This is a genomic window from Amycolatopsis sp. NPDC104819, from assembly GCF_055583145.1.
On record NZ_JBVJON010000014.1, the window covers coordinates 56746 to 113032 of the forward strand.

51 protein-coding genes (2 of these 51 running past the window's edge) are annotated in these 56287 nt (G+C 72.0%); 26 read left to right on the forward strand and 25 right to left on the reverse strand.

The window, feature by feature from the left end:
- Positions 1 to 928: the 3' portion of a winged helix-turn-helix transcriptional regulator gene (locus ACZ63E_RS36015; protein WP_465340719.1), read on the forward strand. Its footprint begins 29 nt before the window's first position; 928 of the gene's 957 nt are visible here — the last part of the coding sequence; the start codon falls outside the window, past its left edge; the stop codon is at positions 926 to 928.
- A gap of 74 nt (positions 929 to 1002) precedes the next feature.
- Entirely contained in the window at positions 1003 to 1191 is a 189-nt protein-coding gene (locus ACZ63E_RS36020) for a DUF5302 domain-containing protein (RefSeq protein ID WP_465340720.1), read from the forward strand.
- Between the two features lie 47 nt (positions 1192 to 1238).
- Here the strand turns inward: ACZ63E_RS36020 and ACZ63E_RS36025 are convergent, their stop codons facing one another.
- Positions 1239 to 2189 carry an MBL fold metallo-hydrolase gene (locus ACZ63E_RS36025; protein WP_465340721.1) on the reverse strand — a complete coding sequence of 317 codons (951 nt, stop codon included), beginning with the start codon at positions 2187 to 2189 and terminating at the stop codon, positions 1239 to 1241.
- A gap of 84 nt (positions 2190 to 2273) precedes the next feature.
- Between ACZ63E_RS36025 and ACZ63E_RS36030 the strand changes: the two genes are divergently transcribed.
- Complete coding sequence (locus tag ACZ63E_RS36030) at positions 2274 to 3218, forward strand: LysR substrate-binding domain-containing protein (RefSeq protein WP_465340722.1); 945 nt, start codon at positions 2274 to 2276, stop codon at positions 3216 to 3218.
- A 182-nt stretch (positions 3219 to 3400) separates the two neighbouring features.
- Here the strand turns inward: ACZ63E_RS36030 and ACZ63E_RS36035 are convergent, their stop codons facing one another.
- The 5 genes from ACZ63E_RS36035 to ACZ63E_RS36055 all read right to left on the reverse strand — a co-directional run bounded on the left by ACZ63E_RS36035 (position 3401) and on the right by ACZ63E_RS36055 (position 8240).
- Positions 3401 to 4201: a serine hydrolase gene (locus tag ACZ63E_RS36035; protein ID WP_465340723.1), complete on the reverse strand. Its 801-nt coding sequence runs from the start codon at positions 4199 to 4201 to the stop codon at positions 3401 to 3403.
- Positions 4198 to 5271, reverse strand: a complete 1074-nt coding sequence (locus ACZ63E_RS36040) for a Glu/Leu/Phe/Val dehydrogenase dimerization domain-containing protein (RefSeq protein WP_465340724.1) — start codon at positions 5269 to 5271, stop codon at positions 4198 to 4200. The genes ACZ63E_RS36035 and ACZ63E_RS36040 overlap by 4 nt, the downstream gene beginning before the upstream one ends.
- Before the next feature lie 172 nt (positions 5272 to 5443).
- Positions 5444 to 6637: a kynureninase gene (locus tag ACZ63E_RS36045; RefSeq protein ID WP_465340725.1), complete on the reverse strand. Its 1194-nt coding sequence runs from the start codon at positions 6635 to 6637 to the stop codon at positions 5444 to 5446.
- Positions 6634 to 7428 (reverse strand): tryptophan 2,3-dioxygenase, encoded by a 795-nt coding sequence (locus ACZ63E_RS36050; protein ID WP_465340726.1) that lies wholly within the window; start codon positions 7426 to 7428, stop codon positions 6634 to 6636. The genes ACZ63E_RS36045 and ACZ63E_RS36050 overlap by 4 nt, the downstream gene beginning before the upstream one ends.
- Entirely contained in the window at positions 7425 to 8240 is an 816-nt protein-coding gene (locus ACZ63E_RS36055; RefSeq protein WP_465340727.1) for a PaaX family transcriptional regulator, read from the reverse strand. Before ACZ63E_RS36055 ends, ACZ63E_RS36050 begins: the two co-directional genes overlap by 4 nt.
- Positions 8241 to 8288: 48 nt before the next feature.
- Here ACZ63E_RS36055 and ACZ63E_RS36060 point away from each other — a divergent pair, with 48 nt between their 5' ends.
- The 4 genes from ACZ63E_RS36060 to ACZ63E_RS36075 are packed head-to-tail and all read left to right on the forward strand — an operon-like array spanning position 8289 to position 12064.
- Positions 8289 to 9041 carry a creatininase family protein gene (locus ACZ63E_RS36060; protein ID WP_465340728.1) on the forward strand — a complete coding sequence of 251 codons (753 nt, stop codon included), beginning with the start codon at positions 8289 to 8291 and terminating at the stop codon, positions 9039 to 9041.
- Positions 9034 to 10551, forward strand: coding sequence for a benzoate-CoA ligase family protein (locus tag ACZ63E_RS36065; protein WP_465340729.1), 1518 nt, complete (start codon positions 9034 to 9036; stop codon positions 10549 to 10551). The genes ACZ63E_RS36060 and ACZ63E_RS36065 overlap by 8 nt, the downstream gene beginning before the upstream one ends.
- Positions 10548 to 11240 carry an SDR family NAD(P)-dependent oxidoreductase gene (locus tag ACZ63E_RS36070; protein WP_465304053.1) on the forward strand — a complete coding sequence of 231 codons (693 nt, stop codon included), beginning with the start codon at positions 10548 to 10550 and terminating at the stop codon, positions 11238 to 11240. The genes ACZ63E_RS36065 and ACZ63E_RS36070 overlap by 4 nt, the downstream gene beginning before the upstream one ends.
- The gene (locus ACZ63E_RS36075; protein WP_465340730.1) at positions 11237 to 12064 is read left to right on the forward strand and encodes an enoyl-CoA hydratase family protein; all 828 of its coding nucleotides are present in this window, start codon (positions 11237 to 11239) and stop codon (positions 12062 to 12064) included. Before ACZ63E_RS36070 ends, ACZ63E_RS36075 begins: the two co-directional genes overlap by 4 nt.
- Here ACZ63E_RS36075 and ACZ63E_RS36080 read toward each other — a convergent pair.
- From ACZ63E_RS36080 to ACZ63E_RS36095, 4 genes are read right to left on the reverse strand one after another with little or no spacing between them, the layout of a single operon-like run.
- Complete coding sequence (locus ACZ63E_RS36080; protein ID WP_465340731.1) at positions 12061 to 12981, reverse strand: SMP-30/gluconolactonase/LRE family protein; 921 nt, start codon at positions 12979 to 12981, stop codon at positions 12061 to 12063. The genes ACZ63E_RS36075 and ACZ63E_RS36080 overlap by 4 nt on opposite strands.
- Before the next feature lie 9 nt (positions 12982 to 12990).
- Positions 12991 to 13647, reverse strand: coding sequence for a histidine phosphatase family protein (locus ACZ63E_RS36085; protein ID WP_465340732.1), 657 nt, complete (start codon positions 13645 to 13647; stop codon positions 12991 to 12993).
- On the reverse strand, positions 13648 to 14703 hold the full coding sequence (locus ACZ63E_RS36090) for a phosphotransferase family protein (RefSeq protein ID WP_465340733.1): 1056 nt from the start codon (positions 14701 to 14703) through the stop codon (positions 13648 to 13650).
- Positions 14700 to 15452 (reverse strand): SDR family oxidoreductase, encoded by a 753-nt coding sequence (locus ACZ63E_RS36095; protein WP_465340734.1) that lies wholly within the window; start codon positions 15450 to 15452, stop codon positions 14700 to 14702. Before ACZ63E_RS36095 ends, ACZ63E_RS36090 begins: the two co-directional genes overlap by 4 nt.
- Before the next feature lie 387 nt (positions 15453 to 15839).
- Here ACZ63E_RS36095 and ACZ63E_RS36100 point away from each other — a divergent pair, with 387 nt between their 5' ends.
- Positions 15840 to 16763: a hypothetical protein gene (locus ACZ63E_RS36100; protein WP_465304044.1), complete on the forward strand. Its 924-nt coding sequence runs from the start codon at positions 15840 to 15842 to the stop codon at positions 16761 to 16763.
- 145 nt (positions 16764 to 16908) lie between these two features.
- Here ACZ63E_RS36100 and ACZ63E_RS36105 read toward each other — a convergent pair whose 3' ends face one another.
- The gene (locus tag ACZ63E_RS36105) at positions 16909 to 19872 is read right to left on the reverse strand and encodes a helix-turn-helix transcriptional regulator (protein WP_465340735.1); all 2964 of its coding nucleotides are present in this window, start codon (positions 19870 to 19872) and stop codon (positions 16909 to 16911) included.
- 75 nt (positions 19873 to 19947) lie between these two features.
- Between ACZ63E_RS36105 and ACZ63E_RS36110 the strand changes: the two genes are divergently transcribed.
- Positions 19948 to 20244, forward strand: coding sequence for a nuclear transport factor 2 family protein (locus tag ACZ63E_RS36110; protein WP_465340736.1), 297 nt, complete (start codon positions 19948 to 19950; stop codon positions 20242 to 20244).
- On the opposite strand, the gene ACZ63E_RS36115 is transcribed toward ACZ63E_RS36110, so the two are convergent.
- On the reverse strand, positions 20239 to 21873 hold the full coding sequence (locus ACZ63E_RS36115; protein ID WP_465340737.1) for an acyl-CoA synthetase: 1635 nt from the start codon (positions 21871 to 21873) through the stop codon (positions 20239 to 20241). The two genes, ACZ63E_RS36110 and ACZ63E_RS36115, sit on opposite strands and share 6 nt — an antisense overlap.
- A gap of 152 nt (positions 21874 to 22025) precedes the next feature.
- On the opposite strand from ACZ63E_RS36115, the gene ACZ63E_RS36120 reads away from it, so the two are divergent.
- The 3 genes from ACZ63E_RS36120 (at position 22026) to ACZ63E_RS36130 (ending at position 25114) form a co-directional block, all read left to right on the forward strand.
- On the forward strand, positions 22026 to 23717 hold the full coding sequence (locus ACZ63E_RS36120; RefSeq protein ID WP_465340738.1) for a bifunctional 3'-5' exonuclease/DNA polymerase: 1692 nt from the start codon (positions 22026 to 22028) through the stop codon (positions 23715 to 23717).
- A 26-nt stretch (positions 23718 to 23743) separates the two neighbouring features.
- Positions 23744 to 24493: a maleylpyruvate isomerase family mycothiol-dependent enzyme gene (locus ACZ63E_RS36125; RefSeq protein ID WP_465340739.1), complete on the forward strand. Its 750-nt coding sequence runs from the start codon at positions 23744 to 23746 to the stop codon at positions 24491 to 24493.
- 222 nt (positions 24494 to 24715) lie between these two features.
- Entirely contained in the window at positions 24716 to 25114 is a 399-nt protein-coding gene (locus ACZ63E_RS36130; RefSeq protein ID WP_465340741.1) for a hypothetical protein, read from the forward strand.
- A gap of 17 nt (positions 25115 to 25131) precedes the next feature.
- Here ACZ63E_RS36130 and hrpA read toward each other — a convergent pair whose 3' ends face one another.
- From hrpA to ACZ63E_RS36150, 4 genes are all read right to left on the reverse strand, one after another.
- Positions 25132 to 29013 carry an ATP-dependent RNA helicase HrpA gene (gene hrpA, locus ACZ63E_RS36135; protein ID WP_465340742.1) on the reverse strand — a complete coding sequence of 1294 codons (3882 nt, stop codon included), beginning with the start codon at positions 29011 to 29013 and terminating at the stop codon, positions 25132 to 25134.
- Between the two features lie 81 nt (positions 29014 to 29094).
- Positions 29095 to 30258 (reverse strand): lactate 2-monooxygenase, encoded by a 1164-nt coding sequence (locus tag ACZ63E_RS36140; RefSeq protein WP_465340743.1) that lies wholly within the window; start codon positions 30256 to 30258, stop codon positions 29095 to 29097.
- Positions 30259 to 30305: 47 nt separating this feature from the next.
- Positions 30306 to 30878, reverse strand: coding sequence for a GNAT family N-acetyltransferase (locus ACZ63E_RS36145; protein ID WP_465340744.1), 573 nt, complete (start codon positions 30876 to 30878; stop codon positions 30306 to 30308).
- Positions 30875 to 32341 (reverse strand): APC family permease, encoded by a 1467-nt coding sequence (locus ACZ63E_RS36150; protein WP_465340745.1) that lies wholly within the window; start codon positions 32339 to 32341, stop codon positions 30875 to 30877. The genes ACZ63E_RS36145 and ACZ63E_RS36150 overlap by 4 nt, the downstream gene beginning before the upstream one ends.
- 172 nt (positions 32342 to 32513) lie before the next feature.
- Here ACZ63E_RS36150 and ACZ63E_RS36155 point away from each other — a divergent pair, with 172 nt between their 5' ends.
- The 4 genes from ACZ63E_RS36155 to ACZ63E_RS36170 all read left to right on the forward strand — a co-directional run bounded on the left by ACZ63E_RS36155 (position 32514) and on the right by ACZ63E_RS36170 (position 37684).
- On the forward strand, positions 32514 to 33155 hold the full coding sequence (locus ACZ63E_RS36155; protein WP_465340746.1) for a GOLPH3/VPS74 family protein: 642 nt from the start codon (positions 32514 to 32516) through the stop codon (positions 33153 to 33155).
- A gap of 132 nt (positions 33156 to 33287) precedes the next feature.
- Positions 33288 to 34448: a saccharopine dehydrogenase family protein gene (locus tag ACZ63E_RS36160; protein ID WP_465340747.1), complete on the forward strand. Its 1161-nt coding sequence runs from the start codon at positions 33288 to 33290 to the stop codon at positions 34446 to 34448.
- Between the two features lie 124 nt (positions 34449 to 34572).
- Complete coding sequence (locus tag ACZ63E_RS36165; protein ID WP_465340748.1) at positions 34573 to 36672, forward strand: M4 family metallopeptidase; 2100 nt, start codon at positions 34573 to 34575, stop codon at positions 36670 to 36672.
- A gap of 79 nt (positions 36673 to 36751) precedes the next feature.
- Entirely contained in the window at positions 36752 to 37684 is a 933-nt protein-coding gene (locus tag ACZ63E_RS36170) for a hypothetical protein (RefSeq protein ID WP_465340749.1), read from the forward strand.
- Between the two features lie 9 nt (positions 37685 to 37693).
- Here ACZ63E_RS36170 and ACZ63E_RS36175 read toward each other — a convergent pair whose 3' ends face one another.
- On the reverse strand, positions 37694 to 38509 hold the full coding sequence (locus tag ACZ63E_RS36175) for an SDR family oxidoreductase (RefSeq protein WP_465340750.1): 816 nt from the start codon (positions 38507 to 38509) through the stop codon (positions 37694 to 37696).
- Positions 38490 to 39968: a flavin-containing monooxygenase gene (locus ACZ63E_RS36180; protein WP_465340751.1), complete on the reverse strand. Its 1479-nt coding sequence runs from the start codon at positions 39966 to 39968 to the stop codon at positions 38490 to 38492. The genes ACZ63E_RS36175 and ACZ63E_RS36180 overlap by 20 nt, the downstream gene beginning before the upstream one ends.
- Before the next feature lie 67 nt (positions 39969 to 40035).
- Here ACZ63E_RS36180 and ACZ63E_RS36185 point away from each other — a divergent pair, with 67 nt between their 5' ends.
- The 3 genes from ACZ63E_RS36185 to ACZ63E_RS36195 all read left to right on the forward strand — a co-directional run bounded on the left by ACZ63E_RS36185 (position 40036) and on the right by ACZ63E_RS36195 (position 42388).
- Positions 40036 to 40626 carry a TetR/AcrR family transcriptional regulator gene (locus ACZ63E_RS36185; RefSeq protein WP_465340752.1) on the forward strand — a complete coding sequence of 197 codons (591 nt, stop codon included), beginning with the start codon at positions 40036 to 40038 and terminating at the stop codon, positions 40624 to 40626.
- A 223-nt stretch (positions 40627 to 40849) separates the two neighbouring features.
- The gene (locus ACZ63E_RS36190) at positions 40850 to 41695 is read left to right on the forward strand and encodes a chitosanase (protein ID WP_465340753.1); all 846 of its coding nucleotides are present in this window, start codon (positions 40850 to 40852) and stop codon (positions 41693 to 41695) included.
- A gap of 39 nt (positions 41696 to 41734) precedes the next feature.
- Positions 41735 to 42388 (forward strand): L,D-transpeptidase family protein, encoded by a 654-nt coding sequence (locus ACZ63E_RS36195; RefSeq protein ID WP_465340754.1) that lies wholly within the window; start codon positions 41735 to 41737, stop codon positions 42386 to 42388.
- Here ACZ63E_RS36195 and ACZ63E_RS36200 read toward each other — a convergent pair.
- The 3 genes from ACZ63E_RS36200 to ACZ63E_RS36210 are packed head-to-tail and all read right to left on the reverse strand — an operon-like array spanning position 42378 to position 44527.
- The gene (locus tag ACZ63E_RS36200) at positions 42378 to 43364 is read right to left on the reverse strand and encodes a PHP domain-containing protein (RefSeq protein ID WP_465340755.1); all 987 of its coding nucleotides are present in this window, start codon (positions 43362 to 43364) and stop codon (positions 42378 to 42380) included. The two genes, ACZ63E_RS36195 and ACZ63E_RS36200, sit on opposite strands and share 11 nt — an antisense overlap.
- A 9-nt stretch (positions 43365 to 43373) precedes the next feature.
- Positions 43374 to 43877, reverse strand: coding sequence for a metallophosphoesterase family protein (locus ACZ63E_RS36205; protein ID WP_465340756.1), 504 nt, complete (start codon positions 43875 to 43877; stop codon positions 43374 to 43376).
- Positions 43874 to 44527, reverse strand: a complete 654-nt coding sequence (locus tag ACZ63E_RS36210; protein WP_465304000.1) for a GntR family transcriptional regulator — start codon at positions 44525 to 44527, stop codon at positions 43874 to 43876. The genes ACZ63E_RS36205 and ACZ63E_RS36210 overlap by 4 nt, the downstream gene beginning before the upstream one ends.
- Before the next feature lie 76 nt (positions 44528 to 44603).
- On the opposite strand from ACZ63E_RS36210, the gene araD reads away from it, so the two are divergent.
- The 3 genes from araD (at position 44604) to ACZ63E_RS36225 (ending at position 49757) form a co-directional block, all read left to right on the forward strand.
- Entirely contained in the window at positions 44604 to 46316 is a 1713-nt protein-coding gene (araD, locus tag ACZ63E_RS36215) for an L-arabinonate dehydratase (RefSeq protein ID WP_465340757.1), read from the forward strand.
- 389 nt (positions 46317 to 46705) lie between these two features.
- Complete coding sequence (locus tag ACZ63E_RS36220) at positions 46706 to 48487, forward strand: VanW family protein (protein WP_465340758.1); 1782 nt, start codon at positions 46706 to 46708, stop codon at positions 48485 to 48487.
- Between the two features lie 64 nt (positions 48488 to 48551).
- Positions 48552 to 49757, forward strand: coding sequence for an MFS transporter (locus ACZ63E_RS36225; RefSeq protein ID WP_465340759.1), 1206 nt, complete (start codon positions 48552 to 48554; stop codon positions 49755 to 49757).
- A 70-nt stretch (positions 49758 to 49827) separates the two neighbouring features.
- Here the strand turns inward: ACZ63E_RS36225 and ACZ63E_RS36230 are convergent, their stop codons facing one another.
- Positions 49828 to 50118 (reverse strand): hypothetical protein, encoded by a 291-nt coding sequence (locus ACZ63E_RS36230; RefSeq protein WP_465340760.1) that lies wholly within the window; start codon positions 50116 to 50118, stop codon positions 49828 to 49830.
- Between the two features lie 244 nt (positions 50119 to 50362).
- Here ACZ63E_RS36230 and ACZ63E_RS36235 point away from each other — a divergent pair, with 244 nt between their 5' ends.
- Entirely contained in the window at positions 50363 to 51601 is a 1239-nt protein-coding gene (locus ACZ63E_RS36235; protein WP_465340761.1) for a GGDEF domain-containing protein, read from the forward strand.
- Between the two features lie 95 nt (positions 51602 to 51696).
- Here the strand turns inward: ACZ63E_RS36235 and ACZ63E_RS36240 are convergent, their stop codons facing one another.
- Positions 51697 to 53049 (reverse strand): TrpB-like pyridoxal phosphate-dependent enzyme, encoded by a 1353-nt coding sequence (locus tag ACZ63E_RS36240; RefSeq protein WP_465340762.1) that lies wholly within the window; start codon positions 53047 to 53049, stop codon positions 51697 to 51699.
- 65 nt (positions 53050 to 53114) lie between these two features.
- Between ACZ63E_RS36240 and ACZ63E_RS36245 the strand changes: the two genes are divergently transcribed.
- Positions 53115 to 53981 (forward strand): arginase family protein, encoded by an 867-nt coding sequence (locus ACZ63E_RS36245; RefSeq protein ID WP_465340763.1) that lies wholly within the window; start codon positions 53115 to 53117, stop codon positions 53979 to 53981.
- A complete protein-coding gene (locus ACZ63E_RS36250) occupies positions 53978 to 54667 on the forward strand; it encodes a dienelactone hydrolase family protein (RefSeq protein WP_465340764.1) in 690 nt (229 codons plus the stop codon). Before ACZ63E_RS36245 ends, ACZ63E_RS36250 begins: the two co-directional genes overlap by 4 nt.
- Here ACZ63E_RS36250 and ACZ63E_RS36255 read toward each other — a convergent pair.
- Both ACZ63E_RS36255 and ACZ63E_RS36260 read right to left on the reverse strand, forming a co-directional pair.
- Complete coding sequence (locus ACZ63E_RS36255) at positions 54654 to 55316, reverse strand: hypothetical protein (RefSeq protein WP_465340765.1); 663 nt, start codon at positions 55314 to 55316, stop codon at positions 54654 to 54656. The genes ACZ63E_RS36250 and ACZ63E_RS36255 overlap by 14 nt on opposite strands.
- Before the next feature lie 37 nt (positions 55317 to 55353).
- On the reverse strand, positions 55354 to 55716 hold the full coding sequence (locus tag ACZ63E_RS36260) for a hypothetical protein (RefSeq protein ID WP_465340766.1): 363 nt from the start codon (positions 55714 to 55716) through the stop codon (positions 55354 to 55356).
- Positions 55717 to 55841: 125 nt separating this feature from the next.
- Between ACZ63E_RS36260 and ACZ63E_RS36265 the strand changes: the two genes are divergently transcribed.
- Positions 55842 to 56287, forward strand: partial view of a LamG-like jellyroll fold domain-containing protein gene (locus tag ACZ63E_RS36265; protein WP_465340767.1) — the 5' end (the start) only. Its footprint extends 1468 nt past the window's final position; only the first 446 of its 1914 coding nucleotides appear in the window; the start codon lies at positions 55842 to 55844; its stop codon lies off the right edge, out of view.

Genomic DNA, 56287 nt, shown 5'->3' on the forward strand with positions numbered 1-56287 from the left:
GCCCGCGGGGGATCCGCTCCGGAGAGCGCTCGAACTGGTCGGTGACCAGTGGACGCTGCTCATCCTGCAGAGCCTCTTCCTGCGCTTCCGGCGTTACGAAGAGCTGCGGCTGCGGCTCGGCATCTCGCCGACGGCGTTGTCCGGGCGGCTGCGGGACATGGTGGAAGCGGGCATGCTCACGCGCGTGCCGTACCGCGACGCGCGGCGCACCCGGCACGAGTACCGGCTCACCGAGCACGGCCTGGAGCTGTGGCCGCTGCTGATCTCGATCTGGGCCTGGGAACGCGAGTGGGTCGAAGGCCGCCGTGAGGTGCTGCCGACCCTCATCCACCTCGACTGCGAGCTGGCTACATCAGCGCCCCTCGGCTGCGGCGCCTGCGGCCGCCGGGTCGACGCCCGTGACGTGCGGGCCACCCGGCTCGACAGCACCGGTGTCGCCGCCGCGACGGCGTCCAAGCGCTTCCGCCGCAAGGACGCCGAGTCCCTGGCCGGCGACCCGATGATGTTCTTCCCCGACACGATGGAGCTGCTCGGCGACCGGTGGTCGACGGGGCTTTTGGTGTCCGCGCTGCTCGGCTGCCACCACTTCTCGGAGTTCGAGCGTGAGCTGGGGATCGGGCCGAGTGTGCTGTCGGCGCGGCTGAGCAAGCTCGTCGAGGTCGGTGTGCTGCGCACCGGCACGGCGAAGACCCGCACCGACGCCCGCGACTACCGGATGACGGCGAAGGGGCTGGCGTTCTTCCCGGCGCTGGCGTTCATCGCGGAGTGGTCACGCGGGTTCGAGGTGACCGGCCAGGAGCCGGACATCACGCTGAACCACGTCGAGTGCGGCAACCGGCTGCGGCCGATCCTGCTGTGCGACCACTGCGGCCGTCCGCTGACGCGCCAGTCGGTGCAGTTCGGCGGCGTGCCCACGCCGAAGCGGTGACGTAATCGACTCGCCAAGCGGCCCAGCCACTGCCAGGCTGGAGCGGTCACACGTCGTCAGTCCCGGAGGTAAACATGAGTGAACCGAATCCCTCGCCCGGCGGCGAGGAGGAGGACGACGTCAAGCGCAAGTTCCGGGAGGCGCTGGAGCGCAAGCAGGCGCACGCCCGCTCGGGCGCGTCCCACGAGAACGCCGGCGGCAAGAACCAGCACGCCCACGGCCCGGCGGCCAACAAGCGGACGTTCCGCCGCAAGAGCGGCTGAGCCCCGCCGAAGGCCCCCACTGCGCGCGGTGGGGGCCTTCGGCGTGTCTACGGCGTGAACGAGCCCAGGTGGTCCAGCACCACGAACTGACTGGCCGGGCTCGCCGCCGCGACCGCCTTGCGCAGCACCTCCAGGCCGCCGTTCGGGTCCTTCGCCTGGCCGAGCGGCAGGTCGAAGTCGTCCCAGTGGGTCGCGGCCACGTACCTCGGGTTGCCCAGCGTGCGCAGCAGCCTCGGCACGTACTGCGTCACCTTCGCGCCGCCCGCCGGCACGCACACGACGTCCGGGCGCAGGCCCGCCAGCTCGGACTCGACGTAGTTCGAGCCGCCGAAGTCCAGCAGCGTCGCGCCGCCGCCGGTGACCGCGTACGCCAGCGTGCCGCCCTCCACCAGGTCCTCGATCACCTTCGGCCGGTCGCGGCGCGACAGCGGCCGCGAGCCCGGGAACGGCACCCGCGCGCGCTCGCCCGTCGCCGAGTGCAGGGACCTCAGGATCCGGATCGAGTAGCCGTCGAACGTCAGGTCCTCACCGCCGCTCGCGATCGCCAGCTGGTCCTCGGGGGCCCCCAGGGCCGCCATGAGACTCAAATGGGTCTCGGTGCCGATGACCGTCGCGCCGGTGCGTTTGGCCAGGTAGGGGACGTCGGTGAGGTGGTCGTAGTGGCCGTGGGTCACCAGGATGTGGTCCGCGCGCAGCTCGCCGCGGTCGAGGTAACCGTCGATGAGCGCCTTGTTCACCGACAGCGGGGTTTTCGGGTCCGCGCCCGCCGGTGTGTACGTCCCGGTCTTGAAGCGCGTCAGCCACGGGTCGATCAGGATGGTCTTCGTGCCGGCGCCGTCCGCGCTCGGGACGCGGACCTCCCAGCCGTTGTTTCCCCACCACCGCACGGTCATCCGCGACACGCGGGGGCTCGCGGCGGCCGGCGTCACCCCCGCGAGGACCGTCGCCGCCACCGCGCCCGCGCCGAACAGCCCTCGCCTGCTGAATTCTGTGTCCATGCCGGGCAGCCGACCACGAACCGCGCCGCGCTGTCCAAGATCGGCACGGCGGCATGTCGATATGCGGACAGGTATCGTCGCAGCGTGGACCACCTCCGTTCGCTGCGGTACTTCCTCGTTGTCGCCGAAGAACTGCATTTCGGCCACGCGGCCGACCGGCTCGGCATCGCGCAGCCGCCGTTGAGCCAGCGCGTGAAGCGGCTCGAAGCCGAGCTGGGCGCGAAGCTGTTCGACCGCGGCCGCCGCGTCACGCTCACCGAAGCCGGCGAAGTGCTCCGCACGGAAGCGCGGGACCTGCTCTCCCGCTGGGACCGCATGACGGCGCTGGTCGCGAAGGCCGACCGCGGCGAGCTGGACGCCCTGCGCGCGGGCGTGCCGCCGGAGCTGCCCGGGCGGGTGCTCGCCGCGATCCTCACGGCGTTCGCCGAGCGCCATCCCTCCGTCCGCCTCGACCTCCAGGAGCTGACGACGGCCGAGCAGACCCGGCTGCTGGCCGGCCGCGAGCTGGACGCGGGACTGCTGCAGCTGCCGGTCGACGTCGTCGGGCTCGACCTCGGGCCCGCGATCGACACCCCGCTGGGCGTGGTCCTCCCCCGCGACTCCCCGTTGGCGCGCCGTGCGTCGCTGGCCCTGGCCGACCTCGCGGGCGAAGGCCTGGTGCACGCACCGCGCGCGGCGGCGCCCGGGAGCTACGACGCGCTGCTGCGCACGTGCTGGGACCACGGCTTCCGCCCGGCGACCATCCGGCACGCGCGCAACCCGGAGTTCGCGCTCGGCCTGGTCCTCGCCGGGCACGGCGTCGCGTTCGAGCCGCGGGCCCGCAAGGAGCCGCGCGTGGTGTGGCGGCCGCTCGAGGACCGGCTGCCCGCGAGGACGGCGTTCGCGTGGCCGTCGTCGAGCCCGCACCCGCAGGCGGCGGCGCTGGCGGAGATCGCGGCGGAGGTCCTGCGCGACGACGGCGTTTCGCGGATCGTGCCGCCGGATCCGGGTGGGGCGCGGCCGTGGGACGTGTTCTACGACCGCGGCTGAGGGGCGGGCCGGGGTCGCGCGCGTGATCGGCGAGGCATCACGCGTGCTCAGGCGGGCATCACGCGTGATCGGCAGGGCATCACGTGATCGGCGGGGCATCACGCGTGATTAGGCGGGCATCGCGTGTGATCAGTCGGGCATCATGCGTGATTGGCGGGGCATCACGGCGGCGCGCCGAGGTCCTACGAGCGCAGTTCCTCCGCCGCGGCGCGGGCCGCGTCGCCGATCGCGCGGTCGATGTCCGGCCGTCGCAGCGTCTCCGCTCCGCCGACCGTGAACACCGCGATGGCGTAGGAGGTTCCGTCCGGGTAGGTGGCGACGCCGATCTCGTTGCGGATTCCCGGCATCGTGCCCGTCTTGGCGGCCACCGCCACCTCCGGCGGGAAGCCCGCCGTCAAACGGTGCCAGCTGACCTGCGCCGTCATCCAGTCGCGGAGCCGGGCCGCCGCCGGGTCGGCCCAGATCGCGGCAAGCAAGGCGGTCATCTCGCGCGGTGTGGTCGCCGAAGTCCGCAGCGGGTCCAGCGCCCGCAACGGAACCTCCGCCGACGTGTCCTCGATGATCGTGCGCAGCAGGTCGCGCGGCGCGCCGATGACCGTCGTCCGCGACAGGCCCAGCTCCGCCAGCAGCGACCGGACGTTCTCCACGCCGACGCGGTCGAACAGCAGGTCCGCGGCCGTGTTGTCCGACACCGACAACGCCAGCAGAGCCGCGTCCCGCAGGCTGTACGAAACGTCGTCCGCGAAGCCCGCCGAACCACTGCCGCCCAGGCGGTCCGCGGCGGACGCGCGCACCCGGTCCGTGGGATCCAGCAGGCCGGCCGCCACCTGGCGGGCGAACTCGTACACCAGCGGCACCTTCACCACGGACGCCAGGACCACCGGCTCGTCGGCGTCCAGCCCCACACACCCGGCAGAACCGAGACGGCGGGCGTGCAGGAAGCCCCGCACGCCCGCCGCCGCGAAGATGTCCGAAAGGGTCACCCGGCCATGATGGACCGCAGCCGCCCGACCTCCGCCATCCGGCGCTCGGCGAGCCGGTCGGCCGCCGTCGCCGGGGGCACGCCGTCGGCGACGGCCAGCTCGAACACGGCCTTCGTCGTGTCGAAGATGGCCGTGGTCTTGCGCTTGGCGCGCTCGAAGTTGAAGCCGTGCCGCTCGTCGTCGACCTGGATCACGCCGCCCGCGTTGACCAGGTAGTCCGGCGCGTACAGCACCCCGCGGTCGGCGAGCTGCTTGTCGATCCCGGCGTGCGCGAGCTGGTTGTTGGCCGCGCCGCAGACGATCTTCGCGCCGAGCACCGGCACGGTCTCGTCGTTCAGGGCGCCGCCGAGCGCACACGGCGCGAAGACATCCAGCTCCGCACGCAGCAGGGTGTCCACATCGGACACGACCTGCACGGTCGGGTAGATCGACTGGGTCCGAGCGAGCGCGGGCGCGTAGACGTCGGTGATCGTCACCTGCGCGCCGGCCTCCACGAGGTGCCCGACGAGGATGTGCCCGACCTTGCCGACGCCGGCCACGCCGACCCGCTTGCCGGCCAGGTCCGGGCTGCCCCAGAGGTGCTCGGCCGAGGCCCGCATGCCCTGGAAGACGCCGAACGCGGTCAGCACGGACGAGTCGCCGGCGCCGCCGTCCTCGGGCGAACGGCCGGTGACGTACCGGGACTCGCGCGCCACGATGTCCATGTCCTGCACGTACGTGCCGACGTCGCACGCCGTGATGTAGCGGCCGCCCAGGGACTGCACGAAGCGCCCGTACGCGCGCAGCAGCGCTTCGGACTTGAGCGTCTTCGGGTCGCCGATGATGACGGCCTTGCCGCCGCCGAGGTCGAGCCCGGCCAACGCGTTCTTGTACGCCATGCCCTTGGACAGCGCGAGCACGTCGTCGAGCGCGTCGGATTCGGTGGCGTAGGGGTGGAAGCGCGTCCCGCCCAGCGCGGGTCCGAGCGCCGTGGAGTAGATGCCGATGATGGCCTTGAGGCCACTGGCTTCGTCGTGGCAGTACACGACCTGTTCGTGCCCGGAGTTCCGGGCGAACACTCCTTCGGTCACGGTGGTGACTCCTTCGTCTCCCGCGCCCGGTTCGTGACCGGGACGCGCTCCAAGGTTGACCGGCGGGCGGGGCGGAGGTCGTCCGCCTGATTGCCCATCCGGGACCCAACCTAGATCCCTCGCCCGAGGCGGACCAGGGGAGGTCTCGCGATACGGACCGGTAACGCGGAGATCAGCCCCGGACCACCGAGCCGAGGGTCGCCATCGCCGTTTCCAGCTGGGTGTCCGAAAGGTACGGCGCCGGGCCGAACCGCAGGTGGTGCCCGCGGCTGTCGGTGCGGACACCCTCGGCGGCCAGCGCCGCCTGCAGGCCCGCGGCGTCCGGGGCCCGCAGGGAAAGGAACCCGCCGAGCTTGGCCAGCGGTGTCTCACGATCCCGCGTGACGACGTCCTCGGGCAGCCCGAGCTTGTCGAACACCTCCGCGAGCAGGCCCACCTGGTGCTGCGACACCTCGCGCAGGAACTCCGGCGTGAGCCCCTGCTCGGCGAAGAACCGCTGGACGCGGGACCCGCGGTAGTGGCTGGCCGGGTCGTAGGTGGCGCCGGCGAACCGGTCACCGCCGGTCGCGTAGGGCACCGCGCCCGGGTGGCGCTCGTCGGCGAGCGCACCGAACTCGGCGTACCAGCCGGTGATCACCGGCCGCAGCTCCTGGGCGTGCGCGGGCAGCCGCAGGAAGCAGTTGCCCTCCCCCAGCTGCAGGTACTTGTACCCGCCGCCGAGCACCCACGCGTTGGTGAGCCCGAGGTCGTGCAGCGCGAACGGCACCACGCCGAGCGCGTGGTAGGCGTCCACGACCAGCTCGATCGACCGGGCGCGGCACGAGTCGGCCAGGTGCGCGAGCCCCGGCACCAGCCGCGACGTCTCGAACAGCACGGCCGAGACGAGCACCGCCGCGGTGTTGTCGTCGACTTCGCCGGCCACCCGCTCGGCGAGCGTCGTCACCGGGTCGAGCGGCACCCGCACGACCTCGACGCCCTCCTCTTCGAGGCGGGCGAGCTGGCGGCGCAGCGTGTGGAACTCACCGTCGGTGGTGACGAGACGCGGTCTTCGGGGCAACTCCATCGCCGAAAGGAAGCGCAGCACGAGGTCGTGCGTGCTCGCCCCGAGCGCGTACTCGCCGTGCGGGTCGCCGAGCAGCAGGCGGAAGCCCGCGCGCAGCTCGTCGGCCTTCGCGAAGGCGCGGCCCCACTTCTCGTCGACATCGCGGGCGGCGTCGGCGAAGGACTCCAGGAGCCCTTCTTCGGCGACGTCCGGCCAGGCCTGGTGCGAATGCCCGGACAGCAGCAGGCGCTCCCGGACGGAGAACCGGGTGTAGTGCGGGGCGAGCGCGTTGTCGTCGGCCCGCAGATCGTCCAAGGTGGTCAAAGTCGGCTCCGTACGGCCCAGAGATCCGGGAACATCGGCTGGAAAAGGGTGGTACGCAGGTAAGTCGCGCCGGACGACCCTCCCGTCCCGGTCTTGTCGCCGATGGTGCGTTCGACCATCTTCACGTGCCGGTAGCGCCACTCCTGCATCCCTTCGTCGAGATCGACCAGACATTCCGCGACGACCGACGGACCGCCGTCGTCGCTGTACACGTCCAGCAATATCGCCTGCAGGGCCGGGGACGGCTCCACCGGGAGAGTGACGTCTCGGTCACACCCGACCGGGTAGCCAGAAGCCTTGAGGTACGCGAGAAAAGAGTCGAACAACGACGGCCGCGCCATCGCTTCGGCGATGCTCTTCCGCTGCTCGCCGTCTTCGGGGTAGTGCGCGAACACCCGCTCGTCACGCCGCCCGAGCACCGCTTCCAGCTCGCGGAACTGGGCCGACTGGAAGCCGCTCGAAGCGTCCAACCGGGCGCGGAAGCTCGTGAACTGGCTGGGGGTCATGGTTTCCAGCACGTCGATCTGCGCGACGGCGACCTTGAGGATCGTCAGGATCCGCCGCAGGATCCGGATCGAGTGCGCGGTGTTGCCCGCTTCGAGGTTCTTCTGCAGGAACGCGGCTTCGTGCAGGATCTGCTTGAACCACAGCTCGTACACCTGGTGGATCACGATGAACAGCAGCTCGTCGTGCTCGTCCGAACGCGGGCGCTGCGCCTCGAGCACCTCGTCGAGCGCCAGGTACGAGGTGTAGCTCAATGCTTCCTGCGTCTGGGCGTTGATGTCGGTCATCCCTGGGTCACCTCGTCGAAGTGTCGCTGGGCTCCGGGAGCCAGCGCGGTGTACAGATCGTGGAACAGGTCGACCGCGGCTGCCCGGTGCTCGGGCGCCGGCACCAGGTCGGCGGGCAGCTCGGGGTCGAAGGACGGGAACGCGCGGAAGGTGTGCACCAGCCGCGTCCGGACGGCGAAGGCTTCGGCGTCCGGGATGTCCCTCCCCGCGTACCCGCCGAACTGGTCGACGAACACCGTGTAGCGCGCGGCCAGCTCGTCGAGGTCCCAGGCCCGGCCGGCGAAGCGCCGGACGTCCAGCGCGGCCGACGGCCGGCCGAGCAGCAGCGCCGCGTGCTCGGTGACCCCCAGCTCGACGAGCAGGGCGACCACCTCGGCCTCGCGGTCGTGCGGGGCGATCCAGGTGCCGTCCTGGTACGGCCCGAACCCGAGGAACCGCAGCCGCCTGACCAGGCGTTCCCGCGCTTGGCGGCGGCTCTCCGGGATGCTCTGCCAGAGCACCGTCCACTCCTCGGCGGCGCGCTCGCGGCGGCCGAGGGAGAAGATCCGGTGGTCACCGTCGGCGAGCAGGGCGATGGTGCGGCCGGTCAGCGAGTAGTGCACGGTGCGGCCCTCGCGGTGGCGCTGGAGCAGGCCGCGGCGCACCATGCGGGTGAGCGCGATCCGCGCCGCGCCGTCGGAGAAGCCCAGCTCGGCGAGCACGGCGACCAGGCCACCCGACCACACGCGCCGGGTTTCGCGTGGGTGCACGTAGCTGCCCAGCAGCGTCAGGACCAGCTCCTGAGGGCTCGCGTCGAACGCTTCTCCGGGCATGGGGACAACTCTATACACCTCAGGCCGCTGCGGTGTAGCTTGATTTGCGTGACGTACTTCGCGGACCTCAGCTCGCGGCAGGTCGCGGCCCTCCCGGACGGCCCACGCGTCCCCGTGCTGCTGCTCCCGCTCGGCGCGGTCGAGCCGCACGGCCCGCACGCGCCGCTGGGCACCGACCCGCTGATCTCGCGCGGGATGTGCGAGCGCGCGGCCGAGCGGCTGGCCGCCGACGACGACGTCCACGTGCTGGTCCTGCCCGAGGTCCCCTACGGCGTCACGCGGTTCGCCGCGGGGTTCGCCGGCGGGGTCCACATCGGCGAGGAGACGCTGCACTCACTGCTCGTCGACATCGGGGCCGCGCTGATCGGCCAGCGGCTGCGCCGGATCCTGCTGGTCAACAACCACTTCGAGCCCGCGCACCTGGTCACCCTCCGGCGTGCGGTCGAGACGTTGAACTTCGCTTACGACGGGCGTGCCGCGCTGCTCGACCTGGTCCGGCGGAAACACGCGCAGCGGCTGACCGAGGAGTTCCGGTCGGGTGAGTGCCACGCCGGGCGGTACGAGACGTCGCTGGTGCTGGCCGACCGGCCCGAGCTCGTCGACCAGCCGTTGATGCGGACGTTGCCGCACGTGCCCGTCAGCTTGGCTTCCGCGCCCGAAGACGGTGGTTTCCTGGCCATGGGCATGACGGAGGCTTACTGCGGCGCGCCGGCCGAGGCGACCGCGGAGGAGGGTGTGTCGACGTTCTCGACCCTGACCGACCTGCTGGTGGAAGCGATCCGGGAGCTGGCCCGTGAGTGAGCCGTTCAACCTCGCCACGCACTTCCTCGACCGGCACGTGGCCGAGGGCCGCGGTGACCGGACCGCGCTGTTCGTCGGCTCACGGACGGTCAGCTACACGTCGCTGGCGGCGCTCGCCAACCGCGCCGGACACGTGCTGCGCGACGCGGGTGTCCGAAAAGGACAGCGAGTACTGCTGGCGCTGAGCGACGGTGAGGAGTTCGTCGCCGCCTGGTACGGCGCCCAGAAGATCGGCGCGGTCACCGCCGAGGTCTACCCGTTCCTGCAGCCCAAGGACTACGCGTACTACCTCGGTTACACCGAAGCCGTCGCCGTGCTCGCCGACGCCGTCACGCTGCCCGCGTTGCGGACGGCGGGCGCGCGGAACCTGCTGGTCACTGGGGTTCCGGAGAGCGAGCTGCGGCCGGGCGAGCGTCCATTCCGGACGCTGGTCGACGCCGCGCCCGACACCCTCGAAGCCGCGCCGACGACCCTCGACGACGTCGGGATCTGGAAGTTCACCACCGGCAGCACCGGCGCGCCCAAAGCGTGTGTGCATCCCTTGCGCAGCCCGAAAGAGAGCTTCGAGCGGTACGCCGTCCAGGTGCTCGGGCTGCGCGAGGACGACCGGGTCCTCGCCGTGCCCAAGCTGTTCTTCGGCTATGCACGCGACCTGGTGGCGCTGTTCCCGTTCGGGGTCGGCGCGGCCGGGATCGCGTTCCCCGAGCGCAGCACGGCGGACCTCATCTTCGAGCTGATCGCGCAGCACCGCCCGACCGTGCTGGTCAACGTGCCGACGATGATGAGCGCGATGGTCGCGCACCCGGCCGCGGCCGCACAGGACCTCAGCTGCCTGCGCATGACGACGTCCGCCGGCGAAGCCCTGCCGCCGGAGCTGCACCGGAAGTGGGACGCGACCTTCGGGGTGCCGGTGGTGGACGGGATCGGTTCGTCCGAGGCGTACCACATCTACCTGTCGAACCGGCCGGGCGCCGCGCGGCTCGGCACGCTCGGCACGCCGGTGCCCGGGTACACCGCGCAGGTCGTCGACGAGCTCGGGAACCCGTTGCCCGACGGCGAAATCGGGCCCTTGCGCGTCACCGGGCCGACGATCGCGCTGGAGTACTTCGGCGACGCCGAGAAGTCCGCGCGGACGTTCGACGGCGACACGCTGACCTCGGGTGACCTGTTCAGCCGGACCGACGGCTACTTCCGCCACCACGGCCGGGCCGACGCGCTGCTCAAGGTCGGCGGGGTGTTCGTCGCGCCCGGCGAGATCGAGGACTGCCTGCTCGGGCACGCCGCGGTGATGGACTGCGCGGTGGTCGGCCACGAGGCCGGCGGCCTCGTCGTGCCGCGCGCGTACGTCGTGCTGCGGCCGGGCGGGGCGGTGTCGGCGGACGAGCTCAAGGACCACGCGAAAGCCCACCTGGCCAAGCACAAGTACCCCCGTGAGGTGGTCTTCGTGACCGAACTCCCCCGCACTGCCAACGGAAAGCTCGACCGGCGCGCCCTGGCGGCCCGCCCGTGAGCCGCCTGGTCGTCGTCACGGGCGGCACCCGCGGCATCGGCGCGGCGATCGCGGCGCGGTTCTCCGCGGCCGGCGACACCGTGCTCGCGCCGGGGCGCGCGGAGTGCGACGTCACCGACGAAGACGCCGTCAACGCTTATTTTGAGGCGGCCGGTCCGGTGGACGTGCTGGTGAACAACGCCGGGATTTCGTCCAGCGCACCGGTTTCCCGGACCTCGCTCGCCGACTGGCACGCGCAGCTCGAGGTCAACGCGACCGGCGCTTTTCTGTGCACCCGCGCGGTGCTGCCGGGGATGCGCTCGCGGGACCGCGGCCGGATCGTCACGGTCGCCTCGACCGCGTCGCACGTCGGTTACCGGTACACGGCCGGATACACGGCGTCGAAGCACGCGGCGGCCGGGCTGATGCGGGCGGTCGCGGCGGAGCTGGCGGGCACCGGCGTCACGGCGAACGCGGTCTGCCCCGCGTTCGTGCGCACCGACATGACCGCGACGTCGGTGGCACGCATCCAGGAGCGCACCGGCCGGGCTTCCGAGGAGGCCGAGGCCGCGCTGGCGTCGGCGTCCCCGCTCGGCCGGCTGCTGGAACCTTCGGAGGTGGCGTTCGCCGTCGCCTTCCTGGCGGCCCCCGAAGCCGCCGCGATCAACGGCCAGACCCTCGTACTCGACGGCGGAGGAATCCAGTCATGAGCCCGTTCCGCGCGACCGCACCGCTGACGAAGGAGTGGGAACACTTCGAGTTCACCGTTTCCGACGGCGTGGCGACCGTGACGTTCACGCGTCCTTCGAAGCTCAACGCACTGACGTTCGAGGTATACGCGGATCTGCGGGACCTGGTGCTGGAGCTGCCGCAGCACGAAGACGTGCGGGTGCTGGTGATCACCGGACAGGGCCGCGGGTTCTGCTCCGGCGGCGACGTCGAGGAGATCATCGGCGAGCTCCAGAAGTTCGAGACGGCGCAGCTGCTGGAGTTCACCCGCATGACGGGCGCGGTGGTGAAGGCGCTGCGCGAATGCCCGCTGCCGGTGATCGCGGCGGTCAACGGCGTCGCGGCGGGCGCGGGTTCGGTGATCGCCCTGGCGAGCGACTTCCGGCTGCTGGCGGAGTCGGCGAAGTTCGCGTTCCTGTTCACGAAGGTGGGTTTGGCGGGGGCCGACATGGGGTCGGCTTATCTGCTGCCGCGGCTGGTGGGCTTGGGCCGGGCGACGGAACTGCTGATCCTGGGTGACAAGGTGTCGTCTTCGCGGGCTTCGGAGATCGGGTTGGCGACGCAGGTGGTGCCGGACGACTCGCTGGCATCGACGGCTACCGCGCTGGCCCGGCGGTTGGCGGACGGCCCGGCGTTGGCGTACGCGACGACGAAGGTGCTGCTGACGCGGGAACTGGACATGGACCTGGGCAGCGCGATCGAGCTGGAGGCGATGACCCAGGCGCTCCTGATGACGGCGAAGGACCACAAGGAGTTCTACGCGGCTTGGTCCGCGGGGCGTGAACCCCGGTGGACGGGCCGCTAGACCCGCGTGACCGCGATCGCGTCTTCCTCCAGCGAACCGAAGTACAGCTGCCCCTGCCACTCCCGCACCCCGACGAGCATGTGGAAGCCCGGGATCTCCCCGCGGAACTCCCGCTCCACCTTCCCGTCCGCGGCGACGCCCAGGACGCCCACCTCGCGGCCCGGGCTCGGCTGGAGTGACGTCGGGAGCGCTCGGACGCCCGCCCTCAGGAACGCCGGGAGGCGGCGCACCACGTCCAGTGCCGCCACGCGCGGGGACGCCTGCGTCACCCAGATCAGGCCGTCCGAGCCCGTCGCGATGTTGTCCGGGAACCCCCACAGCCCGTCCACGAACACGTCGGACTGGCCCTGGCGAGAACCGCGCAGCCACACGCGTGACACGCTGAACCCGCCCGTCTCCGCCACCGCCACGAACGACTCGTCCGGGGCCAGCGCGACGCCGTTCGCGAACTGGAGGCCGTCCAGGACCAGGTCGATCGTGCCGTCCGGGTTCCGTCGCAGGAGACGGCCGCCCGCGGTCTGCTCGATCAGGTCGTCGCGCCAGTTGTCGATGCCGAAGCGGCGGGAGGAGTCCGTGAAGTAGACCGTCCCGTCGGACGCCACCGCCGCGTTGTTGCAGAACACGAAGTCCAGGCCCAGCGCCGAAGTCGCCAGCACCGACGGCTTCCCGCCCGACAGCGGCACCGCCAGCAGCCCCGCCCGCGCGTCGCAGATCAGCAGCTCGTCTTCGCCGTACAGCTCCAGCCCGAGCGGGCGGCCGCCGGTGTCGGCGATGACGTCGATGCGGTGGCCGTCCGGGGACAGCCGGAGGATCCGGCCGTCGTCGACGCCCGTGTAGATCCGGCCTTCGCCGTCGACCACGACGTCCTCCGGGCCGTGCCCGTTGACCGGGATGACCGTGACCTCGCCGAACCGCATCAACCGCTCCTAACGGTAGGTGAGCAGCCGCGCCGCGGCCGCCTCGAAGTGCGGGTGTTCGTTGAACGAAAGCAGTGTGACACCGCCGCGCCCGGAAACCAGCTTCGTGATGCCGCCGTTGACCGTGACGCGGTTGAGCTTGAGCAGCCCGGTTTCGGGGGTCCCCAGCAGCAGCCCGCACAGCGTGGCGATCACCCCGCCGGAGGTGAACACGACCGCGTGCTCCCCCTTGCCCAGTGACGCCACGAGGTCCGAGAGCGCGTCCCGGCAACGCGCGAGGAACGCCGGCCACGTCTCGGCGCACGGCCCGCCGGAGCCGGCCGACGTCCACGCCGTCAGCGCCGCGTCCAATACCCCTTGGTAAGCCCGGGAATCCTCCTGCGGCGCGCCGCCCGCGTGGTGCCGCGCGATGTCGACGTGGTCGTACTCGTTCCAGCGCGGGTCCTCGACCACCGGGGCGTCGAGGCCGAGCACCTTCAGCGCCGTCGCCGCGGTGTCGCGTTGCCGGGCCAGCGTGCCCGACCGGACCTGGCTGAAGGAAACGCCGCGCCGCAGCAGTTCCGCACCGACCACAGTGGACTGCTCGAAGCCCTGTGGCGACAGCGCGTCGTAGTCGGCCGCGCCGAACGACGCCTGGCCGTGCCGGACCAGGTAGATCGCGCCCACCTACACACTCCCCTTCGCGATGATCTCCCGGCAGCGCCAGTCGAGGTACCCGACGAACTGCCAGAAGTCCTTGAACGCCGGGTTGCGGGTGGCGCCGTCGACGTAGCGCCGGTAGAGCTGCTGGAGCACGGCGGCGAGCCGGAACAGGCCGTAGACCTCGTAGAACCGCCAGTCGCCGATCGTGAGCCCGGTCTTCTCGGCGTAACGCGCGACGAACTCTTCGCGCGTGAAGATGCCGGGCAGGTGGGTCGGCTGACGGCGGCTGGCCTGCATGACGTCGTCGTCGCCGGCCTGCACCCAGTAGGCGAGCATGCTGCCCAGCTCCATCAGCGGGTCGCCGAGCGTGGCCATCTCCCAGTCGAGCACGCCGGTGATGTTCAACGTCGACGCGCCGTCGAGGACCAGGTTGTCGAGCCGGTAGTCGTTGTGGATCAGGCAGATCTTCACTTCGGCGGGCTGGTTCGAAGCCAGCCACGAGCGCACTTCGGCGAAGTCGCCGACGTTGTCCGTGCGCGCCGCGACGTACCGGTCCGACCAGCCGCGGATCTGCCGCTCGACGTACCCCGTGCCCTTGCCGAGGTCGCTCAACCCGGCTCGTTCGACGTCGACGGCGTGCAGGTCGACGAGCCGGTCGACCACCTTGCCGGACAGCTCGCGCGCCTGCTCCGGGGTCAGCGTCATGCCCTCGGGCAGGTTGCCGCGCAGGATGAGGCCGTCGAGCTTCTCCATGACGTAGAAGTCGCCGCCGAGCACGGCCGGGTCGTCGCCGAAGGCCAGCATCCGCGGCACGTACGGGAACACCGGCTTGAGGGCGTGCTGCACGCGGTACTCGCGCCGCATGTCGTGCGCCGACGCCGCTTTGTGCCCGGCCGGCGGGCGGCGCAGGATCAGCTCGCGGTCCGGGTAGCTCAGCAGGTACGTCAGGTTCGACGCGCCGCCGGGGAACTGCCGGACGGCCGGCGGCTCGGCGCCGAGGCCCTCGACCTTCGCGGACAGCCATTCGTGCACCGCGACGGCGTCGAAGGCGTCTTCCTCGCGCACCTCGACGGTGGTCACGCGAACTTCCTCAGAATCCACGCCGGCACGACGCGCATGGCGAGGCTCAGCGGCACCCACGGCCACGCCGGGACGTAGGCCCGCGCCCGCTCGGCCTCGACCGCCTTGACCAGCGCTCGCGCCCCGCTCTCGGCCTTGGCCAGCAGCGGGTTCCGGCCGATGCGGTCGTTCATCTCCGACTCGATGTACCCGGGCCGGATGTCGGTGACGGTGATGCCCTTGCGCTTGAGCTCCAGCCGGGTGCCGTCGACGAACGCCGAGATCCCGGCCTTCGAAGCGGCGTACGCGGTAAGGTTGCCCGGCAGGCCGCGGATCGCGCTGAACGACGAGACGACGGCGAGGTGCCCGGCGCCCTGCGCGCGGAAGATCCCGGCGGCGGCTTCGATCTGGGCGGCGGCCGCGACGAAGTTGACCTCGAGGGTCTGCCGGTTGGCGTCGAAGCGGCCCTTCCCGACCGGCTGGCCCTTGCCGAGCCCGGCGTTCACGATCACCCGGTCGAGGGACCCCAGCTCTTCCCGGAACTCCTCGAAAACGGTGAAGACGCTGTCGTGGTCGGTGACGTCGAGCTTGCGCGTGACGACCTTGATCCCGGGGTTCGCCGCGGTCAGCTCGGCGGCCAGCTTTTCGAGCCGGTCGGTGCGCCGCGCGCACAACGCGAGGTTGCGCCCCTTCGCGGCGAACTGGCGGGCCATGCCTTCGCCCAAGCCGCTGCTCGCGCCCGTGATCAGGATGTTCTTGCGGAGCGTCATGCCGGGGATGCTACCCGGAAGTAATAAGACCGGTGGCCCGGCGCTGGGGGCGTCGCCGGGCCACCGGTCATCGCGCGGCCACCCCGGCCGGTCGCACAACGCGGCCGGGTGAGCCGGAGCCGTTGTCCACGGCTTCTTCGCCGGCGCCCGGATGGGCCGTGAGGGGGAGGCGGTGCCACCGGCGCAGGCAAGGTCATACAAGCGCGTCCGCCCAGGCCGGGGCAATGGTTCACAGTTGCCAGTACTAGCCCGTTCGGCCGGGTGGGCGCGCGCCCGGCGGTCAGTGGCAACCCGGGCGAACAGGGACGCGGTCGACCGGATAAATCCTGCTAACGTGCTCCGTGTCGGGGATCGTCGGGGGACGGCACGGGGCGGGTCGGATCAGCAATGGCGGGCAGCACGGCCGGTGACGGCCACGAAGGTGGGCGCACCGCGTTCGCCACCCAGCTGCGCGCGGCCATCGCCACCAGCGGGCTGTCGCTCGACCGGATCCAGGCGCGGCTGCGGGCCCGCGGGGTGGTCGTCAGTGTCACCGCCCTCAGCTACTGGCAGTCCGGCAAGCGGCAGCCGGAGCGGCAGAGCTCGCTCTCGGCGGTGCGCACGCTCGAAGAGATCCTCGACGTCCCCGCCGGCGCCCTGCTCGGGCTGCTGCCCCCGCCGCGGCCGCGCGGCGGCGCCGGGAAGCGCCCGGCCGAGCCGATGGCGTTCCCGCGTGAGGTGCTGCAGCCGCTGCTGGACAAGGTCGGCGCGCCGGACGCGCTCGAGCACCAGCACCCGCTGAAGCTGGTCGGGCTGCACGACCGGTGCGAGATCGCCGCGGACGGCGGCCAGCGCGCGGTCACCGCGCGGGCGGTGTTCCAGGCCGCCGCGGACGGCCAGGACCGCTGGCTGCTCGTCTACACCCAGGACGACCCGGCGGCCGGCCCGCCGGAGCTGCACGCCGTGCGCAACTGCCGCGTCGGCCGCGCGGAGGTCGACGAGGCGCACGGCCTGATCGTCGCCGAACTGCTCTTCGGCCAGCCGATCGACCGGGGTGAGACGCACCTGATCGAGTACACGCTGACCAACAGCGGGCCGCCGTACCCGGAGTGCCGCAACACGCACTACCGCGAGTTCCGGCGGCCGGTGCGGGAGTACCTGCTGGAGGTCCGGTTCGCGCCGGGCACCGCGCCCGAGCGCTGCTGGCAGTACTCCCGCAACGGCTCGACCGGCTCCCTCAGCCGCCGCCCGCTGAAGCTCGACGGCGGGGACGGCGTGCACGCGGTGGCGCTGGACTTCGGCCCCGGCGTCTTCGGCATCGACTGGGACTGAGCGCCCGCCGTCAGCCGGAGGTCGCGGTAGCGGTCCGGGAGGGTCATGAATGACTCATTCATGACCTCTGACGAGGTGAATGAGTCATTCACGACATCGCAGCGGCTTGCCGGTCACGTTCGCCCCGACTTTGCCGGGACCCTGGTCAGGTCAGGTGGGGCGCGGCGACCGTGGCGAGCTCGGTGCGGTTCGCGATGCCCAGCTTGGCGTAGACGTGCGCGAGGTGCGTCTTCACCGTGCCGCGGCTCATGAACAGGCGCCCGGCGATCTCGGGGTTGCTGCAGCCCGTCGCGGCGAGCTTCACGACCTCCAGCTCCGTCGGCGTCAGGCTGCCCCAGCCACTCGACAAGCGGCCGCGCGCACCCCGCGTCCGGCGCACGAACGCGACGACGTCGTCGAGCCCCATCGGCGCCTCTTCCGTGGCGAGCCCGAGCCCGGTGAGCTCGGCCTGTTCCCCCGCCCGACGCGGGAAACCCAGCTCGGCCCGGGCCCGGTCCGCCGACACGAGCACCCTGGCGGCGTCTCCCGGTCGTCCGGTGCGGGCGAGGAGGACGGTGAGCGCGTCGAGGCTCGCCAGGACACCCAGCCGGAGGCCGTGGTCGAGGCGCAGCGTCAACGCCTCGTGGTGCAGCTCCGCGGCCTGCTCCGGCTCGGCCAGGTGCCCCTGCTGGTCGAGCGCGTCGGCCAGGGACGACGGCAGCGACCACCCGCGCGTCAGCTCGACGGCGGTGGCCAGCACTTCAGCGGCTTCCTCGGTGCGGCCCAGCGCGCGCAACAGGGCGCCGCGCTCGGCCAGTCCCTGCGACGCCAGGTACGTCCCCGGCACGGCTTCACGCTCGAACCAGCGCGCGGCCTCCTCGTGGTCGCCGCGACGCCAGTGCAGCTCCCCCATCACCTGCGCCATGCCGGGCACAAAAACGTCTCCGGCGGTCTCGAGCAGCCGCAGAAACGGCTCCATCACACGGAACCCGGCCTCGTCGTCACCGGCGAAGCAGTGCACCAGCGCAAGCCGGCTCAGCGTGGTGTTGACGCGGTGGAAGTCCCCGAGCGGTGCGGCCACCGCCACCGCCTCCTCGGCGAGCTCTCGCGCCCGCGGCAGGTCGGCCCCGGCGAGCGCGATGCCGGACCGGACACTCAGGACGGTCGAGCCGAGCCCGCGGTCACCCCGGCGAAGCAGCCCTTCGGCCGCTTCGGCGAGCAGGGGCGCGGCTTCGTCGTGACGGCCGCGCGCGAACTGGATGATTCCTCGCAGCATCAACGCACTGTCGCGCGCGAAGCCGTCTTCGGCGGCTTCGGCCACCTTTTCCGCTTCGGCGGCGAGATCCTCAGCGGCGTCGAAGTCGGTGTAGAGGTGACCGAGCGCGGTGAGCGAAAGGCAACGCGCGCGAAGGCTCGCTTCGCCGAGTTCGGTGGCCAGTTCCAGGCCTTGCCGCGCGGCTTCGAGGTCGAACGGCGCGGTCGTGTCGGCGACCAGGCCCATCCCGGTGAACAGCCGCGCCTGCAGCGGCGACCGCTCGTCCGGGCGTCGCGCCACCGCGCGCTTCAGGTACGCCAGGCCCTCGTGCCCCCGCCCCCGCAGGTTCCACAGCCACGCGACGGCGGCGGCGAGCCGGCGGCCACGATCGGGATCTTCCCGCGTCAGCCCCCATTCCAGGGCCGCGCGCAGGTTGTCGCGCTCGGGTTCCACCCGGGCCCGCCAGGCGTCCTTGTCCCGGTCCAGATCGGGCTCGGCGGCCTCGGCGAGCGCGAGGTAGTTGTCCAGGTGGCGCTCGCGGACGGCGTCGGCCTCGCCCGCCTCGGCGAGGCGGACCGCCGCGTACTCGCGCAACGTCTCCAGCAGCCGGTACCGCCCGTCCTCGGCGACCACGAGGGACTTGTCCACCAGCCGGCCCAGCGCGGGCAGCGCGGCCGGGCCGCCGGCCGCGTCCAGGGTGAACCCGCCGGCGAACACCGCGAGCCGCCGGAACACCGCGCGGTCGCCGTCGTCGAGCTGGTCGTGGCTCCACGCGATCGAGGCTTCGAGCGTCCGCTGCCGCTCCGGGACGCCGCGCGGGCCGCGGGTGAGCAGGGCGAACCGGTCGCCGAGCCCGGCGTCGATCTGGTGCGGGGTAAGGGTTCCCAGCCACACGGCGGCGAGCTCGACGGCCAGCGGGATGCCGTCGAGGCGAGTGCAGACCGACCGGACGGCGACCGCGCTCGAAGTGTCCAAAGTGAACAGGGGACGCACCGCGCCCGCGCGTTCGACGAACAGCGCGACAGCCTCCTCGACGGCCAGCGGCGGCACCCGCCACACCGTCTCCCCCGGCACGCCGAGCGGCTCCCGGCTGGTCGTCAGCAGCGCGACCTCGGGACAAGACCGGAGCAGTTCGACGGCGACGTCCGCGACGCCGTCGAGGGCCTGCTCGCAGTTGTCGAGGCAGAGCAGCACCCGCCGGTCGCGCAGCTCGGTCGCGACCGACCGCGCGGCGCCCGCGTGCGGCTCCACCGGCACCCCGAGGGTGGCGGCGACCAGCTCGGCGACGGCGTCCCGTCCGGTGACGGTGTCCAGCTCGACCCACCACACGCCGTCCGGCCAGCGGGGCGCGGCCGCGGCGGCGACCTGCGCGGCCAGCCGCGTCTTGCCGCTGCCGCCCGGACCGGCCAGCGTGACAAGCCCGCCGCCGGCCAGCCGCCGCCGGACGTCCGCGGTCTCGGCCGCGCGCCCGACGAACCCGGTCAGCTGCACCGGCAGGTTGTTCGGCACGGCGTCGAGCGAACGCAGCGGCGTGGGTGTCCCGCCGAGCTGAAAGATCCGCTCGGGCGCGGTGAGGTCGGCCAGCCGGTGCACCCCGAGGTCGTGCAGGGTGACGGCCTCCTCGAACGCCGCCGCGGCGCGCGCCGAGACGAGCGTCCGGCCGTCGGCCAGCTCCCGCAGCAGCTCGCACCGCCGGACGGCGGGCCCGGTCGGCGTGCCGTCTTCGCGGACCAGCGCTTCGCCGGTGTGCAGGGCGGCCGGCCCCTCGGTCACCGCCGCGAGCGCCTCTTCGGGCGTCGCGAAGGCGAGCGGGGGCGCGTCGCCGGCGCACAGGATGGTCACCGTGCCGGCGGGGAAGAGGTTCGGTTCGGTCATGGCCCGGCCAGTCTGCCAGCGGATCTCGGCCAGGTGGCAGATGTCCCGGAAAGCCGCGGCTGCGACCTTCGGAGCGTGGACACCTTCGAAGAGCTGCTGGCCCGCTGGCGCGACGCCGAGGCCCGCGGTGACCCCGGTGCGCTGGCGTCCCTGCTGGCCGACGGCTTCCGCGGGGACGGCCCGGCCGGCGTGGTGCTCGACCGGGACACCTGGCCGGCCCACGCCCCGGCGGGCGCGTTCCGGTGGAGCCGCCTGCAGGTGACCCCGACGGTCGGCGTCGCGACCGGACGCCGAGACGGCGCCGCGTGCACTGTCGTCGCCGAGCGCCGCGAAGGACGCTGGCGGATCGTCAACGTCCAGCGCGGCTCATGACAGCTTGGTGCGCAGCACCTTTCCGGTCGCGTTGCGCGGCAGCTCGTCCAGGAACTCGACGTCGCGGGGCACCTTGTAGCGCGCGAGGTTCGCCTTGACGTACTCGCGGACCGTGTCGACGTCGAGGTCGGAGCCCTCGGCCCGCACCACGAACGCCTTGAGCCGCTGGCCGAACTCCGGGTCGTCGATGCCGACCACCGCCGCCTCGAGCACGTCCTCACGCTCGACCAGCAGGTTCTCCACCTCGATGGGGAACACGTTCTCGCCGCCGGAGACGATCATCTCGTCGTCGCGGCCGTCGATGAACAGCAGGCCGTCTTCGTCGAAGTGGCCGACGTCGCCGCTGGAGAGCAGGCCGTCGATGATCTCCTTGTGGCGGCCGTCGGTGTACCCGCCGAAGCTGAGGCCGCTGCCGACGAACACCCGCCCGGTCACGTTCGGCTCGGTGACGCGGCCGCCGTTCTGGTCGTAGAGCGCCACCTTGCAGCCGACCGGCGCGCGGCCGACCGTGCCCGGCGCCTTCGCCCAGTCCGCCGGTGTCGCGACGGTGGCCACGGCGACCTCGGTCGAGCCGTAGAGGTTGTGCACGACCGGGCCGAACGCCTCGTTGGCGCGGTTGCCGAGGTCCGGCGACAGTGCCGAGCCGGCGACGAAGATGATCCGCAGCGACGAGGTGTCGTACTTCTCGCGGACCTCCTTCGGGAGGTCGACGATGCGCTGCAGCATCGTCGGCACCAGGACGAGCGCGGTGCAGCGGTGCTCGGCGACCCCGCGCAACGTCTCTTCCGGGCTGAACTTGCGGCGCATCACGACCTTCGAGCCGAGCGCGAAGGACAGGATGAACTGCGACAGGCCGGTGCCGTGGAACAGCGGCGCGCCCATGTACGTCGCTTCGTTGGAGCGCAGCGGGATCCGGTCGAGGAACTGCGCCGAGGCCAGCGCCGAGGTGTGCGGCCGCGGCGCGCCCTTCGGGGTGCCGGTGGTGCCGCTGGTCAGCAGCACAAAACCGCCCGGCTTGGCCGGCGCGGGCCACGGCCGGTCGTCGGTGCTGGCGATGATCTCGGACAGCACCGGCACGGCCCGGTCGCTCAGGTCGCTGTCGGCGTCGACCCAGGCGAGGTAGCGGTCGACGTCCGCCGGGATGGCGTCGAGCAGGCCGGTGAACTCCTGGTCGTACACGAGCGCGGTGACACCCTCGCGCTTGGCGACGTCGGCCAACTGCGGCTTGGCGAAGCCGGTGTTCATCAGCAGCAGGCGGACGCCGAGCTTGCCGGACGCGGCCATGGTGAGCACCAGGCCGCGGTGGTCGCGGCAGAGCGCGGCGACGACCTGGCCGGGCTTGATCCCACGCTGCGACCAGGCCCTGGCCAGCGCGTTCGACTGGTCGTCGAGCTGCTTGTAGGTGAGCGGGCCGAGCTCGTCGACGATGCCGACGGCGGTCGGGTCGCGGCGCGCGGAGATGTGGTTGGCGCCGGCGAACGGGCCGAACTTCCGGAGCGCGACCAGGGAGCGGACCCCTTCGTCGAGTCTGGGGAAGGGAACGAGGCCGGCACGGCGCATGACGTCGACGCTGCGGGCCGTCTCGGCCACCTTGTCCGCCACTTGCGTGGCGAGCGCGACCAGCCTCATCCAGGCACCTCCGTTGCTGCGGGAAGAGAGCCCATGCCGACGGCACGGCGTACCGGCGGTATGGGGGCTACTGGAGAGTAAACCAAGCCCGCCGGGAACGCACCAGCCGCGACGGCTCCGAAACTGTCGGTGGTGGTCGGCACAATGTCTTCGTGCAGGTGATCGCCGGGCGGGAGGAGGACGGGAGCTTCACCGTGCGCTCGCCGTCCTCGACGGTGGACAGCCTGGACGAGGCCGGGTTCGCCGAGGTGGCCCGGGAGCTGGAGGCGTCGCTGCGGCCGCGCTGGGTGTTCCCGTCGGCCGAGCTGCTGTACCCGGTGCTGGTCGCGGCCGGGGTGCGGGTGCAGCGCTGTTACGACGTCGCGCTGGCGGAGGGGCTGCTGCTGGCGTACGAGGGGCGGGAGGGCGAGTCGCGGAGCCTGCTCGCCGCCTGGGCCAGGGCGAACGGCGAGGAGGCGCCGGTCGACTCGGTGGCCGTCGAGCTGGCGCAGCCGACGCTGTTCGACACGCGGGCCCCGACGCTGCCCGAGGGCGTGACGGTCGTCACGGCGGTCCAGCGGGTGCTAGCGGAGCAGGACCGGCGGGTCGCCGCGGCCGAGCACCCGGAGCGGCTGCGGCTGCTGCTGGCCGCGGAGTCGGCGAGCGCGCTGGCCGCGGTGGAGATGTCGGCCGACGGCCTGCCGTGGCGAACCGACCTGCACGAGGAGCTGCTGGCGTCGCGCCTGGGCCCGCGGGTGCGCCCCGGCGAGCGGCCGAAGGCGCTGGTGGAGCTGGCGGCGAAGATCAGCGAGGCGTTCGGCGGGCGGCCGGTCAACCCGGACTCGCCGCCGAGCGTCGTGCGGGCGCTGGCGCGCGCCGGGATCGAGGTGCCCTCGGCGCGGAAGTACTTCCTGAAGGGCGTCGACCACCCCGCGGTCGGGCCGTTGCTGGAGTACAAGGAGCTTTCGCGGCTGTACACGGCGAACGGCTGGGCGTGGCTCGACGAGTGGGTCGCCGCCGGCCGGTTCCGCCCGCACTACGTCGTCGGCGGGGTGGTGTCCGGGCGCTGGGCGAGCCGGGGTGGCGGGGCGCTGCAGATCCCGAAGGTGCTGCGGACGTGCGTGCGCGCGGACCCGGGCTGGAAGCTGGTGGTCGCCGACGCGGCGCAGCTGGAGCCCCGGGTGCTCACGGCGTTGTCGGGCGACCGGCGCCTCGCCGACGTCGCGGCGGCGACGGACCTGTACGCCCGCCTTGGGGAGGCGCTGTTTTCCGGCGCCCGCTGGGTCCCGTTGTCCCCGGACGACGACCGCGACGACCGGGCGCGGGCGAAGATCGCGATGCTGTCGGCGATGTACGGCGGCACGTCCGGCGAGGCGGGGCCGTTGCTGGGGCTGCTGCGGCAGCGGTTCCCGGACGCGGTCGCGTACGTGGAGCACGCGGCCCAGGCGGGCGAGCGCGGCGAACGCGTCCGGTCTCGGCTGGGCCGGACGTCCCCGGCGCCGTCGGCGGCGTGGCGCGAGCTGACCGGCGGGCTGGCCTCGGACGAGGCGGCGGAGCTGAAGGCCCGCCGGGCGTCCCGCGGCTGGGGCCGGTTCACGCGCAACTTCGTCGTCCAGGCGAGCGCGGCCGACATGACGGCGGTGCTGCTGGCGACGTTGCGGCAGCGCCTCCCGGCCCCGGCCCACCTGGTGTTCTTCCAGCACGACGAGGTCATCGTGCACACCCCGGCCGAGCTGGCCACCGAGGTGACCGAGTCCATTGTGGACAGCGTGACGGCGGCGGCGAGGATGTTGTTCGGCCCGGCGTGCCCGGTCAGGTTTCCGCTGCACATCGCCCCGGTCGACACCTACGCCGACGCGAAGTGAGCCGCTTTTCGGTACCCTCGGCACGGATGATCGACTACGGGCTCGACCTTTCCGCGGTGGACCGTGACCTGGCACTGCCCGGCCTGGTGGCCGAGGGCGACGAGCTGGACGAGCTCGTCTCGGCAGAGCCCGACTGGACCCGCCCCACGCCGGCGGCGGGCTGGACGATCGCCCACCAGATCGCCCACCTCACAGCGGCCGACGCGAACCTGCTGATCGCCCTCCGGACTCCGGAGGCTTTCGACGAAGTCCCGAAGGATGCGGACATCGACGCCGCCGAGGGCGCGGCCCGGCCTCGTGAGGCGCTGCTGGAGTCCTGGCGAGCCGGTCGGGCCGAGGTGGCGGCGGCACTGCGGGACGTGCCATTGGAGAAGGCGTCCCCCTGGTTCGGTTCCCAGGCGACGGCAAGGCTGATGGTGCCGCTGCGGCTGATGGAGACATGGGCGCACGGGCAGGACATCTTCGACACGCTGGGTGTCCCGCACCAGCCGTCCGAGCGCCTGCGGGATGTGGCGTCCCTCGGCGTGGAGGGGCGGACGTTGTCGTTTTACGCCGCTCAGCTGCCTCTTCCGGGGGAGCCGTTCCGCGTCGAGCTGACCGGGCCTGGTGGTGAGTCCTGGGCGTGGGGGCCGGAAGATGCTGCGCAACGGGTCCGGGGTAGTGCGGTGGATTTCTGTTTGAGGGTCACTCACCGCCGTGCGCTGGCTGACACCGGCCTCACCGCGGTGGGCGATGATGCGGCGAAGTGGCTGGAAATCGCCCGGGTCTTCCTCTGACAAACGCAATGCCGGGAGTAAGCGCGACGGCGAATCCGGTTCTCGGCGCCTCATCGATCACGCGTGACGCCTCCGTCATCACTGACCACATGGCGGACGGCCGGGCCATTCCTTCGGCCTAGAAGACCTCGCAATGCGTGAGACCGAGGAATCCCCGGAACCGCGCATCTCAACCGTCCAGCGCTATCGTGTCCCGAATCCAGCCGACTAAGTTCGATGCATATGGCGAAGAAAACCACCAAAAAAGTGCTGGCGAGCCTTTGGGGATACCTGCTGCTGGTCGTGGTGGTCTGGCTGTGGTTCCTGCCGTCGATCGGACCCGGCGTGATAGCGGTCCTCTCGGGGCTGGTGGCACTATACAGCCTCTTCCAGGCCCCGATGTGGTGTTGCGCGGAGAACCGCAATGGCCAGCTGTGCCGCAACAACGCCTACGGCATCCTGATGGGCTGCCACCTTCGGCATCACAAATGGCAGAAGATCAAGATGGCGGTCCGGCAGCAGTACTGGGGCCGGCTCGGACGACGGGTGTTCAGCAGCGTCGGCGGGCAGGCCGCGACCTTCTCCGCCTTTGCCGGCATGGCGTCCGCGTGCGTGGCCACCGTGACACTCATCGCCAAATGACTGTCACCGTAAGCGCGCTAGGCCAAAGCGTCGTCAATCGCCTTCGTGATCCGCTTCACCGACACCGGACGAGCCGTCCCCAGCGTCTGGGCGAAGAACGAAACCCGCAGCTCCTCGATCATCCACCGCACCTCGCGCAACGCGGGCGAAGACGTCCCCGGCGGCAGCGAAGCCACCGCGTCCGAGTACTCCGCCGTCACCCACGCGACGTCCGCCGTGCGCTGCAGATCGCGGGTCGGCTCGGAAACCAGCTTCTCCAACCGGCGCGAGATCCCCTGGAGGTACCGCACCACGTTCCGCAACCGCGACGCACCGGTCGCCGTCACGAAGCCCGGATATACCAAGCCCGCCAGCTGAGCTCGGATGTCCGCCAGGGACTCCGCCGGCCCGCGTGTCGACGGCAGGGCCACCTCGACGTCGTTCGCCGCGCGGAGGATCTTCTCCACGTCCGTCAGTACCGCCAGGACCTCCGGGTGCAGGCCCGCCCGGACCTTCTCCAGCAGCACCTTGAACCCGGTCTCGTCGAACACCGGGCCGCCGCCGGCCGTCATCAGGGCGTCCACCGCGCAGTCGACGCAGTCCTCGAGCAACGCCGCCACACTGCCGTGCGGGTTCCTGTTCAGCACCAGCTTCGACGAGTTGGACAGCGACCGCGTGATGAACTTCATCGGCGAGTTCAGGTTGAGCCGCAGCATCCGGCGCGTGCCCGCCCACATCGCGTGCTCCTGCTGCGCCGGGGTGTCCAGCAGCCGCACCGCCACCGACGCGCCTTCGTCCACCAGTGCCGGGTACGCCTTGACGTCGTGGCCGCGCTGCGTCGACTCGAACACCCGGGGCAGCGCGCCGAACGACGGTTTGGTCAGCCCGGCCTTCTCCAGCGTGTTGGCCGCCTTCGAAATCGTCGCCCGGACCTTCGGGGCCAGCTGCCGCCGCAAAGCCGCGACGTCCTTGCCCTCGGCCACGCGCTTGCCGCGCTCGTCCACCACCCGGAACGTCATCTTCAGGTGCTCCGGCACCGAAGAAAGGTCCCAGTCCGCATAGGGCACCGTCACCCCACGCAGCGCGCGCAGCTCGCGGCCCAGCACCTCCAGCAGCGGACCGTCCGAAGGGGACACTCGCGAAAGGACGTCCCGGGCCGTGTCGGGCGCCGGGACGAAGTTGCGCCGCACCGCCTTCGGCAACGACTTGATCAGCTGCGTGACCAGCTCGGCGCGCAGCCCCGGCACCTGCCAGTCGAAGCCGTCCTCGGTGACCTGGTTCAGCACCGGCAGCGGGACGTGCACCGTGACGCCGTCCGCGTCCGCGCCCGGCTCGAACTGGTAGGTCAGCGGGAAGACCTGCGTGCCCTGCGTCCACGAGTCCGGGTAGTCCCCCTCGCGGACGCCGCCCGCGGACTCGTTGATGAGCATGGACTTCTCGAACGACAGCAGGTCGGGGTCCGTGTGGCGCGTCTTCTTCCACCACGTGTCGAAGTGGCGCACCGAAACCACGTCCGCCGGCACACGGGCGTCGTAGAACTCGTACAGCGTCTGATCGTCGACGAGGATGTCGCGCCGCCGCGCCCGGTTCTCGAGGTCCTCGACCTCTTCCAGCAGCGCGCGGTTCTCGGCGAAGAAGTGGTGCCGCGTCTGCCAGTCACCCTCGACCAACGCGTGCCGGATGAACAGCGCACGCGCCATCTCCGGGTCGATCCGCCCGTAGTTGACGCGGCGGTCGGCGATCAGCGGGACGCCGTAGAGCGTCACCCGCTCGGTCGCCATCACCGCGCCCTGCTTGCGTTCCCAGTGCGGCTCGGAGTAGTTCCGCTTGACGACGTGCCCCGCCAGCGGCTCGACCCACTCGGGTTCGATCCGGGCGTTCACCCGCGCCCACAGCCGTGACGTCTCGACGAGCTCGGCCGACATCACGAACCGCGGCTGCTTCTTGAACAGCGCCGACCCCGGGAAGACGCCGAAGCGGGCGCCGCGCGCGCCCAGGTAGTCGCCCTTCGCCGGGTCCTTGAGCCCGATGTGCGAGAGCAGCCCGGCGATCAGCGACGTGTGCACGCGCTGCGGGTCGGCCGGGGTCGTGTTCAGCGAGATGCCGAGCGGCTTGGCCAGCTGACGCAGCTGGCTGAAGATGTCCTGCCACTCGCGCAGCCGCAGGTAGTTGAGGTACTCGGTGCGGCACATCCGGCGGAACTGGTTGCCGGACAACGCCTTCTGCTGCTCCGAGACGTACTCCCAGAGGTTCAGGTAGGCCAGGAAGTCCGACGTCGGGTCGGCGAACCGCGCGTGCTGCTGGTCGGCCGCCTGCTGCTTCTCCGCCGGCCGTTCGCGCGGGTCCTGGATGGACAGTGCCGCGGCGATGATCATCACTTCGCGGACGCACCCGTTGCGCGCGGCCTCCAGCACCATCCTGCCCATCCGCGGGTCGACGGGCAGCTGCGCGAGCTTGCGGCCGGTGTCGGTGAGCCGCCGGTCGGACGAGCTGACGCTGTCGAACGCGCCCAGCTCCTGCAGCAGCCCGACGCCGTCGGTGACCTGGCGGCGGTCCGGCGGCTCGACGAACGGGAACGCCGCGATGTCGCCCAGCCCCAGCGACGTCATCTGCAGGATGACCGACGCGAGGTTGGTCCGCAGGATCTCCGGGTCGGTGAACTCCGGCCGCGCCTCGAAGTCCTCTTCGGAGTAGAGCCGGATGCAGATGCCGTCGGAGGTGCGGCCGCAGCGGCCCTTGCGCTGGTTCGCCGACGCCTGTGACACCGGCTCGATCGGCAGCCGCTGCACCTTGGTGCGGTGGCTGTAGCGCGAGATGCGCGCGGTGCCCGGGTCGACGACATACTTGATGCCCGGCACGGTCAGCGACGTCTCGGCGACGTTGGTCGCGAGCACGACGCGGCGTCCGGTGTGCTGCTGGAACACCCGGTGCTGGTCGGCCGCGGACAGGCGCGCGTAGAGCGGGAGGACCTCGGTGTTGCGCAGGTTCGCGCGGTTGAGCACGTCGGCGGTGTCGCGGATCTCGCGTTCGCCGGAGAGGAACACCAGGACGTCGCCCGGGCCCTCGGCGCACAGCTCCTCGACGGCTTCGAGGATGCCCTGCGTCTGGTCGCGCTCGTCGTCCCCTTCGGGGTCGTCCGGGTCGACGAGCGGCCGATAGCGCGTCTCGACCGGGTAGGTCCGGCCGGAGACCTCGACGATCGGCGCGTCGTCGAAGTGCTTCGAGAACCGTTCCGGGTCGATGGTCGCCGAGGTGATGATCACCTTGAGGTCGGGACGCCGCGGCAGCAGCTGCTTGAGGTAGCCGAGGATGAAGTCGATGTTGAGGCTGCGCTCGTGGGCCTCGTCGATGATCAGCGTGTCGTACTGGCGCAGCGAGCGGTCGGTCTGGATCTCGGCCAGCAGGATGCCGTCGGTCATCAGCTTGACCAGCGTGTCCTGCCCGGACTGGTCGGTGAACCGCACCTTGTAGCCGACGGTGTCACCCAGCTCGGTCTTCAGCTCGCTCGCGATCCGGTCGGCGACCGTGCGGGCGGCGAGGCGCCGCGGCTGCGTGTGCCCGATCTGGCCGCGGATGCCGCGGCCGAGCTCGAGGCAGATCTTCGGCAGCTGGGTGGTCTTGCCGGAGCCGGTCTCCCCCGCGACGATCACGACCTGGTGCGCGGCGATGGCCGCGCCGATCTCGTCCTTGAGCTTGCTGACCGGCAGCTCTTCGGGGTACTCGATCTTGGGCACGCTTTCGCGGCGCGACTGGATGCGCAGCTCGGCCTTTTCGACGTCGGCGGAGATCTGCGCGAGGGCGGCGTCACGATCGCGCGCCTTGCGGGCGCCGTCGAGCCGCCGGCGCAGCCGCTGCTCGTCGCGCGGCATCAGCTCGGGCAGGCGCGCACGCAGCGCTTCGAGGGGGGATGGCGTGGACATACTTGGACCAAGGATAGCCGTGGGTGACGACGCGGGCCTCCGAATATCCCCGCCGCGTGACCGGGCCCACCGCCCGGCGGGTCAGGTGCGCTGGAGGGAGTCCGGGCCGAGGTCGGCCAGGGTGCGGTGACCGGACAGCCCCATCGTGAGGTCGAAGTCGGCCAAGAGGCTCCGCAGCACGTGGCGGACGCCGTCCTCGCCCGCGTGGGCCAGGCCGTACACCCACGGGCGCCCCACCAGCACCGCCCGGGCGCCCAGGGCCACCGCCTTCAGCACGTCCGCTCCCGTGCGGACGCCCGAGTCGAACAGCACCTCCAGCCGGTCGCCGACCGCCGCGACGATGCCCGGCAGCATCTCCAGCGCGCCGACCGCGCCGTCGACCTGGCGGCCGCCGTGGTTCGACACCACGATCCCGTCCATGCCGGCCTCGGCCGCGCGGCGCGCGTCGGCGACGTGCTGGATGCCCTTCAGCACGATCGGGCCGTCCCAGTGCTCCCGCAGGAACGGCAGCTGGTCCCACGTCCGGTCGGTGCCGGTGATCATCCCGATCCAGCGCAGGATCGCCGTGCCGCGGTCCTCCTCCGGCGTCTTCTCCAGCTGGGAGAGGAACACCGGGTCGGTGAACGGCACGGCCAGCCCCTCACCCTGCAGGAACGGCAGGTACGACTGGTCCAGATCGGACGGTCGCCAGGCCAGCGTCCACGTGTCGAGCGTGACGACCAGCGCCGTGAAGCCGGCCTTCTTCGCCCGGGCCAGCAGGCTCGCGCAGACGTCCGGGTCGCCGGGCCAGTACAGCTGGAACCAGCGCGGGCCGTCGCCGTTGGCCGCGGCGACGTCCTCGATGCCGGTCGACGACGCCGTGGACAGCGTGAACGGCACGCCCACCGAAGCCGCGGCGCGGGCGGTCGCCGACTCCGCGTCCGGGTGGACGATCGACTGGACGCCGACGGGCGCGACGGCCACCGGGGCGGCCAGCCGGGTGCCGAGCACCGTGGTGGAGAGGTCGCGGTCGGTGGCGCCGGTCAGCATCCGCGGCACGACGCGCCAGCGGTCGAACGCCTCGCGGTTCGCGCGCGCGGTCGTGCCGGAGCCGGCCGAACCGGCGACGTAGGAGAACGGGCCGGGCGCCATGACCTCGCGGGCCGACGCTTCGAGCTTCGTCGCGTCGGTCGAGCACGGCGGCAGCACCCCACCGAGACCCTGCAGGTAGAGCTCGTTCTGGTAGCTGCCGAAGCGTTCGGTCACGTCTGCCTCCTCACGTTCGAGTCGGGACTGTACCCGCCGGTAACGACTCAAGCCGGGGCACGCCGCATCGGCTGCACCGGCGGGCCGCCGGGCGGGGTGAACGCGGGACCGTGGTCGCGGAACCCGAGCCGCCGGTAGAGCCGCGCGCTGTCCGGCGAGCTGGCCTCCAGGTAGGTCGACACCCCGTCGGCGTCGTAGCGGGCGAGGCCGTGGCTGACCAGCCGCGCGCCGAGGCCTTCGCGCTGCCGGGCGGGCCGGACGCCGATGAACTGCGCGTGCCAGTGCGGTTCCGGCGGCTCGCGCTCGGCCATCAGGCCGAGGAGCACACCCAGCCGTTCGAGCTCCGCCGGCTCGAGCCCGGCGACCGGGCCGTCTTCAGAGTCCTCGCCCGCTCGTGGTGTCCAGATCACCGCCGCCGAATGGTCGTCGGTCACGTCGACGCTGCCCGCCGCGAACCCGATGCCGAGCAGCTCGCGGAAGAACGCCGGGTGCGCGCCGGTGCGGCGGCGCTCGTCGCCGGGGAACACCCAGCGGCTGAGCGGGTCGTCCTGGAACGCCTCGACCAGGATCCCGAGCACGGTGTCCAGTTCGGACGGTGTGGCGGCCCGTACCCGCGTCACCGCGACGTCACCAGATCTTCGTCCTCCCGCAGCGGGCCGCCGATCCCCGCGTAGACCTCCGGACGCCGGGTGCGCAGCGCCTCGGCCCGCAGGAACCCGGCCAGGCCGGCCAGCACGAGCAGGCCCGGCAGCCCCCACCGCAGCCACGGGATCGCGCCGGCCGGGCCGAGCAGGACGTCGAAGTTGACGATGATCAGCACCAGGACCGCCGTGAGCGTCACGGCCGCGAGCGCCGGCGCGCCCACGCGCCGCCACCACGCCTCGCGCCCGGGGTGGCGGCGGAAGAACCCGATGACCGACAGCGAAACCGCGATCATGATGATCGTGACGCCGGTCGACGCGGTGACGCCGGTCCAGGTGAACAGGTCGGTGAACGGGTCCCGGCCGGCCAGCGCGAACACCGAGACGACGACCAGCGCGATCGTGGTCTGGACCAGCGAGCCGCCGATCGGCGCGCCGGTGCGCTTGCTCGTGCGGCTGAAGCCCTCGGGCAGCAGCCCTTCCCGGCCGAGCGCGAAGAAGTACCGCGCGACGGCGTTGTGGAAGCTCAGCAGCGCGGCGCACTGGCTGGTCATGAACAGCACGTACGCCACGTCGGCGAACACCGTGCCGACGTGCTGCGCGCCGAGCCCGAACAGCAGGCCGGGCCCTTCCGCCGCGGCCCGCTCGACGATGTGGTCCGGACCGGTCGCGACGGCCATCGCCAGCGACGACGCGATGTACAGCACCGCGGTCAGGCCGATCGCGATGAACGTCGCGCGCCCGACGGTCCGGCGGGGGTCGCGGCACTCCTCGCCGTAGGTCGCGGCGCCCTCGAAGCCGGTGAAAACCGCGATGGAGAAGGCAAAAACGGCGCCGACACCCGCGGTGAACAGGCTCGACGGCGAGAGCGGCGCCAGCGACACCGACCCGCCGGCCGGGTGGCCGAGCAACGCGACGTCGACGACCACGAGCACGGCGACCTCGAGCCCGAGCGCGACGCCGAGGACCTTCGCGTTGAGGTCGATCCGCAGCACCCCGCCCGCGCCGACGACGAGCACCATCAGCAGCGCGACCGGCCACCACGGCACGCTCAGCCCGAACACCGTGTCGAGCCACGTGGAGACGGAAAGGCCGAACAGGCCGTAGACGCCGACCTGGATCGAGCTGTAGGCGAGCACCGTGACGTACGAGACGGCGGTGCCGGCGGAGCACCCGATCCCGTGCGCCACATAGGGGTAGAACGCGCCGGCGTTCGTGATGTACCGGCTCATCGCGGCGTACCCGACGGCGAACAGCGCGAGCACCGGGGCCAGCAGGACGAACGACAGCGGGACGCCGACGCTGCCCGTCACCGCGTACGTCGCCGAGACCCCGCCGGCGATCGCGTACAGCGGACCGGCCGCCGCGACGACGAAAAAGACGATCTGGGCGGCGCCGAGCCGCCTGCTGCCGAGGCCGCGCCCCGGCGTGTGGGTACCCATGGACCTTTCCCCCGTGCCGTTCGTGATCTTGGCGGCGCCCCAGAGTAGGGGGTCCCACCCGGGTGACGGTACGTCCGTTCGGGGGTAACCGTGATGGCACCGAAAGCCGCCCGATGCCGCACCGCTATCTTCGACACCCTCACCACGATCGCCCAGGGGGCCCATTTCCGTCATGCGCCGGCTCACCTTGGTCGATTCGTTCTTCTTCCTCGGGCACGACGAGTTCACCGGCCGCCCGGTGCTCAGCCGGACGTCGCTGGGTATCGGGCTGGCCGGCGCGGTGTTGTGCGACCTGCTGTTCACCGAGCGGATCACGGTCGAAGACCGGAAGGTCCGGCCGATCGCCGAACGGCCGCCGGGCATTCCGACCCTCGACCGGGTGTTTTCCGAAATCGTTTCGGAAACGGCGGCGCACAGCGTGCGCGACTGGGTCGGGCACCTGCGGGAGGACCTGCCGGAGACCACCGCCGGCAACCTGGTGGCGCTCGGCCTGGTCCGCCGGGCCCCCGACCGGGTGTTCCTGCGCCGGACGCACCGCTACCCGCCCGCCGACCTGCTCGTCTCGACGACGGCGCGGCACAAGGCGCGGGCCGCGGTGTTCGGCGTCGACCGGCCCGACCCGCATTCGACGTGCCTGGCGCTGCTCGCGTGGACCGCGGGCGTCGACGACCTGTGCGAGCCGGAGCTCGGCCGGGCGCAGGTGCGGGCCTGGATGGCCGACACGCACGAGGGCCTGCCGCGGCGCATCTCCGACGTGATCAGCGGGGTGGCGGCGGTGGCCGCGGCGGTTGTGTACACCGGCGACCGCAAGTGACCGTCGAGCGGCACCGCGGTCGTGAGTGGTAATTCGGGTTAGAACCCTCATTGCCACTCACGACCTCCGGCGACTGGAAGTGACTCATGGGTAACCTGAGCGCGTCCGCCGAAACCGGCCCCTGGAGGAGACATGCGTGCGTACGACGTGGTCCTGTTCGGCGCCACCGGGTTCACCGGCGGGCTGACCGCCGAGTACCTCGCCAGGCACGCGCCCGCGGACCTGCGCTGGGCTCTCGCCGGGCGCAACCTCGGCAAGCTCGAAGCCGTCCGCGCGCGGCTCGCCGAGGCCGACGACCGGTTCGCCGCGCTCGACCTGCTCGTCGCCGACTCGGGTGAACCGGCTTCGCTGCGCGCCGTCGCCGAAGCCACGAAGGTCGTGATCACGACCGTCGGCCCGTATCTCACCCAGGGCGAGCCGCTGGTGGCGGTCTGCGCGGAGGCGGGCACCGACTACGTCGACCTGACCGGCGAAGCCGAGTTCGTCGACCTGATGTACCTGAGGCACGACCGCCGCGCCCGCGAAACCGGGGCGCGGCTGGTGCACGCGTGCGGGTTCGACTCGATCCCGCACGACCTCGGCGCCTGGTTCACCGTGCGGCAGCTGCCCGAAGGCGTGCCGCTGCACGTCGACGGTTACGTGCGCGCGAGCGGGATGCCCTCGGGCGGCACGCTGCTCAGCGCGTTGACCATCATGTCCCGGCTGCCGGCCGGCGCCCGCGTGGCCCGCGAGCGCGCGGCGGCCGAGCCACGCCCGGCCGGCCGGTTCGCACACGCCCCGCTCGGCCGCCCGCACCGGGTCGCCGAGGCGGGCTGGTGGGCGGTGCCGCTGCCGACGATCGACCCCGAGGTCGTCCGCCGGTCGGCGGCCGCGTCCGAGCGGTACGGGCCGGACTTCACCTACCGGCACTTCGCCGCCGTCAAGCACCTGCCGGTGCTGGCGGGCGGGGTCGCGGGGGCGGGCGCGCTGTTCGCCGCCGCGCAGGTCCCGCCGGCCCGGCGGGCGCTCTCCCGGCTGATGGCCCCCGGCAACGGCCCGAGCCCCGAACGCCGTGCCCGCTCGTGGTTTTCGGTCCGGTTCGTCGGCGAAGGCGGCGGCTCGCGAGTGGTGACGGAGGTGTCCGGCGGCGACCCGGGGTACGACGAAACGGCGAAGATGCTCGCGGAATCGGCCCTCTGCCTGGCGACCGACGAACTGCCGGAAACGGCGGGCCAGGTGACCACGGCGACGGCGATGGGTGACGCCCTGATCGACCGGCTCACCAAAGCCGGAATGCGGTTCGCGACGCTCTGACTTTCACGCTTTCACAGCGCCGAGCGTGAAATTCCGGTGCTGTGATGAATCTTCTGCCGCTCCTGGGCCGCGTTTAGCGTCGATCGGGTTCTCCCTTCCCCATCGCGTTTTCGCAAGGAGCGTCATGAGAGTGCCCCAACGGTTCGCCGCGCTCGGCGGAGCGACGGCGGCGGGCATGGTCGTGGTCGGCATCGCCGTCGCCGCGCCCGCGCAGCCCACGCCCACCCCGCCACCGTCCGCCGCGCAGGCCCAGGCCAACGCCACGAGCGCGGCGGCGAGCCTCGTCAACGCCCGGCCCGCCGCCCTGTTCGCCGGCGCGCACGACAAGTTCGTCCAGCGCGACGTGCGTTCGGCGGCCGGCCTGTCCTACGTCGTCTACGACCGCACCTACGACGGCCTGCCCGTGGTCGGCGGTGACCTGGTCATCGCCACCGACGCCACCGGCGCCGTCAAGACCACGTCCGTCGCGCAGCAGCAGCCCCTCGGCGACCTCGACGTCCACGGCGCGACGCTCACCGCCGCGCAAGCCGAAGCCGTGGCGCGCAAGCAGGTCCGCGGGCCGAAGAGCCTGCCCGGCGGGAAGCTCGTCGTGGTCGCCGACGGCAGCGGGCGCCTGGCGTACGAGAGCAACGTCGAAGGCACCGACGAACACGGCGAGCCGAGCAGCCTGAGCGTCTACGTCGACGCCGTGGACGGGCGCGTGCTGCGCAGCGTCCAGCACGTCGCCGCGGGCACCGGGACCGGCAAGTGGAACGGGCCGTCGCCGCTGGCCCTGAACACCACGAAGTCCGGCAGCACGTACTCGATGGCCGACCCGAACACACCCAACCTCGACTGCCGCAACTACAGCAGCGACACCGTCCTCACCGGACCGGACGACAGCTGGGGCAACGGCACCGGCACGAACATCGAAACCGGCTGCGCGGACGCGCTGTTCGTCGCGCAGACCGAGAAGAAGATGCTGTCGGAGTGGGTCGGCCGCAACGGCTTCACCGGCAACGGCGGCGCGTGGAAGATCCGCGTCGGCCTCGACGACGAGAACGCGTACTACTACAACTCCCGCCCGGCCTACGTGAACCTCGGGCACAACCCGAGCGGTGAGTGGGTCGGCTCGCTCGACATCCTCGGGCACGAGATGGGTCACGGCGTCGACGACTACTCCGGCTCCGGCGGCTTCTCCGGCGGCGGCACGCAGGAGTTCATCGCCGACACCTTCGGCACCGCGACGGAGTTCTACGCGAACGAGCCGTCGCAGTACGACCCGCCGGACTACGCGATCGGCGAAGAGGTCAACCTGGTCGGCACCGGCGCGATCCGCTACATGTACGACCCGTCGAAGGTGGGCGACCCGAGCTGCTACTCCAGCTCGACGCCGAACGCCGAGGTGCACAAGGCGGCCGGGCCCGGCGACCACTGGTTCTACCTGCTGGCCGAGGGCAGCAACCCGACCAACGGGCAGCCGACGAGCTCGACGTGCAACAACAGCACGGTCGCCGGGCTCGGCATCCGCAAGGCGATCAACATCATGCACGGCGCCGTGCAGCTGAAGACGTCCGGCAGCAACTACCTGCGCTACCGCACGTGGACGCTGCAGGCGGCGAAGAACCTGTACCCGAACAGCTGCGCCGAGTTCGACGCCGTGAAGGCGGCGTGGAACGCAGTGAGCGTCCCGGCGCAGTCCGGCGACCCGACGTGCACCGGCACCCCGCCGACCACCACGACCCCGCCGACCACGACCACCCCGCCCACGACCACCACGCCTCCCCCGGGCGGGTGCAATGGCCAGCTGGTCCAGAACCCGGGCTTCGAGTCCGGCAAGGCGTCGTGGACCGACCCGAACACGACGATCGGCCAGTGGGGCGCCCAGGCGCCGGCGCGCTCGGGCAGCTACGACTCGTGGCTCGGCGGCTGGGGTTCGGCGCACACGGACACGCTCTCGCAGGCGGTCACCATCCCCGCCGGCTGCCGGGCGAGCCTGACGTTCTGGCTGCGTGTCTGGACGGCCGAGACCGAGAACGTCGTCTACGACAAGCTGATCGTGTCCGCCGGCTCGACGACGCTGGCGACGTACTCGAACCTCGACCGGAACTCGGCGTACGCGCAGAAGACGCTCGACCTGTCTTCCTACGCGGGCCAGACGGTCACGCTGAAGTTCGCCGGGACGGAGGACCAGTCGCTGCAGACGTCGTTCGCCGTGGACGACACGGCGGTCACGCTCGGCTGATCCCCCCGACGAGGCCTGCCCCCTACTTTGGTGGCAGGCCTCGTTGCGCCGGATGCGTCCGGTACTCATGCTTACCTGGATGGAAGCGTTCCCCGAGGATGACACCGCGGTTGCCGACGCGGTCCGGGAAGGACCGTTCGAGGTGGCCTTCGACCTGGCGATCCGGCACCGCGGGCTGAGCCTGGAGGCCCTGCAGCGGCGGATGGCCACCCACGGCGCCCAGGTCAGCCTGGCGACGCTGAGCTACTGGCGCCGCGGCCGTCGGCACCCGGAAGGCCACCGCTCGCTGCACGCGGTGGGCGTCGCGGAAGGCTGCCTCGGCCTGCCCGCCGAGACGCTGACCCGGCTCGTCGCGCGGCCGCGGGTGCGTGCCGCCCCGCGGTGGCCCGGCGGGATCGGCCTGGCCAGCGCGCTCGGTTCGGAGCCGACGGAGCTGGCCTCCTGCGACGGCATCGACCTCGACGGCAACTCCCGGCTCGCGCTGGCTTCGGTGCACCAGCGGGCCGTGCTGGGCCCGGACCGCACCGAACGCTCGGTGCACACGGAGCTGGTGGTGACCAGCCGCGAAGACGGCGTCGACCGCTGGGTGTCGTTCTTCCGCCCCCAGTCCGGGGGCGGCCACCGGCCGGTGCTGCGCTCGGCGCGCTGCTGCCGCCCGGGCCGCGTGCGCCGTGACGCCGCGTCCGAGCTGGTCGCGCTCGAGCTGCGGTTCGACTACCCACTGCGCGCGGGCGAGACGTACGTGTTCGACTTCGAGTTCGGCTACGACGGCGCCCCGCCCGAGACGAGCTTCCTCCAGTTCGGCATCCGCGCCCCGGCCCGGCAGCTGGTGCTGCAGGCGTGCTTCGACCCGGCGGCGGTGCCGGCCCGCTGCTACCGCTACCACCAGCCGCGGGACGGCGGCGCGGCCGGGAGCGAGCCGGAGCTGCCGGTGGGGCCGAGCCTGACCGGGCACGTCGCGGTGCTGGACGCCCAGCCGGGGGTGTACGGCATGAGCTGGGAGTGGGACTGAACGCGGCGGTCACGGCACCCGGCGATCCTTGACCTGCCCCGAAACCCGCGCCACATAAGCCGCCCGAGCCACCGGATCCAACTCCCGCAACGCACGATCATCCCCGACCAGCCGCCGCGCCAACGCCATCACACGCTCCGGGGTCACCGCGGCAAGCAAGTCCCAACCGCCGACCCACCGGGGCACCGCCGTCTCCGCGCGCCGGGTCCGCAGGGTGCCCACGATCGCGCGAGCGACGTCTTCGGCGTCCACTGTGGGCAGAGCGCCGCCGAGGCGGACGCCGGACGCCAGTTCCGTGCGGACCGCGCTCGGCAGCACCGCGCTCACGCTGACCCCGGTCGCCGCGTACTCGCGCCGGACCGCCGCCGTCAGGCCGACCGCCGCGAACTTGCTCGCGTTGTACACCGCCATGCCCGGGAGCGGGATCTTCCCCGCCATCGATGCGACGTTCACGACGTGGCCGCGCCCGCGCGCGATCATTCCCGGCAGCACCGAGCGCAGCCCGTGCACGAGCCCCTGCACGTTGACGTCCATCGTGGTCCGGCCGACCGCGTCCGGCTCCTCGAGGAAGTCGCCCAGCGGCATCACCCCGGCGTTGTTGACCAGCACGTCGATCCGCCCGTGCCGCTCGGTCACCGCCGCGGTGAACGCGTCGAACGACTCGCGGACCGTGACGTCCAGCGGGAAGTCGCCCGCGTCCAAGTCGCCGACGCAGACCGTCGCCCCGCGCGCGGTGAACGCCGCCGCCGTGGCGCGGCCGATGCCGCGCGCGCCGCCGGTGACCGCGACGACCGCGTCCCGGAGCTCAATCGCCGGATACCGCATGGACCCTCCTGATCTCGTAGTCGGCTTCGTCGAACGTCCCCACCTGCGACCGCAGCCGCCCGGTCGAGAACGGCCAGCTGAAACTGTTGCGCCCGTTGACGTCGGTGTAGTAGCTCGAGCAGCCACCGGACTGGTAGACCGTGCCCGGCAGCGCCGCCTGGACGTCGGCGTTGAACGCCGCCTGCGCCTCCGGCCGCACCGCGAGCGAGGCCCAGCCCGACCGCAGCGTGCGGGTCACCGCGGCCACCGTGTGCCGCAGCTGCGCCTCGAGGATCATGAACGCCGACGAGTGCCCGGTGCCGAGGCTCGGCCCGAGCAGCAGGTAGAGGTTCGGGAACCCGGCCACCGTCGTCCCGAGGTGGGCCTGCGGGCTGCCCTTCCAGTGGTCGTCGAGGCTGCGGCCGGCGTGGTCGAACACGCGCGCCGACACCGGCATGTCGAGGATGTGGAAACCGGTGCCGAAGATGATCGTGTCGACCTCGGCCGCCGAGCCGTCCGCGCCGAGGACCCGGTTGCCCTCGACCGCCCGCACCGCCGTCGGGTGGACGTCCACTGTGGACTTCGTCAGCGCGCGGTAGTACGTGTTCGACATCAGCAGGCGTTTGCAGCCGAGCGTGTAGTCCGGCGTCAACGCCTTGCGCAGCACGGGATCCCGCACGGTCAGGCGCAGGTGGGCGAGCCCGATCTTCTGCACCTGCCGCAGCAGCCACGGGTGCCGGAAGCCGAAGCCGAGCGTCTCCATCGCGCCGTACTCGGCTGTGCGCAACGCCCGCTGCAGTGCCGGGAACCGCCGCAGGAGGAACCGTTCGACACCGGGGACGTAGTGGTCGGGCTTCGGCAGCACCCACTGCGCGGTGCGCTGGAACAGGTGCAGCCGCCCGACCCGGGGGACGATCTCGGGCACGAACTGCACGGCGGACGCGCCGGTGCCGATCACCGCGACGCGCCGGCCCGCCAGGTCGTGGTCGTGGTTCCAACGCGCGGAGTGGAAGACCTCGCCCGGGAACGCGCCGAGGCCGGGCAGGTCCGGGATCTTCGGCTCGTGCCACGGCCCGGTGCCGGCGACCAGGATCCGCGCGGTGTAGGGCCCCTGGGACGTCTCCAGCTCCCAGCGCGCGTCACGCTCGTTCCACTGCGCGCGCGTCACCTCGACGCCGTACCGGATCTTCGCAGCGACGCCGAACCGGTCGGCGGTGTCCCGCAGGTAGGCCCGGATCTCGGCCTGCCCGGCGAACGCGCGGGTCCACCCGGGGTTGGGCGCGAAGGAGTACGAGTACAGCGCGGACGGGACGTCGCAGGCGCAGCCGGGGTAGGTGTTGTCGCGCCAGGTCCCGCCGAGCGACCCGGCCTTCTCCAGCACGGCGAGGTCGTCGACGCCGGCCTGGCCCAGGCGGACGGCCGCACCCAGCCCCGACGCCCCGGCGCCGACGACGAGGACCGCGAAGTGGCGTTGTTCCATTTTCGGAGACTAACAGTATCTCAATACTAGCGGTACCCCGATTCCCGGACTGACTAGAGTGACCCCCATGGCCCGACTCACCCGCGCGGAAAGCCAGGCGCGCACCCGCGAACAGCTCGTCGAGACCGCCAAGCAGCTGTTCCTGCGCGACGGCTACTCGGTGACGTCGCTGGAGAAGGTCGCCGACGAAGCCGGGTACTCGAAGGGCGCGGTGTACTCGAACTTCCGCAACAAGGACGAGCTCTGCCTCGCCGTGCTCGACCGGATCCACGACGAGCAGGTCGAGCTGGTCGCCGGGGCGCTGGTCGGCGCCGACGGGATGGACGGGCTGCTGGCGGCGTTCCAGGTGTGGGCCGAGCGCAGCATCGGCGACGAGGCGTGGACCGCGCTGGAGGTCGAGTTCGCCACGAACGCCCGGCGCAACCCGCACGTGCGGGCCGAGCTCGCCGCGCGGGACAAGGCCATCCGCGACACGATCGCGGGCCTGCTCACCGGGTACGCGGACCGGTTCGGGATCACGCTCCCGATGTCGGCCGACGACGCCGCGACGGCGTTGCTCAGCCTCGGCATCGGCCTCGGCGTCCAGCGCGCGATCGACCCGACGATCCCGGTGAACGTCCTGCCGGACGTCATCCGCCTCTTCGCCGGGGTTCGCTGACCGCGGCGAAACCGTCTACTCTCCCCGGTCTTTTTTCCCTATTTGCCAACAACTTCCTCCCCCCTTGTGGCGGTGCTGACCCTTCGCTACCGTGGCGCTACGCCGCAGCACCACCAGCAACCCGTTTCCGGCGGCCGAAGGGCCACCGAATTCCGGGTGCTGTCCGCCATGCCCAGAAAGCCGTGCTCCCCCACGGCTCGTTCCGCGGAAAGGGTTTTCTCCCATGAGCAAGAAGTTGCGGCCGGTCCTCGTCGGCGCGCTCGGCGCGGCCTCCGTCGCGGCCCTGGTGATCACCACGCCCGCGCTTTCCTCGGCGGCCCCCGCGCCGCTGGCCGCGAACAGCGCCTCCGTCCTTGCCACCGGCGACCTTTCGGTCCCGGCGAAGAAGGAGATCGCGATGAAGCTGGTCTCCAGCGCGGAAAACTCCTCCCTGGACTGGAAAGCGCAGTACAAGTACATCGAGGACATCGGCGACGGCCGCGGGTACACCGCCGGCATCGTCGGGTTCTGCTCCGGCACCGGTGACATGCTCGACCTCGTCGAGGCGTACACGAACGCCGTGCCGGACAACCCGCTCGCGAAGTACCTTCCCGCGCTGCGCAAGGTGAACGGCACCGACTCGCACAGCGGGCTCGGCTCGGCGTTCGAAAGCGCGTGGAAGCAGGCCGCGGCCACCACCGCGTTCCAGACCGCGCAGAACAACGAGCGCGACCGCGTGTACTTCAACCCGGCGGTGGCCCAGGGCAAGACCGACGGCCTCAGCAACCTCGGCCAGTTCGCCTACTACGACGCGATCGTCATGCACGGCCCCGGCACCGACCACAGCAGCTTCGGCGGCATCCGCGCGGCCGCGATCAAGAAGGCGAAGCCGCCGTCCCAGGGCGGCAACGAGACGACCTACCTCAAGGCGTTCTTCGCCGCGCGCAAGGTCGTCATGAACGAAGAAGAGGCCCACTCCGACACCTCGCGCGTCGACACCGAGCAGCTGGTGTTCCTCAACGCGGGCAACTTCGACCTGCACACCCCGCTGAAGTGGAAGGTCTACGGGGACTCCTACACCATCAACTGACCTGGCACGCACCGGCGTGGCGCCGCTAGGGTCGCGGGCATGTCCCGGAGACTCCTCGGCGCCACGTCGGCCACGGCCGTGCTGCTGGCCACCGCCGCCGTGCTGAGCACCGCGGCTGCCGCGCCGGAGCACGCCGCCCCGGCGCAGCGGATCACCGTCGTCGCGGACTCGGCAGGGGCGACCACCGCCGTCCTCACGGCGTGGCAGCGCACCGGCGGCCACTGGGTGAAGGCGTACGGCCCGGTCGCGGCGTTCGTCGGCCGGGACGGCATCGGCCAGGCGAGTGAGTCGGCGGCCCGCACCCCGGCCGGCACCTGGACGCTGACCGAGGCCTTCGGCATCCGGCCCGCCACGACGAAGCTGCCCTACCGGCAGGTGACGACGTCGGACTGGTGGGTCTCGGACGTGCGCTCCCCGCACTACAACACGCATTTCTCGTGCGCGCCCGGCACGTGCCCGTTCGACGAGGCCGCCGGTGAGAACCTCGGTCAGGCGGGCCCGGTCTACGACCACGCCGTCGTCTTCGACTACAACCGCGCACCCGTGGTGCCCGGCGCCGGGTCCGCGTTCTTCCTGCACGTCGGCAACGGCAAACCCACCGCGGGCTGTGTGTCCGTGCCGGCCCCGGACCTCGACGCGCTGCTGCGCTGGCTCGACCCGGCGCTGCACCCCGAGGTCAAGATCAGCGGCTGAGCAGCTCCTCGGCCGTGCGGGTGTTGACGATCCGCTCCGGCCCGATCCCGGCCTTGATCGCGCGCTCGCAGCCGTAGCCCTGCCAGTCGAGCTGACCGGGGGCGTGCGCGTCGCTGTCGATCGCGAACTCGCAGCCGATCTCCGCGGCCAGGCGCAGCAGCTTCATGGGCGGGTCGAGCCGTTCGGGGCGCGAGTTGATCTCCACGGCGACGCCGTTCTCGCGGCACGCGGTGAACACGGCCTCGGCGTCGAACTCCGACTCGGGCCGGCCGCGGCCGGTGACCAGCCGCCCGGTGCAGTGCCCCAGGACGCGGACGTGCGGGTTCCGGACCGCGGCGAGCAGCCGCGGGGTCATCTCCTTCGCCGGCATCCGCAGCTTCGAGTGCACGCTGGCGACCACGAAGTCCAGCTGGGCGAGCAGCTCTTCCTCCTGGTCGAGCGCGCCGTCGTCGAGGATGTCGACCTCGATGCCGTGCAGCAGCCGGAAGGGCGCCATCAGCTCGTTGGCCTTCGCCACGATCTGCATCTGCGTCCGCAGCCGGTCCGGCGAGAGCCCGTTCGCGACGGTCAGCCGCGGCGAGTGGTCGGTCAGCACCATCCACTCGTGGCCCAGCTCGCGGCCCGCGACGGCCATCTCGCCGATCGGGCTGCCGCCGTCCGACCAGTCGGAGTGCGTGTGGCAGTCCCCCTTGAGGGCCGAGCGCAGCGGTTCGCCGTCCGGCAGCTTCGCCTCGACGAGCTTCTCCCGGTACGCCGGGTCGCGCCCGGCCAGCGCGTCCTCGATGACCCCCGCGGTCGCCTTGCCGATCCCGGGCAGCGAGGTCAGCGTGCCGTTCGCGGCCAGCTGCGCGAGGTGCCCGGCATCGGTCTTCTCGACCGTCGCCGCCGCCTTCCGGAACGCGCGGACGCGGTAGGTCGGCTCACCCGCGCGTTCGAGCTGGAACGCGATCTCCCGCAACGCCCATGCCGGATCCATGGGACCTTCCTACCCCTTCCGGGGCAGTTCGTGCAGCTCGACGTCCACCAGCGCGCCGCCGTCGACGCGGGCGGTCTGGTAGGTGCAGAACGGCTGGCGGCGGCGGTCGGTGGGCGAGCCCGGGTTGAGCAGGCGCAGCCCGGCCGGGGTGGTCGTGTCCCACGGGATGTGGCTGTGGCCGAAGACGAGCACGTCGGTGTCCGGGAACCGCGCGTCACACCGCTGCGCGCGGCCGTCCTTCCCGCCGGTCTCGTGGATCACGGCCAGCCGGACACCGCCGAGGTCCGCGCGGGCGATCTCCGGCAGCCGGGCGCGCAGGTCCGCGCCGTCGTTGTTGCCGTACACGCCGATCAGCCGCTTGCTGCGGGCCTCGAGCTCGTCCAGCACGGCGACGTCGACCCAGTCGCCGGCGTGCACCACGACGTCCGCCGCCTCGACCTCGGCCCACACCTGCTCGGGCAGCACCCGGGCGCGCCCCGGCAGGTGGGTGTCGGAGATCAGGAGCAGCTTCATCCGATGGCCTCGAGCACCCGCTCCAGGAACCCGCCGATGTGGTCGCGCAGCAGCGCTGCGGCACCCTCGGCGTCGCCCTTCTTGGCCGCGGCGAGCACCGCTTTGTGCTCGGTCCACTCCTTCTTCCAGCTGGGGTTGGCCTCCCAGCCGACGACGCTGATCAGCGCCGCGCGGTCCTTGAGGTCGTCGAGGATGCTCACCAGCAGCGGGTTGCCGCAGCCGCGGTAGAGGGCGCGGTGAAACCGGCGGTTGAGCAGGCTCAGCGCGGCCTGGTCCTTGTCGGCGATGGCCGCCGACGCCTCCTTCAGCGCCTCCGCCGCGTCTTCGAGCAGCTCAGGGTCGCGCCGCTCGACCGTCCGCCGGACGGCCTCCGGCTCAAGCACCATCCGCACGTCGTAGACGGACTTCGCGAGCTCGGCGTCGACCACGCACACCGAAGCGCCCTTGTACGGGCTGAACGTCACCAGGCCCGAGTTGGAGAGCACCTTGAGCGCCTCGCGCACCGGGGTCTTGGAGACGCCCAGCCGGGCGGCCAGCTCCGCTTCGACCAGCGGCTGGCCGGGCACCAGCTCGCGGGTGAGGATGCCCCGGCGGATCTCTTCCAGGACCACTTCGGTCCGGGAGGCGGGCAGGCTGAACGTCCCGGTCATGGCGCGCTCCCTCGGTCGTGTCGAAGACCATTCAACCAGGCCCACCAGATCATATATCAGATGCCATACTGGCGACATGAAACGACCCGAGGAGCTCCGCAGCCACCGGTGGTTCGGCGGCGACGAGCTGCGCAACTTCAGCCACCGCGCCCGCAGCCGTCAGCTCGGCTACCACCCGGAAGAGCACCTCGACAAACCGGTCGTCGGCATCCTCAACACGTGGTCGGACATCAACCCCTGCCACATGCACCTGCGCGAACGCGCCGAGCAGGTCAAACGCGGCGTCTGGCAGGCCGGCGGCTTCCCGCTGGAGTTCCCGGTGGCGACGCTGTCGGAGACGTACCAGAAGCCGACCCCGATGCTCTACCGGAATCTCCTCGCCATGGAGACCGAGGAGATCCTGCGGTCCTACCCGATCGACGGCGCCGTCCTGATGGGCGGCTGCGACAAGACGACGCCGGCGTTGCTGATGGGCGCGGCCAGCGCCGGGCTGCCCGCGATCTTCGTCCCCGCCGGGCCGATGCTGCGCGGGCACTGGCGCAACGAGGTCCTCGGCAGCGGCACCGACATGTGGAAGTACTGGGACGACAAGCGCGCCGGCCTGATCGGCGACGCCGAAATGTCCGAACTGGAGCGCGGCCTCGCCCGGTCGCCCGGGCACTGCATGACGATGGGGACGGCGTCGACCATGACGTCGGCCGCGGAAGTGCTGGGGATGACCCTGCCGGGCGCGGCATCGATCCCCGCCGTCGACTCGGCCCACCACCGGATGGCCGCGGCGAGCGGCGCCCGGATCGTCGGCATGGTCTGGGAAGACCTGACGATCACGCAGATCCTGGACAAGCGGGCGTATGCGGACGCGATCACGACCGTGCTCGCCCTCGGCGGCTCGACCAACGCCGTGATCCACCTGATCGCGATGGCCGGGCGCAGCGGGATCCCGCTGTCGCTCGCCGACTTCGACACGATCGCGCGGCGCGTCCCGGTGCTGGCGAACATCCGGCCCGGCGGCGACTGGCTGATGGAGGACTTCTACTACGCGGGCGGCCTGCCCGGACTGCTGTCGCGGCTGACCGACCTGCTGCACGTCGACCGATTGACCGTCACCGGCCGCACCTTGGGCGCCGACCTCGCGGCGGCCCGGGTGCACAACAACGACGTCATCCGGCCGCGCGGCAACCCGGTCGCCGCCGAGGGCGGAGTCGCGGTGCTGCACGGCAACCTGGCGCCGTCGGGGGCGGTGATCAAGCACATCGCGGCCGAGCCGCACCTGCTGACGCACACCGGCCCGGCGGTGGTGTTCGAGAACTACCCGGACCTCAAGAAGCGGATCGACGACCCGTCGATCACGGCGGGTTCGGTGCTGGTGCTGCGGGGTTCGGGCCCGCTCGGCGGCCCGGGCATGCCGGAGTACGGGATGCTGCCGATCCCGTCGCACCTGCTGGCCGCCGGGGTCCGCGACATGGTCCGGATTTCGGACGCCCGGATGAGCGGCACCAGCTACGGCGCGTGCGTGCTGCACGTGGCCCCGGAGTCCCACGTGGGCGGGCCGCTGGCACTGGTCCGCGACGGCGACCTGATCACCCTGGACGTCCCCTCGCGACGGTTGCACCTGGACGTGTCCGATGAGGAGCTGGAACGGCGTCGCGCCGCCTGGGTGGCCCCGGCCCCGCGGTTCGAGCGCGGGTACGGCGCGCTCTACAGCGACCACATCACGCAGGCGGACGAAGGCTGTGACTTCGACTTCCTGGCCCGCGCGGGCCACAACCCGGAGCCCGACGCGGGGTGAGGTCGCCTCCGGTTCACCGCCCGAACGCCATGAATGACTCATTCACTGCGTCCAACGCCATGAATGAGTCACTCACGACACCCGCAGCGGCAGCCTCACCCACCGCACCGGCCTCTCACCCTCCACCCCCTTCGCGGCCCACAACCCCGAACCCGGCACCTCCGAGGTCGCCGCAGCCGGCGCCCAGACGTAGTGAATGACTCATTCATTACGTCCAACGCCATGAATGAGTCATTCATGGCGTTGGACGTAATGGGCCGAGGTCGCCTCCGGTACCCGTCCGTGACCGGTTCATCCCCCGTTAGGGCGAGTCGTACGTCTTGTCCGGGTGCCCCGTACGCTGAGGCCGTCACCGGCGCGAACCGTCGCCGCGTTGAAGGGGTGGAGAGTTGCCGTACGAACCGCGCTGGCCCGAGTCACACGGTGAGCAGACGGACGTCCTGCCGGTCGTCCGCCCCGACGCCGAACCCGAGCCGGCCGCCAAGAAGCCGAACCTGCGCAAGGCCGGCTGGATCGCCGGCGGCGTGTTCGGCCTGCTGGTCGTCATCTACGGCGTCGACCTGCTGGTCAGCCAGGGCAGCGTGCCGCGCGGGGTGACCGTCGCCGGGGTCGACGTCGGCGGCATGGACCGCGACGCCGCCGAGCAGCAGCTGCGCGGGGAGATCGAGCCGCGGCTCACGCGCCCGCTGGCGGTCAGCGCGGGCGACGTCCAGGGCACGCTGTCGCCGACGCTCGCCGGGCTGAAGCTCGACTGGGCGCAGACCCTCGACCAGGCCGGCGAGCAGCCCCTGAACCCCTTCACGCGCCTGTCGTCGCTGTTCTCCAGCCGCGAGGTCGGCGTGGTCAGCCACGCCGACGACACGAAGCTCGCCGCCGCGCTCGACGGCCTCCGCGGCCAGGTCGACCGCGAGCCCGCCGAAGGCACCGTGAAGTTCGAGGGCACGAACCCGGTCGCCGTCCTGCCGAAGCCCGGGCAGAAGCTCGACGTCGAGGCCGCGAAGGCCGCCGTCGTCGAGAAGTGGGCGCGCGGCGAAACGCTGGCGCTGCCGGTGACCGGCACTCCCGTCCGCACCACCCCCGAAGGCGTCCAGGCCGCGCTGGAGCAGTTCGCGCGCCCCGCCGTCGCCGGCCCGCTGGTGGTCAAGGGCGAGGGCAAGGACGCCACCGTGAAGCCGGACGCGATCGCCGCCGCGCTCACCTTCGAGCCCGCCGACGGCGGCGGGCTGACCCCGAAGATCGACAACACGAAGATCGTCGAAGCCGCCGGACCGCAGCTGAAGTCCACCGAGAAGGAGGGCAAGGAGGCGACCATCGTCTTCGAAGGCGGCAAGCCCACGGTGGACCCGTCGACCGACGGCCGCACCGTCGACTGGGACCCCAGCCTCAAGCCACTGCCCGACGTCCTCAAGAAGACCGACGGGCGCGAGGTCCCGGCGATCTACAAGGACGCCCCGGCGAAGGTCACGACCGAGCAGGCGAACCAGCTCGGCGTCAAGGAGGTCGTCGGCGAGTTCACCACCGGCGGCTTCGCGGCCGACTCCGGCACCAACATCAAGGTCGTCGCGCAGAAGGTCAACGGCGCGATCGTGAAACCGGGGGAAACCTTCAGCCTCAACGGGTTCACCGGCCCGCGCGGCAAGCCGCAGGGCTACGTCGAGGCGGGCGTGATCAAGGACGGCGCCCCGGGGCGCGAGGTCGGCGGCGGCATCTCGCAGTTCGCGACCACGCTGTACAACGCGTCGTACTTCGCGGGCATGAAGGACGCGGGGCACAAGGAGCACAGCTACTACATCAGCCGCTACCCCGCCGCGCGCGAGGCCACGGTGTTCCAGAACCCCAACGGCTCCAGCGTGATCGACCTCAAGTTCACCAACGACTCGCCGACCGGCATCGCGATCCAGGCGATCTGGTCGCCGTCGTCGATCACGGTGAAGCTGTGGGGCACCAAGCGTTACACCGTCGAGTCGATCCCCGGCGGCCGCTCCAACCCGAGCGACCCGCAGGCCAAGCCGGGCCCGGCCGAGAACTGCCACGCCTCCAACGGCGCACCGGGGTTCACCACGAGCGACACCCGCGTGCTCAAGGACGTCGCGACCGGCCGTGAAGTCGGCCGCTCGACCCGGACGGTCCACTACAACCCGCAACCGAAAATCACCTGCGACCCCTCCTAACGGCCGTTCACCCAGCGCGTGCGCGCAGGTACAGTGAGTGCTCCGGCGAGCCACCGGAGGCGCCATGGCGGCACGAGCGGTCAGCTTCCGCGACGTCCTCGCGGTGCCGGAGTTCCGGGCGCTGTTCTCGGCGCAGCTGGTCACGGTCACCGGGGACCAGCTGGCGCGGGTCGCGCTGTCGATCCTGGTGTACGACCGCACGAACTCGCCCGGCTGGGCCGCGCTGACCTACGCGCTGACGTTCCTGCCCGACCTCGTCGGCGGGCCCCTGCTGGCCGGGCTGGCCGACCGCCACCCGCCGCGGACGGTGATGGTCACGGCCGACCTGCTGCGCGCGGGCGCGGTGGCGGTGATGGCCGTGCCCGGGATGCCGCTGCCCGCCGTGGCGGCGCTGCTCGTCGGCGTCCAGCTGCTCAACCCGGTGTGGAACTCGGCGCGCGCCGCGCTGTTGCCGCAGGTGCTGCCGGACGAGGCGTTCGTGCCCGGGATGGGCCTGCTGATGATCCTCGTGCAGGCGGGCCAGGTCGCCGGGTTCGCGCTCGGCGGGCTGCTGGTGGCCGCCACCGGCACCGGCGGAGCCCTGCTCGCCGACGCGGGGAGTTTTGCGCTGTCGGCGGTGTTCCTGGCCGCCGGGGTGCGAGCCCGGCCACCGCGGGCCGAGGCCGGCGTGCGCTGGTGGCGGCACGTCCGGGCGGGCTGGACGGTGGTCGTCGGCGACCGGCGACGGCTCGCGCTGGTCGCGCTCGGCTGCGTGTCCGGGATCTACATCGCGGGCGAGGCGATCGCGGCCCCGTACGCGGCCGAGCTGGGCGGCGGCGCGGTGGTCGTCGGGCTGCTGCTCGGGTCGTACGCGCTGGGCAACGTGCTGGGAATGGCCGCCCTGTCGAGGGTGCCGCCGCCCCGGCGCGCCCGGCTGCTGGGGCCGCTGTCGGTGCTGGCGTGCGCGGCGCTGCTGGGCTGCGCACTGCGGCCGGACCTCGAAGGCACGCTCGTGCTGCTGACGTTGTCGGGCGTGGCGAGCTCGTACAACCTCATCGCGAACACGACGTTCGTGCAGCTGACCCCGGACGCCCAGCGAGCGCAGGCGTTCGGCTTCGCCCTGACGGCGCTGAGGGTGTCGCAGGGCCTGGGTGTGGTGCTGGCCGGGCTCGCGGCGGAACGCACGGCCCCGCACGGGGTGGTCGCGGCGGCCGGGGCTGTCGGAGTGCTCGCCGCGGCGGGGGCGGCCACGTTGTGGCGGCGCGCGCAACCGCGACCCGAACCGGCGTGAAACCGGCGCCCCCGGTGACCGGCCCCGCCACGGGGGCGCAGTCACCGGGCGCCGGGTCATCGGGTGCTGTTCAGAAGCGCGTCCAGTCGGTCGGCCGCTGGCCCTGGCGCCCGGTCCAGTCGGTCGGGCACGCGGGCAGGCGTGACGAGACGTCGGCGTCGGCCCAGTCGGTCGGGAGCTGGTGCGCGGTCCAGTCGGTGGGCAGTTCGCGCGCGGTCCAGTCGGTCGGCAGCTGCCGCGGGGTCCAGTCGGTCGGGATCGCGCGGGTCCAGTCGGTGGGGAGCTGCCGGGTCCAGTCGGTCGGCCGCTGCGCGCGACGGCGGGACGGGACGATGTTGGCGTTGGGCAGGAAGTGCGACATGATTTCTCCTGTTCGTACGGATCTTGCACGGTGCGTGACCGATCGGTAGCCCGACCAGCCTAGTGACACACCGCGTTCATTCGATTACAGTGACGATTTCCGCGAAGTTCCGTCCTGAGAAGAGGGGCGTTTCGTGGGATTGTCCGGGTCCCAAGGGCGAAAGCCCAGCTCAGAACGTCCACGATCAGGTCTCCGTACGTGGGCAGTATGGAAGCTGCCCACGCCGTTGTTCGGTTATGTCCTGGTGGTCGACACACTGGCCTTGGTCGCGATCGCGGCGACCGCCGGCCTGGTGCCGATCACCGGTCAGTCCGCGCTCTGGTGTGGACTGATCCTGGCCGGCGAAGTCGTGCATCTCGAAGCGGCGCAACGCATCGAGCGCATCCGCGAGCTGGCCGCCGACGGCCGGCCGCACATGCACCTGCAGTCGATCTGGATCTTCGCCGGGCTGCTCCTGCTGCCCCCGCCGCTGGCCACGCTCGTCATCGTCGTCAGTTACGTCCATTCCTGGGTCCGGGTGTACAAACGACGTGGCGTAATTCACCGGAAAGTGTTCTCCGGCGCCACCGTCATCCTCGCCTGCACGGCCGCGGGCGCCGTGCTTTCCGCCGGAACCGGTGGCGAGCTCGCGCCTTACGTCCCTTATCTGGACGGGTTCGGCGGGATGCTCGCGCTGCTCGTGTCCGGAATCGTGTACTTCGGGCTCAACTACGTGCTGGTGATCCTGGCGATCGTGCTGAGCAACCCGGGCAAGCCGCCGCGGCAGGCGTTCGGCAACCCGTCCGACGTGCTGATCGTGCTCGCCGCGGTCGGCGTCGGGTGCGGCATCGCGCTGGTGATGACGGTGCGGCCGTGGCTGCTGCCGGTGCTGATGGTGACGCCGGTGGCGCTGCACGTCGGGCTGCTGCTGCCGCAGTTCCAGGCCGCCGCGCGCACGGACTCCAAGACGGCGCTGCTGGCGCCGGAGTTCTGGGTCCAGCTGGCGCACAACGAGCTGGCGCGCGCCGCGGAGCTGTCGTCGACGGCGGGCGTGCTGATGATCGACATCGACCACTTCAAGGCCATCGACGACGGCAACGGCCACCTGGCCGGCGACGAGGTGCTGCGCGCGATCGCGGCGGCGATCCAGGGCTCGGTCCGCAGCGGCGACTACGTCGGCCGCTTCGGCGGCGACGAATTCGTGGTCCTGCTCCCGGGCGCGACGAGCGCCGAAATCGCGTCGATCGCCGACCGCATCCGGGCGTCGATCGCCCGGATCGAGGTGCGCGTCCCGGTGATCCGGCCGGGCAAACCCGAGGTGATCAGCGGCCTGACCGCGTCGATCGGCGCGGCGGTGTACCCGGAAACGGCCACGGAGTACACAATTCTGCTGCAGGCCGCGGACGACGCGGTGTTCGAAGCGAAGGCGGCGGGCCGCGACCGGGTCGTCCTGGCCGACGCCCGGAGCGAGCTGACCCGCCCGGAAATCCCCGACGCCCGCTGATCTCAGCGCCCCAATGCGGCCTTCGGTGCGTCTAACGCACCCAAGGCGGCCTTCGGTGCGTTAGACGCAACCAAGGCCGCCTTGGGGCGCTCGGGTCAGGGCAGCGTCGCCAGCGACTCTTCGAGCGTGGCCTCGGACAGCTCGTTGTCCACCATGTCCCCGGCGAGATAAGCACCATACGCCGGCAGGTCCAGGTGCGCGTGCCCGCACAACGCCGTGAGGATCACCTTCTCCTCACCGGTTTCCTTGCACCGCAACGCTTCCTGGATGCACGCCGCGAGCGCGTGGGTCGGCTCGGGTGCCGGGATGATGCCCTCGGACCGGGCGAACCGGACGCCCGCCGCGAAGCACTCCTGCTGGCCGACGGCGATCGCCTCGATCAGGCCGAGCTCGTAGATGTGCGAGATCAGCGGGGACATCCCGTGGTAGCGCAGGCCGCCCGCGTGAATCGGGTCCGGGATGAACTCGTGGCCGAGCGTGTGCATCTTCAGCAACGGCGTGAGCCCCGCCGTGTCGCCGAAGTCGTAGGCGTACTTCCCGCGCGTCAGCGACGGGCACGCGGCCGGCTCGACCGCGCGGATCACCGGGTCCATCTTCCCGGCGAGCTTCTCGCGCAGGAACGGGAACGCGAGCCCGCCGAAGTTCGAGCCGCCGCCGGTGCAGCCGACCAGGACGTCCGGGGTGTCGCCGGCCAGCTCGAACTGCTTCAGCGCCTCTTCGCCGATGATCGTCTGGTGCAGCAGCACGTGGTTGAGCACGCTGCCCAGCGCGTACCGCGTGTCCGGGTCCTGCGCCGCCTGCTCGACGGCCTCGCTGATCGCGATGCCGAGGCTGCCGGTCGAGCCGGGGTCCTCCGCGAGGATGGCCTTGCCGGACTCGGTCAGCTCGGACGGGCTCGGGTGCACCGTCGCGCCGAAGACCTCCATCATCAGCTTGCGGTAGGGCTTCTGGTCGTACGACGCGCGGACCTGCCAGACCTCGCACTCCAGCCCGAACTGGGCGCAGGCGAACGCGAGCGCGCTCCCCCACTGGCCGGCGCCGGTCTCGGTGGTCAGCCGGGCGACACCCTCCTGCGCGTTGTAGAACGCCTGCGGCACGGCGGTGTTCGGCTTGTGGGAGCCGACCGGGCTGACACCCTCGTACTTGTAGTAGATCCGCGCCGGCGTGCCCAGCGCCTTCTCGAGCCGGCGCGCGCGGAACAGCGGCGACGGGCGCCACAGCTTGTAGACCTCCCGGACCTCCTCCGGAATGTCGACATAGCGCTCCCCGGTCACCTCCTGCTCGATGAGCGCCTGCGGGAACAGCGGCGCCAGGTCCGCCGGCCCGACGGGCTCGCGGGTGCCCGGGTGCAGCGGCGGCGGTGGCGGCTCCGGAAGGTCGGGGACGACGTTGTACCACCGGGTGGGGAGATCGGCCTCGTCCAGGACGTACTTGGTCTGCTCAGCCATCGCGCCTCCTTGGTCGGTCTCCCAACTTAGGACGCGCGCGCCCGCGGAGCCAGTACGGTGATCGGGTGGGGAACCTGGTGCTGATCGACGCTCCGTCCAACCTGGGCCTGCGCCCGCCCGCCGAAGGCGCGGCGCCCGGCTGTTACAAGACTCCCGGGGTGCTGCGCGACCTCGGCATCCTCGACCGCCTGGGCGCGTCCGACGGCGGAGTCGTGACGCCGGGGCGGTACGTGGGCACCTGGCAGCCGGGGGACGGCGTCCGCAACTCGGCGGCGATCGCGTCCTACACCCGGGCGCTGGCGACGCGGGTGGCGGCGGTCCGGGCATCCGGCGGCTTCCCGGTGGTGCTGGGCGGCGACTGTTCGATCTCGCTGGGCGCGATGCTGGCGCTGCGCCGCGAAGGCCGCTTCGGCATCGCCTACCTCGACGGCCACGACGACTTCCGCCACCTCGGCGTCGCGGACCACGTCGGCGCGGCGGCGGGCGAGGACCTGGCGATCATGACCGGCCGCGGCGCCGACGACCTCGCCGACATCGACGGCCTGCGCCCGTACGTGCGCGACAGCGACGTCGTGGTGCTGGGCGTCCGCGAGGCGGAGTCGGCCGAGCTGCGCGCGGCCGGGATCTCCTACGCCACCTCGGAAAACCTGTCGGTGCCGGCCGCGCTGGCCATGGCGTCGGCGACGTTCTCGGGCCTGGACGGCTTCTGGGTCCACGTGGACATCGACGTCCTCGACCCCGAGTTCGTGTCCGCCGTGGACAGCCCGGACCCCGGCGGGCTGGATCCGTCCACTTTGGTCACGCTGCTGCGCGGCCTGCTCGCCCTCCCGGGCGCGGCGGGCTTCGAGCTGACGGTGTTCGACCCCGATCTCGACCCGGACGGCCGCCAGGCCGCGCTGGTCGCCGGCATCCTGGAAAGGGTCATGGCATGAGCGGTCTTCCCCTGCCGGAGTGGCTGCCCGCGGCCGGGCGCGGGCCCGGCCTGGTGCTGGTCCAGGAGATCTTCGGCCTGGACGGCTACCTGCGCTCGGTGGCGGCGGAGCTGGCCGCCGCCGGGTACGTCGTGACGGTGCCCGAGCTGTTCTGGCGGACGGCGCCGGGCTGGTCGTCCACTCACGACGAAGCGGGCGTGAGGGCGTCGATGGCGGTGGCCGGCGAGTTCGACCCGGCACGGGGGCTCGCGGACGTCCTGACCGCGGTGGCGCACCTCCGATCGCACCCTTCGGTGACCGGCGGGGTGGGAGTGTTGGGCTTCTGCCTGGGCGGCTCACTGGCGTTCGCGGCGGCGGCCGCGGGCGACCCGGACGTCGCGGTGTCGTTCTACGGCTCGACGGTGCCGGCGCAGATCGCGGACCTGGCGAAGATCACGTGCCCGATCCAGTTCCACTTCGGCGGGCAGGACCCGTACATCCCCCGCTCGGACGTCGCGGTGGTCGAGGCCGCGGTGGCCGCCCACCCGGGCGCGGAGATCCACGTCCAGGAAGAGGCGGGACACGCGTTCCACAACAACGTCGCCCCGATGTTCCACCACCCCGAAGCGGCGGCGCGGGCCTGGACGTTGACGACGGACTTCCTGGGCCGCACCCTGCCGACGCCGGGGGGCCTCAAGCCGGAGTGAGGTTCTGGCAGAGCGCGGTGGGGAAGGCCGGCTCGACGGCCAGGATTTCGCCGCAGCCGCCGCCCTTCGCCGAGGCGAAGCCCGCCCAGCCGTTGCCCGCCCAGCGGTAGGCGACGCGGTTCGCGGGGCCGGTGTGGCGCTGCAGGTCGTGGATCAGCCAGTTCTGGTCGCACGCCCGGGTGGTGCCCGGGTACTCGGCCTCCGCGCTGAACTCCGCCTGCGCGACCCACGCCTTGTCGCAGTGGTCGGCGGGCGGCTCGCACCCGAGGATCTTGTCGCACTGCTTCCAGCCACCGGGCAGGAGCCGCCAGCCGTCCCCGGCGTTGACGACCACCAGCCGCTTCCCGATCGGCTCCGCCGTTTTCATCGGGACGTCGGCCGGGACCTGCCCGCAGTCCGGGCCGCCCGGGACCTGAAACCGGACGGCGGCGTCGATCCGGTCGGCGGCCTCGGTGACCTCGGTGTGCGGCCCGACGGCGCAGGACGGCAGGTCGACGTGCAGCATCGCGCTGTGGTCGTCCGGGCCCGGCCGGACATCGACGACCCACGCGGAGCAGTCTTCGGCGCGGCGGTGGTCCGGTACGGGATGTTGAGCGCCGACGGCGTCCAGAACACGAGCCCACCGGCGGCGAGCGCCCCGAAAGTCCACAGCACGGGTCTGACGAATCTCGACACCGAAGTCCCCCTCAAAGGTGCCGGTGCCCGGTCGGCGGCACCGTCTCGACGATCTCGGCAAAACCGACGATCCGGGGCCCCTCGGCCATCGACAGCCGCCACCCGGGCCCGACCGGCGGCCACCGCTCGGGCACGAGCGGGTGGAGCCGCACCAGCGCCGCCTCCCCGGGCGCGAGTGTATTCACCGACTCCAGCGTCAACGGCGCGTCGTGGCTTTCCGGGTGGAGGTCCGGCGGGAACACCCAGTGCGCGCGGTAACCGGAGTGGATCGGAGTGCGACGGCCACCCTGCTCCGCGGCCAGGAGCTGCAGGCGGGCGCGGAGGTACCCGCGGCCGGGCTCGGCCGCGGTCCACCGGTCGTGCTCACGATCCATGCCGGGATCATGCCGTCCGTAAGGGAGCCGACGTGAGCAGGCCACCTGCTGTTCGCGCCGGCTCAAGCAGGCGGGCATACCGTCCGGTCGCCGGAGACTCCCTTGAAAACCGAATGAGGCAGATCATGCGCGAAAACCAGGCCGGCCCGAACCGACGATCCTTCCTGCGGAACGCGGGGCTGGCCGGTGTCGGCGCGACGGCGCTGAGCGCGCTCGGCGCCGCGCCGGCCGAGGCCGGCACCGCGACCAGCGCCGACCGGGGCCGGTGGCGCCCCGACGGCGAGAGCCGCCAGTTCACCGTCGCCGTGATGCCGGACACCCAGTACCTCTACTGGGGCAGCCAGAACAGCATCAACCCGGAGCCGCAGGAAGCGTCGCTGCGGTACGTCATCGAGAACAGCGGGAAGCCGGACCGCAACATCGTCTTCCTCGCCCACCTCGGCGACCTGACGCAGGACGCCGACGTCACGTCGTTCCAGGCCGTCGACAAGACGTTCAAGATCGCCGACGCGGGCGGCATCGCCTACAGCGTGCTCGCGGGCAACCACGACGTGTCCGGGGACGACACCCG

Bases quoted from the DNA above. Each gene is read 5' to 3' on its own strand.
- ACZ63E_RS36020 (WP_465340720.1), top strand. From the start codon at position 1,003: ATGAGTGAACCGAATCCCTCGCCCGGCGGCGAGGAGGAGGACGACGTC.
- ACZ63E_RS36025 (WP_465340721.1), bottom strand. From the start codon at position 2,189: ATGGACACAGAATTCAGCAGGCGAGGGCTGTTCGGCGCGGGCGCGGTG.
- ACZ63E_RS36050 (WP_465340726.1), bottom strand. From the start codon at position 7,428: ATGACCGACATCAACGCCCAGACGCAGGAAGCATTGAGCTACACCTCG.
- ACZ63E_RS36055 (WP_465340727.1), bottom strand. From the start codon at position 8,240: ATGCCCGGAGAAGCGTTCGACGCGAGCCCTCAGGAGCTGGTCCTGACG.
- ACZ63E_RS36075 (WP_465340730.1), top strand. From the start codon at position 11,237: ATGAGCCCGTTCCGCGCGACCGCACCGCTGACGAAGGAGTGGGAACAC.
- ACZ63E_RS36080 (WP_465340731.1), bottom strand. From the start codon at position 12,981: ATGCGGTTCGGCGAGGTCACGGTCATCCCGGTCAACGGGCACGGCCCG.
- ACZ63E_RS36095 (WP_465340734.1), bottom strand. From the start codon at position 15,452: ATGACGCTCCGCAAGAACATCCTGATCACGGGCGCGAGCAGCGGCTTG.
- ACZ63E_RS36100 (WP_465304044.1), top strand. From the start codon at position 15,840: ATGGCGGGCAGCACGGCCGGTGACGGCCACGAAGGTGGGCGCACCGCG.
- ACZ63E_RS36105 (WP_465340735.1), bottom strand. From the start codon at position 19,872: ATGACCGAACCGAACCTCTTCCCCGCCGGCACGGTGACCATCCTGTGC.
- ACZ63E_RS36115 (WP_465340737.1), bottom strand. From the start codon at position 21,873: ATGAGGCTGGTCGCGCTCGCCACGCAAGTGGCGGACAAGGTGGCCGAG.
- ACZ63E_RS36125 (WP_465340739.1), top strand. From the start codon at position 23,744: ATGATCGACTACGGGCTCGACCTTTCCGCGGTGGACCGTGACCTGGCA.
- ACZ63E_RS36130 (WP_465340741.1), top strand. From the start codon at position 24,716: ATGGCGAAGAAAACCACCAAAAAAGTGCTGGCGAGCCTTTGGGGATAC.
- hrpA (WP_465340742.1), bottom strand. From the start codon at position 29,013: ATGTCCACGCCATCCCCCCTCGAAGCGCTGCGTGCGCGCCTGCCCGAG.
- ACZ63E_RS36150 (WP_465340745.1), bottom strand. From the start codon at position 32,341: ATGGGTACCCACACGCCGGGGCGCGGCCTCGGCAGCAGGCGGCTCGGC.
- ACZ63E_RS36155 (WP_465340746.1), top strand. From the start codon at position 32,514: ATGCGCCGGCTCACCTTGGTCGATTCGTTCTTCTTCCTCGGGCACGAC.
- ACZ63E_RS36160 (WP_465340747.1), top strand. From the start codon at position 33,288: ATGCGTGCGTACGACGTGGTCCTGTTCGGCGCCACCGGGTTCACCGGC.
- ACZ63E_RS36165 (WP_465340748.1), top strand. From the start codon at position 34,573: ATGAGAGTGCCCCAACGGTTCGCCGCGCTCGGCGGAGCGACGGCGGCG.
- ACZ63E_RS36170 (WP_465340749.1), top strand. From the start codon at position 36,752: ATGGAAGCGTTCCCCGAGGATGACACCGCGGTTGCCGACGCGGTCCGG.
- ACZ63E_RS36175 (WP_465340750.1), bottom strand. From the start codon at position 38,509: ATGCGGTATCCGGCGATTGAGCTCCGGGACGCGGTCGTCGCGGTCACC.
- ACZ63E_RS36180 (WP_465340751.1), bottom strand. From the start codon at position 39,968: ATGGAACAACGCCACTTCGCGGTCCTCGTCGTCGGCGCCGGGGCGTCG.
- ACZ63E_RS36185 (WP_465340752.1), top strand. From the start codon at position 40,036: ATGGCCCGACTCACCCGCGCGGAAAGCCAGGCGCGCACCCGCGAACAG.
- ACZ63E_RS36190 (WP_465340753.1), top strand. From the start codon at position 40,850: ATGAGCAAGAAGTTGCGGCCGGTCCTCGTCGGCGCGCTCGGCGCGGCC.
- ACZ63E_RS36195 (WP_465340754.1), top strand. From the start codon at position 41,735: ATGTCCCGGAGACTCCTCGGCGCCACGTCGGCCACGGCCGTGCTGCTG.
- ACZ63E_RS36200 (WP_465340755.1), bottom strand. From the start codon at position 43,364: ATGGATCCGGCATGGGCGTTGCGGGAGATCGCGTTCCAGCTCGAACGC.
- ACZ63E_RS36205 (WP_465340756.1), bottom strand. From the start codon at position 43,877: ATGAAGCTGCTCCTGATCTCCGACACCCACCTGCCGGGGCGCGCCCGG.
- ACZ63E_RS36210 (WP_465304000.1), bottom strand. From the start codon at position 44,527: ATGACCGGGACGTTCAGCCTGCCCGCCTCCCGGACCGAAGTGGTCCTG.
- araD (WP_465340757.1), top strand. From the start codon at position 44,604: ATGAAACGACCCGAGGAGCTCCGCAGCCACCGGTGGTTCGGCGGCGAC.
- ACZ63E_RS36225 (WP_465340759.1), top strand. From the start codon at position 48,552: ATGGCGGCACGAGCGGTCAGCTTCCGCGACGTCCTCGCGGTGCCGGAG.
- ACZ63E_RS36230 (WP_465340760.1), bottom strand. From the start codon at position 50,118: ATGTCGCACTTCCTGCCCAACGCCAACATCGTCCCGTCCCGCCGTCGC.
- ACZ63E_RS36240 (WP_465340762.1), bottom strand. From the start codon at position 53,049: ATGGCTGAGCAGACCAAGTACGTCCTGGACGAGGCCGATCTCCCCACC.
- ACZ63E_RS36250 (WP_465340764.1), top strand. From the start codon at position 53,978: ATGAGCGGTCTTCCCCTGCCGGAGTGGCTGCCCGCGGCCGGGCGCGGG.
- ACZ63E_RS36260 (WP_465340766.1), bottom strand. From the start codon at position 55,716: ATGGATCGTGAGCACGACCGGTGGACCGCGGCCGAGCCCGGCCGCGGG.